This window comes from Kitasatospora sp. NPDC098663 (genome assembly GCF_044760075.1).
GTDB lineage: Bacteria > Actinomycetota > Actinomycetes > Streptomycetales > Streptomycetaceae > Kitasatospora.
The window spans coordinates 55,273-111,006 of sequence record NZ_JBIWAP010000003.1 but is presented as its reverse complement, the minus strand read 5'-3'; the positions used below and the strand labels follow the sequence as shown (position 1 = coordinate 111,006).

Sequence of the window (55,734 nt, the reverse complement as noted above, 5' to 3'; positions counted from 1 at the left end):
TGGACGGCTGGCCCAAGGACCTCGCCAAGCTCCAGGTCTCCGGGACGGACTTGGAGGAGACCGCCGAGGTCGGAGCTCCTGAGCCCGGGTTGCCGGTGCTGTGGCTCAACCCGGAGCTGGAGATGAGCGCGGGCAAGACGATGGCGCAGACCGGCCACGCCGCCCAGCTGGCCTGGTGGCGGCTGGACGAGGCGCAGCGCAAGGAGTGGGCCGAGGCCGGATTCCCGCTCGCGGTGCGGACGGCCACGGCGGAGGCGTGGGAGGGGCTGGTCGCCAGCGGTCTGCCGCTGGTCCGGGATGCGGGCTTCACCGAGATCGCCCCCGGGCCGACTGTTGCACTCGAAGGCGGCACGCGCTACTGCCCCACCCCGCGTCTACGACGCCCGTGACGCATCACCAGGCCCCCAACACGGCAACGTGGTTGGTCAGGTGTGCGCGTCCCGGGCGGTCGCGTGTCTCCGGCCGGTCTTCCGATGTTCGCCTTGTGCGAGGAGGCGCCGTTGCTCGTGACGGGACTCCGGCGACCAGACGGCGTTGCCGATGAGATGACGAACGCGTCTCGGGAGCGCAGATCACAGACGCTCCGCATGTGTTGACGTCGTATCGGACGGGGTTATCCGCCGGAGAAGACCGACCCGGTTTTCCAGGATGGGTACGACATCGGCGAATTGGTGTTGCTGTTGGGCCGGGAGGGCTTTGAGGCGGGGCGTAGCTCTGTATGAAAGGTGGATCCCGGGTTCACGGGCATGTGCCGCGTTGTACCGGGTGAGCACCTTCCTGCGCAGGGACACGTCTCGGAGTCGACGATCCGGCCCCATGGCGTCCAGCGGGTCGGCCGGCTGCTTCGCGGATGCGGGTGAGCAGCCACTGGTGGGACGGGTCGTTCTCCCGGCGGGGGTGCCACAGGAGACTGATGCGTAGCGGCTTCAGGTCCAACGGCACGGGAAAGAGGGCTAGTTGGAGTTGGTCCGCCAGGTTGCGCGCCAGGGCGGCCGGCGCGATCCCGACGAGGTCGCTGGTGGCGATCAGGCGCAGCGCCGTCGTGAAGTCGGGCACGGAGGCTGCCACGGTGCGCCGCACTCCTTCGGCCTCCAGCAGTCTGTCGGTCGCGGTGTGCAGTCGGCCGTGGCGGGAGACCACGATGTGCTCCCATGCCGCGAAGCGGGCTGCCGTGACGTGGCCGTGGCTCAGCGGGTGACCGGCGCGGACCACGCCGAGTAGCGGCTCGCGGACCAGTCCCTCGGAGCGGAGGTCGGCTTCCTTGGGGGTGTTGACGCTGATCGCGATGTCGGCGGCGCCCTCTCGTACTGTCGCGCCCTCGTCAGCCGCCCGTCCCTCGCTGAGAAGGCGCAGTTGGACGCCGGGGGCTTCGGCCCGCATACGGGTCAGCAGGTCCGAGCCGAAGCACGCGATCAGGTCCTCTGGGGCCAGGACGGCGAAGGCGCGGCGCAGTGTGGCCACGGTGTCTTCCTCTGTGGGCCCCAGCAGGTTCTGCGCGTCCTCGACCAGGGCACGGACCCGCGGACGCAGCGCCAGCGCGTGGGCTGTCGGCTTCATGCCGCGGCTGGAGCGCACCAGCAGGGGATCGGCGAAGGCGGTTCGCAGCCGCCCCAGGGCCCGGCTGGCGGCGGGCACCGACAGATTCAGTCGGTGGGCTGCCGCGGTGACGCTGCCCTCCTCCAGTACGGCGTCGAGGACGACGAGGAGGTTGAGGTCGAGGGATGTCACTTTCACCAGGTGAAAATACCACTTGCGCTTTTTTCACTGGTCGCAATTCTTGGTCGGTCCTAGGGTCGGGAGCAGAGCCGCAGGAGGTGGCCCCGAGGCCCGGGTGCGCGGCCGGCGATGGCTGCCGACGCGGCGGTCCCGTTACGCGGTGGCCCGATGACGGGCCTGGATATGACATCAAGGAGCACGATCCATGACGGATGACAGGGGCGACGACCCGGTCGCGCTGGTCGCGTTGGGCAGCCGGGTCCTGGCCGCGGCCGGGCAGGGTGACATGGTGTGGGGACACCTGGCGGTCCGCGATCCGGATGGGCGCGGCGTGTGGATGAAGTCGGCCGGCTGGGGCCTGGAGGAGATCACGTCCGACCGCGTCCTGCTCGTCTCGTGGACCGGTGAGCTGTTGGAGGGGAGCGGACGGGTCCACCTCGAACACCACATCCACACCGGGATCATGCGGGCCCGGCCCGATGTGCACGTCAGCGTCCACACCCACTCCCTGACGGTCAACGCCTTCAGCGCGCTCGGCGAGCCACTGCACGCGCTCAGCCACGACGCCGTCGCCTTCGCAGAACACGGCCTGCCCCGCTTCACTGCCACCGACAACCTCGTCCGCACCCCCGAACTGGGCCGTGCCCTCGCGACGGACCTCGGTGACGCCCGCGCCTGCCTGATGCCCGGACACGGCCTGGCGACGGTCGGCCGCGACACCGCCCACGCGGTCATGTACGCGATCCTGCTCGAACGCGCCTGCCGCACCCAGCTCACCGCCCTGGCCGCAGGCGAAGTCCGCCACCGAACCAGCCACCAGGAATGCCTGGAGAAGGACGCGGTGGCCTGGCCCGACAGCCAGATCGATGCCGGATGGCGGTACTGGCAACGCCGTGTCGCACTCGGCCAGTTCCTCTGACCTCCCTGGGGAAAGCCCACCTGAAAGGAGTCCAGCCCGTGAAAGCCCGCACGGACCCGCTACCCTCGTCACCGACTCCGCCCGCCCTGGCCAGGACCGCCGCTGGTCCAAAGGAGGGCGTCCTCACCGGCAGACGGCGGATCGGCACCTGGGCCGTCGCAGGGGCCTTCTGGTCCGTCACAGCCGGGACGACGGTGCCCACGCCCCTCTACCCGCTGTACGAGCGTGCCTTCGGCTTCTCACCGCTGGCCGTGACCGTGGCCTTCGCGGTCTACGCTCTGGCCGTGGTCGTGGGGCTGCTGACGCTCGGGGGGCTCTCCGACCGGCACGGTCGCCGCCCGGTTGCCGCCACCGCCCTGCTCACCGCCCTGGCCGCCACCGCCGTGTTCCTGCTCGCCGAGAACCTGACGGCCCTGCTGATCGGCCGGGTGCTGTCCGGGCTGGCCGCCGCGCTCATCACCGGAACCGCCACCGCCCACCTGACGGAACTGGCGTCCACTGGCAGCCGGCTCCGTGCCGGGCGGCTGGCGCTGATCGCGAACATGGGCGGTCTGGCCTGTGGCCCGCTGCTTGCCGCCCTGCTGGCCGACACCACTCGCTGGCCGCTGCGGGCGGCGTGGGCGGTAACCGCGACCCTGCTGCTGGCAGCCCTGGCCGCGCTCGTGGTGGTCCCCGAGACCGTGACGCCGAGGGAGCGGGGAACCGGCCCGGCGTTCCGCGCGCCCCGGGTGTCCACCGTTATCCGCACGGAGTTCTGGCGCGCCGCACTCGCCGCTGGCGCGGGATTCGCCGTACTGGGCGTGCTCACCGCAGTGACCGGATTGTTCCTGGCCGAAGTCGCGCACATCCACAGCCTCCTGGCCACGGCGGCAACCGTCTCCCTCGCCTTCGCCTGTACGGGCACGGGCCAACTCCTGGCGGGACGACTGGATCGCGCCGCCCTCCCCATGGCGTGCACGGGGCTGGTCGTTGCGGCCGCGCTGATCGCCGCCGCCGTGGCCACCGCCTCACTCCTGCCCCTGCTCGGCGCAGCGCTGATGGTCGGCCTGGCAACCGGCGTCGCCGTCGGCCACGGGATCACGCTCATCGGCACGCGGACCCCACCCGAGACCCGTAGCCGTACCGTCTCGGCCTTCTTCGCCGTCCTCTACACCATGCTGGCCCTGCCCGCCGTGGGCGTCGGCGCGCTCATCGACGCCGTCGGACTGCGTACCGCCGCCACCGTCTTCGCCGCCGTGGTCGCCGCCCTGGCCGCCACCATCCTCCTGACCCAGCGGGTCTCTGCTACCCGCAACGATCCCTGAGTGAGCGGTTTCCAACCTGAAGTCGCTGGTCACGGGAGTGACATGGGGCGAAGGTGGGGTGCTCGGGCTGCTCGCGATCGTGATCGCTGGCAGGTGGTCATCCGTCAGCGGCTGACCTCGGCGTTCGTCAGCACGGAAGGGCCGACGCCCCGCGGCGGCGCTGGGGGAAGGGTTGTCAGCCCCGCGCCCGCGGGGGACTGCCGAGGTCTGAGGTCTGAGGTCTGAGGTCTGAGGTCTGACGTCCGGGAGCCGACGGCTGGCGTCTGGCGTCTGGCGTTTGGCGGCAAACGGATGACAGCGAACAGCCGGCAGATTTCGAAATCTGCCAGCTGTTCGCTGTTTGTTGTTCGCTGCCCGCCGTCAGCCGGCTGCCTGCTTGTACCTTCGGTGGACCGCGGCATCCAGCGAGCTCGGTCATGCCTCGGCTCACCCGCCGCCGGGCCGCGACCGGGCATGGCGGCGTCCCGACGGTTTGACGACGGAGAGCACGACGTTGGCGACGTACACCGACAGCGCGACGATCGGGATGATCACCAGGTTGTAGCGGGTGAACCCGAGGTGCATGTCCGCGATGGTGCCGGTGGGGTGCTGGTCCACCAGGTGGGCCGCTTCGTGCAGCCGGGCGGTGAGTTCGAAGATCGAGGCGGCGGTGGCGGCCAGGGTGAGCCAGAACTTGACGGCAACCCAGCGGTACCTGAACAGGCGCCAGGGGGTTCCGAGTGAGAGGAGCAGACCGGTCAGCAGGGAGAGCAGGCTCAGCGGGATGACCAGCGCGTCGCCGAGGAGCGGCATCATCCGGTAGGCGCTGCGCAGGGTCTCCGCGCTGTCCGTCAGCAGCCCTGCCGCGCCGAGTGTGAGCAGGCAGAGCATCAGGCCCAGCCAGCTGACCGAGCTGATGACGTGCACGACCACCGCGCCCTTGCGGGCAGTCGGTGAGAGGCGGAAGTTCTTGGGCTGCGGGGTGCCCGGACGGGGCCTTGCCACGGAGGGCGCGGCGGGGGTGGTCATACGGGGTCCTTAGGGAGGCGGCGGGGGAGGGGGCCTGCGTCAGGCTCTCGTGGCGAGCGCCGTGGTTGCCGGCCGGTGGCTGCGGCCGGCCACCGGCGTCAGAGCATGATGCGCCCGCCGGCCACGTCGATCGTCAGGCCGGTCAGCCAGGACGACGACTCGGACGCGAGGAAGAGCGCGGCGTGAGCGACATCGGTGGGCACTCCTGCGCGGCCCAGCGGGAACTGCCTGACGATCAGCGGGAGCTTTTCGGCGGGTATGCGCTCCTGTTGGCTCTCCGTCATGATCAGGGAAGGGGCGAGGCAGTTGACCCGCACTCCGTACCGTCCCACCTCCTGTGCGACCTGGCGGGTGAGCATCAGCACGCCTGCCTTGGCCGCCGCGTAGGAGGCGGCGGCACCGCCGGGAAGCCGCCCGGCGGTGGACGCCATGGTGATGATCGAACCGCCGCCGCGCTCGATCATGCCGGGCAGGAAGGTCTGCACGGCCAGGAAGGTGGCGGTCAGGTTCAGGTCGACCACCGAGTGCCAGTGCGCCAGGCTCATCTGCTCGATCGGCACCGGGTCGCCGCCTCCGCCGACGAACGCGCAGAGCACGTCGATCGGACCGACGGACTGCTCGGCCTGTGTGCGCAGCCGTACGAGGTCGGCGGGATCGGTGCAGTCGGCCGTCATCGCGACCGCCGTTCCGCCTGCCGCGCGGATCTCGCCGACCGTCCGGTCGACGGCACTGCGGTCGCGCCCGACGACGGCCGCCTTGACACCGTTGGCGGCCAGGGCCTTTGCCGTCTCGGCTCCGATGCCCCGGGAACCTCCGGTGACGAGGGCGGCCTTACCCGCGAGATCGGGATAGGTGGGCAGTGGTGTGGTCATCAGTGTGGCTCCGTGGATCCTCGGTTGCCGGTGAGTCGGTCGGCGGACGCCGTGGTGCCGCCCGTGCCGACCCCAGGAATCCTCGTCGCCGCGCCCGCACGCCGTCGTCGCCCGAGCGGCGGCCGTCGGGATACTCCTGCCGACGTAGCGTCGCGTCCCGGCGGTACGACGCTAGGAGAAGGTCGAAGTGCCCGACACAGAGAGGTTGTTGGCGCAGAACAACGACGGTGCTCTCCTGGTCGCCGAGCCGGCCGCGCTGCTGATCCCGGTCGGACGTTACGTCGGCTTCCTCTGGTTCGTCGTGGTGAGCCGGACGCTGTGGCGTCGGGACGGCGGCGCCCCCTCCACGGGCCGGTCGCGTACTACGGCGGGAGTAGCCGCACCCGCACCCGCGAGCTGATGCCCGGGTGCGGCGCGCCGCACTAGCCTTCCGGCATGAACGAGTTACGCCCGTCGTGGAAGCCGCCGTGGAACCGATCCGGCCGGGCGGGCCTGCCCGTGCTCTCGTCGGTGGCCGTCGCCTGCTTCCAGGTGGCGGGCACGGTCGGCGCAGGACACCGGCAGCCCGACCGCGTCCAGCTCGACGCCCTCGGCTACGTGCTGCTCCTGCTCGGCCCCGCCGCGCTGCTGCTGCGCCGCCGCCACCCGGCGGCGGTCATGGTCGGCACCACGGCGGTCACCATCGGCTACCTGTTCGCCGGGTACCCGTACGGCCCGGTCCTCGTCAGCCTCGGTGTGGCGTTCTTCGTCGCGGTCCAGTGCGGGCAACGGCGGGTGGCCTGGGCGTGCGGCGGCGCCTTCTACGTTGGTCAGCTGCTGATGAGCTACGCGATTCCGCACGACTGGCTGCGGGCCGAGAGCTGGCAGGCCAACGCCTGGCAGGAGTCGGGTGTCATGGCGGTGCTGCTGCTCATCGCGACCGGTGCGGAACTGGCCCGGGTCCGCCGCGAGCAGTTCGCCGCCGCCAGAGCCGCCGCGGAGGAGGCACAGCGGCGCCGCGTCGACGAGGAGCGCCTGCGGATGGCCCGCGAGCTGCACGACATCCTGGCGCACAGCATCTCGTTGATCCACGTCCAGGCCGGGGTGGCGCTCGAACTCATCGACACCCGCCCGGAACAGGCCAGAAGCGCCCTGGCGACGATCAAGGCCGCCAGCAAGGAGTCCCTGGGCGAGGTCCGGCAGGTCCTCGGCACGCTGCGCGGACCGGGGGCCACCGCGCCGCGCACCCCCGCCCCTGGCCTGGACCGGTTGGACGAACTGGTCGACCAGGCCGGCCGGGCAGGCCTGACCGTCAGCGTCCGTTCCGAGGGCGTCCCCGGGGAGGAGTCGGCCGCCGTCCAGCGGGCCGCCTTCCGGATCGTCCAGGAAGCCCTGACCAATGTGATCCGCCACTCCGCGGCCCGGACGGCCACCGTGCTGCTCTCCCGGACGGCCGACGGCCTCACCGTGCAGATCGACGACCCGGGCCCGGTGGGCGGCGGCGACGCGGGCGGCTCGGGAGCCGGACTGATCGGGATGCGGGAGCGGGTCGCCGCCTTCGGGGGCACCCTGGAGGCGGGCCCGTGCGACGCGGGCTTCCGAGTCCGGGCCCGCTTGACGAGGGGTGACCGGTGATCAGGGTGCTGCTGGTGGACGACCAGATGCTGGTCAGGGCCGGGTTCCGGGCGTTGCTCGACGCCCAGCCCGACGTCGAGGTGGTCGGCGAGGCCGCCGACGGCGAGCAGGCCCTGTGCCTCGCCGTCGAGCTGCGTCCCGACGTGGTGCTGATGGACATCCGGATGCCCCGCCTCGACGGCCTGGAGGCCACCCGGCGGATCGGGGCCGACCCGGAGCTCGGCGGTGTGCGGGTGGTCGTGCTGACCACCTTCGAGCTCGACGAGTACGTCTTCGAGGCGCTGCGGTCCGGCGCGGCGGGGTTCCTCGTCAAGGACGCCGAGCCGGCCGAACTGCTCCGGGCGGTCCGGGTCGCTGCCGCAGGCGACGCGCTGCTCTCGCCGGGCGTCACCCGGCGCCTGATCGGAGAGTTCGCCGCCCGCTCGAAGGAGCCGCGGGCGGTCGACCTCGAGATGCTGACCGAACGCGAACGCGAGGTGCTTGCCCTGGTCGGGCTCGGGCTCTCCAACGAGGACATCGCCCGCCGGCTGGTGGTCAGCCCGCTGACCGCCAAGACGCATGTCAGCCGCGCCATGGTCAAGCTCGGCGCCCGCGACCGCGCCCAACTGGTCGTCCTCGCCTACGAATCCGGCCTGGTCCGCCCCGGCTGGCTCGGGTGACGGGTGACGGGTGACGGGCGAGAGATGACAGCTAACAGATAACAGATTTCGAAATCTGTTATCTGTTAGCTGTTACTTGTTTGCTGTCATCTGTTTGTTGTCAGCGGCTGCCGGCCCGCCGCCCGCCGTCGGGTGCTACTCGCCGGACGCCTGGTGCCGCCGGATCGCCCGCAGCCCGCCGTAGGCGGCCGCGGCCGTCCAGAGGGCCATGATCAGCAGTCCGGTCCAGTGGCCGTAGTGGACGCCGGCCTCGGTCCGGGTGTGCATCGCGTACAGGCCGGCCCGGTCGGGCAGGAACTGGCCGACCTCGCGGACGCCGGGGATGGCCGCCAGCCAGGTGGTGCCGAGGAACACCATCGGGCCGAGCAGACCGAGCGCGGCGCTGAAGTTGCCCAGCATCGTGGTCAGTCCGAGGCAGAGCAGTACCAGCAGCGGGTGGTAGAGCACGCCGGCCACGAAGCTGCGGGCCAGACCGGGGGTTGACCAGTCCAGTCCGACGGTGGCGTCGACGGCCAGGAACGAGCCCGCCGTCGACGCCAGCCCGAGCAGCAGGCCCAGCCCGGCGCCGAGCGTGAGCTTGGCGCCGTACAGCCGGGCGCGCCGGGGGACGGCGATGAACGAGGTGCTGATCATGCGGGTGTTGAACTCCTGCCCGATCAGCAGGATCCCGAGGCAGGCCACCGCCACGTGCCCGAAGAGCAGCCCGTAGTAGATCCCGTTGGCCGGATCCGTTCCGGGGGCCACGGTCTTGGGGTCGGAGGCGGCGCTGACGGCCGCGGTGACCCCGACGGTCAGGACCAGGGCGACCAGCGGGGCCGCCCACTGGGAGGGCAGGGTGGTGAACTTGATCCGTTCGGCGCGCAGGGCGTGGGCCGCGCTCATTGTCGTCTTCCCTTCGTTCGTGGTCACTTGGCGCGCCGCAGGGCGAGCAGGCCGCCGCAGGCCGCGGCGCCGGCCCACAGGGCCATGATCAGCAGTCCGGTCCAGTGCCCGTACGAGACCTGCGGGTCGTCGGCGTAGTGCAGTGCGTACTGGCCGGCCCGGTCGGGCAGGAACTGGGCCACCTGCCGCACCCCGGCCACGCCGCCCAGCAGTGGCGAGAGCAGGAAGACGACCGGTACCAGCAGTCCCATGGCGGCGGTGAGGTTGCCGAGCAGCGCGGTCGCCCCGAGGCAGAACACCACCAGCAGCACCGGGTAGAGCACGCCGGCGGTGGCGCTGCGGACGAAGGCGGGGCCGTCCCAGCCGCCGGGGACGGTGGCCGCGTACCCGGCGAAGGCGCCCGCCGTGCCCGCCGCGCCGACGCCGAGGCCGACCAGCGCGCCGAGCGTCAGCTTGGCGCCGTACAGCAGTCCGCGCCGGGGGACGGCGGTGAGCGAGACGTCGATCATGCGGGTGTTGAACTCCTGGCCGATCAGCAGGACCGCGAAGCAGACCAGCGCGGCCTGGCCGAAGTTGAGCCCGTAGAAGACGCCCGCACCGGGGTCGTCGGTGAGGTTGTGCTCCGAGCCGCCGAGGGCCGCGCCGATCGCCGTGGTGGTGCCCACGGTGAGCGCGAAGGCGAGCAGCGGGGTGATCCAGAGCGAGTGGAGCGTGGTGAGTTTGATCCGTTCGGCGTTGAAGGCGCACAGGTGGTGCCGGAGGGTTGAGCCGGGGCTCATGCGGTGGCCTCGGCGCGGTACTCGACGCTGTCGGCGGTCATCCGCATGAACGCCTCCTCCAGCGAGTCCTGTTGGACCGCGATCTCGTACAGGACCACGCCGTGTGCGGCGGCGAGCGCGGCGATCTGCTCGGGTTCGGCGCCGGTCACCTCCCAGGCGCCGTCGTCGACCTCGGTCGCGGTGAGGTTGCCGGCGGCGTCCGACTGCTGGAGCAGGTCGCCGCCGAACAGGGCGGCGAGCTTGGCCGAGTTGACGGCCCGGACGCGGATCCTGGTCCGGCCGTGCTGGTCGATGAACTCGGCGGTGGCGGCGTCCGCGAGCAGCCGACCACGACCGATGACCACCAAGTGGTCGGCGGTGAGCGCCATTTCGGTCATCAGGTGGGACGACACCAGCACCGACCTGCCCTCGGCGGCCAGTTCGCGCAACAGGGTGCGGATCCAGCGGATGCCCTCCGGGTCGAGACCGTTGACCGGTTCGTCCAGGAGCAGCACCGGCGGGTCGCCGAGCAGCGCGGCGGCCACCCCGAGCCGCTGGCGCATGCCGAGGGAGAAGCCGCGGATCCGCCGTCCGGCGGCGTCCGTCAGGCCGACCTGGGCGAGCACCTCGTCAACCCGGCGCGGCGCCAGGCCGTTGCTCGCCGCGAGCCAGCGCAGGTGGCCGGCGGCCGTGCGGCCGCCGTGCAGGGCGTGGGCGTCCAGCAGGGCGCCCACCTGCCGCAGCGGCTGGGCGAGTTCGGCGTACCGGCGGCCGCCGACCAGGGCGCTTCCGGCGGTGGGGCGGTCCAGTCCGAGGATCAGGCGCATGGTGGTGCTCTTGCCGGCGCCGTTCGGGCCGAGGAAGCCCGTCACCAGGCCGGGCCGGACCTCGAAGGACAGGTCGTCGACGACGCGCCGACCGTCGTACTCCTTGGTGAGGCCCTGGATCTCGATCACGGCCGCGCTCCCCGCTCGGTGCTCCGGTGCCGGGTCGTCCGGCTGGTGGTCACATTCGACCGGAGCGGGCCGTGCCGGCGGATCCCGCCGGGGTCGGGAGCCGCCTCCCTCCCGGGAGGGAGGCGACGGCAGGCCGGCGGGGGATCCCTGGCCGACCGCTGAGCTGGCAGGATGGCGGAATGCCCAGGATCCTCGCGCCGCTGCTGGCCGGCGCCACGTACGCGCGCCTGCTGCACCTGCTGGTCGGGTGGATCTTCGCGGGCGTCGTCCTGATGGTCTACCCGGGGACGTACCACAAGAGCCTGGGCGAGATCGTGGTCGCGGGCGCCGCGGTGGACACCGCCCTGCTCGCCCTGGTCGCCCTCGTGCCCGCGACGCGGCGCGCCGAGGGGGTGCAGGCGCGACTGCTGCTGCTGCCCGACCGCGAGGAGGACATCGCCGCCGAGTCCTCCCGGACCTGGGCGGACCGGCGGCGCACCGCCGGCTGGCTGATCGGGCGGGTCCTGCTCGGCTCGGTGGTCGGGTTCGCGACGGCCTTCGGCCTCACCAGCGGCTACGACCTGCTGACCGGCCCGGACTCGTTCTGGTACCTCCCGCTCGCCCCGGTGCTGGTGCTCGGCTACGGCTGGCTGGTGGTGTCCGCCGGGCGCCTCCAACTCGCCATGGCCGTAAGGCTGCTGGGGCCATCCCCAGCGGAGCGGCTGGCGGAGGCCGAGCTGCGCGCCGAACGGCTGCTGGAACGCAACAGGTTGGCCCGCGAGCTGCACGATTCCATCGGCCACGCACTGACGGTGACGGTCCTTCAGGCTGGTGCCGCACGGGAGGTCGGGGACCAGGCGTTCACCGCGATGGCGCTCGAAGTCATCGAGGAGACCGGCCGCCGGGCCATGGAGGACCTGGAACGCACCCTCGTCCTGCTCCGCGAGACGCCGGAGGGCGCGGCCGGCAACGGAACGGCCACCGAACAGCCCGGCCTCGACCAGTTGCCCGCACTCTTCGACACCGCCCGGTCGGCGGGGAGCCCGGTCGAGGCGCGGATCGAGGTGTCGGCGGGGGCGCTGCCCGGGGTGCTCTCCCGCGAGTCCTACCGGATCGTCCAGGAGGGTGTCACCAACGCGCTCAAGTACGCGCCCGGCGAGCCGGTCAGCGTACGGATCGCCGTCCAGGGCGGGCAGTTGGAGCTGCACTGCGCCAATCGCCCGCCGGTCGGCGGCGTTCCGGCGCGTCCGGCCGGCGGCGCGGCGGGCAAGGGCGGCAAGGGGCTGCGCGGCATCCGGGAGCGCGCCACGCTGCTCGGCGGGGAGGCCACCGCCGGGGTGTCGGGCGACGGGGGCGGGGAGTGGGTGCTCGCCGTCCGGCTGCCCCTACGCTTGGGCTCGTGACGAACGATCTTGTAGGCGACGGACCCGCGAGGGGCTCCACCGGGATGATCGACATCCTGCTCGCCGACGACGAGGAACTGGTCCGGGCCGGGATGCGGGCCGTCCTGGAGGCGCAGGGGGACCTGCGGGTGGTCGGTGAGGCCGCCGACGGCGCCGACGCGGTGGCGCTGGCCCGCACGCTGCGCCCGCACGTCGTCCTGATGGACGTCCGGATGCCGGTGCTGGACGGTCTGGCGGCGACCCGAGAGCTCCTGCGCCCCGGCGCGCCGGGGGAGCAGCCACCGAAGATCCTGGTCGTCACCACCTTCGAGAACGACGACTACGTCTACCAGGCGCTGCGCGCGGGTGCCGACGGCTTCCTGCTGAAGCGCTCCCGAGCGGCCGAGATCGCGCACGCGGTACGGCTGGTGGCGGCGGGCGAGTCACTGCTGTTCCCGGCCACGATCCGCCGCCTCGCGGCCGGCCACGGCAATCCCGCCGCCCGCGCGACCATGGAGCGGGCGGCGCTGACCGAGCGCGAGGCGGAGGTGCTGCGGCTGGTCGCGCGCGGCCTCAGCAACGGGGAGATCGCCGAGCTGCTGTTCCTCGGCGTGCAGACGGTGAAGACCCACGTCAGCAGTGTGCTGGCGAAGCTCGGGGCGCGGGACCGCACCCAGGCGGTGATCGCCGCGTACGAGTCGGGCTTCGTCGAGCCGTCGGAGTAGCGCACAGGGCGGCGGGCAGGAGTGGCGCGCCGGGCCGGAGCGGCCCGCCGAACGGGAGCGGCGCACCGGCGGTGGCTCGGCGAGGGCGCGGGCGGCCCGGCGCGGTGTCGGGGTCAGGCCGGGTAGGCGTGGGTCTGGGTGGCCTTGACGGAGACCCAGACCTCGGATCCGGGCGCCAGCCCCAGCTCGGCGACGGCGGCCGGGGTGAGGTCGGCGGCCATCGGGAGTTCGCCCGCGAGGTCGGCACGCACCTGGTCGCCGTGCAGGTCCAGGCCGGTGACCTCGGCCTTCCACACGTTGCGCGCGCTGGACTGGGGCCGTTCGCGGTGCAGGGTCACGGCGGACGGCGGGAAGGCGACGAAGGCCGGGCCGGACAGCTCCTCGGTGGTGGCCAGGACCGTGCCGGCCGTGAGCGTGACCTGGTGGCCCTCGGCCACGCCCTGGTACAGGTTCAGTCCGACCAGGCGCGCGATGTAGTCGGTGCGCGGCCGCCGGGCGACCTCCGCCGGGCTGCCGGACTGCACCTCGTGCCCGCCCTCGATCACCACCAGCCGGTCGGCGAGCACCATCGCGTCCAGCGGGTCGTGCGTCACCAGCACCGCCACGGCCTCGAACTCGGCCAGGTGGCGCCGCAGTTGGGAGCGAACGTCGAGCCGGGTACGGGCGTCCAGAGCGGCCAGCGGCTCGTCCAGCAGCAGCAGCCGGGGGCGGACGGCCAGCGCCCGGGCCAGCGCCACCCGCTGTGCCTGGCCGCCGGAGAGGCTCCCGGGTCGTACGGAGGCGTGGTCGGCCAGGCCCATCCGCTCCAGCCAACCGGCCGCCTCGGCCCGGGCGGCACGCTTGGGGTGGCCCTGGCAGCGCGGGCCGAAGGCGACGTTGTCGAGCGCGCTGAGGTGCGGGAAGAGCAGGTAGTCCTGGAACACCACGCCGACGGGACGCTCCTCGGCGGGGGTGTGCACGCGCTGCCCGGGCTCCTCCAGCAGCCGTCCGTCCAGGCGCAGGTGGCCGCCGGTGAGCGGGAGCAGCCCGGCGAGGGCGCGCAGGGCGGTGGACTTGCCGGCGCCGTTCGGGCCGAGCAGCGCGATCACCTCGCCGGGTGCGGCGGTGAGGGCGAGGTCGAGGGTGAACGCGGCGCGCTCCACCCGCAGCCGGGCGTCCAGGGCGGCGTGTGCAGGTGCAGCCTCGGCGGCCGTGGAGGCGGGGTCGGCCGAGTGGGCGGGGTCGGTGGGGTCGGCAGGGTCGGTGGGGTCGGTGCTCATCGGGGCGGCGTCCAGGGGGTCGGGGCAGCGGTGGCCGGGCTCCGGCCCGGGGCTCGCAGGGCCGTCACGGGGTCGACATCCAGCGGTCGCGCAGGCCGACCAGGACCGCGACGGAGACCACCAGCAGGACCAGCGACAGCGCGATCGCCGCCTCGGGGTCCGATTCCATGGCGAGGTAGACGGCCAGTGGCATGGTCTGGGTGCGGCCCGGGAAGTTGCCCGCGAAGGTGATCGTGGCGCCGAACTCGCCGAGCGCTCGGGCCCAGGCGAGGACCGCCCCGGCCGCGATCCCCGGGGCGATCAGCGGCAGGGTCACCCGGCGGAACGCCGTCAGTCGGGAGGCGCCCAGGGTCGCGGCCGCCTCCTCGTAGCGGGGGTCGGCGGCGCGCAGCGCGCCCTCCACGCTGATCACCAGGAACGGCATCGCCACGAACGCCTCGGCGATGACCACCCCGGTCGTGGTGAACGGCAGCGTGATGCCGAAGGCCGAGTCCAGCCAGGAACCGACGATGCCGCGCCGCCCGAGAACCAGCAGCAGTGCCACGCCGCCGACCACCGGTGGCAGCACCAGCGGCAGGGTGACCAGGGCCCGGATCACCCGTCGGCCCGGCAGTTCGGTGCGGGCGAGCAGCCAGGCCAGCGGGACGCCGAGGACCAGCGAGACCGCGGTGGCGGCCGTCGCGCAGATCAGCGACAGACGCAGGGCGTCCCAGACGGCGGCGCTGGTGAGCTGCTCGGACAGGCCGCTCCAGGGCGCCCGGACGAGCAGGCCGACCAGCGGCAGGATCAGGAACGCCAGCCCGAGCAGCGCCGGGAGCAGCAGCGTGACCGGGACGCGGTGGGTGCGCCGGCGCCGGCGTGGCAGGGCTTTCGCCGTTCCTGCCACGCCGGGTCGCCCGGTGCCGGTGGCTCGCTCGGTGGTGCGCCCGGTGCCGGTGGTGCGCTTGGTGGTGCGGTCGCTCACGGCGCCTGGAAGCCCGCCGCGGTGAGCACCTGCTCGGCCTCGGGCGACTGGATGTACGTGACGAAGGCGGCGGCGCCGTCCTTGTTCGGGGCCTTGGCCAGGGCGGCGATCGGGTAGTCGTTCACGGCCTTGTCGGCCTCGGGGAAGTCCACGCTGTCGATCTTCCCGGCATCCGCCTTCACGTCGGTCTTGTACACGAGCGAGGCGTCGACCTCGCCGAGCTCGACCTTGGTCAGCGCGCCCTTGACGTCCTGCTCCAGGGTGACCGGGGTGAGGTTGACGTTGGCGGCCTTGAGCGCGGTCAGGGCGGCGGCGCCGCACGGCACCTCCTTTGCGCACAGCGCGACCTTCACACCGGAGGCGGTGAGGTCGTTCAGGCCCGCGACGTGCTTGGGGTTGCCCTTGGGCACGGCGATGGTGAGCGTGTTCCTGACGAAGGTCTTCGGGTCGCCGCTGGCGCCGCCCGCGTCGGTCACGGTCTTCATGGTGGCCGGGCTGGCGGCGGCGAACACGTCCGCCGGGGCACCCGAGTTGATGCTGGTGGCGAGGCTGGAGCTGCCGCCGAAGTTGAACTTGACCTTGGCACCCGGGTTCGCGGCCTCGAACTTCTTGCCGAGGTCGGTGAACGTCTCCTTGAGCGAGGCGGCGGCGAAGACGGTGATGTCGCCGGTGGCCTTCGGGACGCTGCCGCCGCCGGCCGCCGACGAGGCCGAGGAACCCGCCGCCGAAGCGGCCGAGGAGCTGCCGGACTTGCCACCGCCGTCGCTGCCGCAGGCGGTGGCCCCGAGGCTGAGGACGAGGGCCGCCGCGGCGGCGACGGCGAGTCTGCGGGTGGTCGTACGGGTGCTCATCGGGGCTTCCCCTCCAGGACCGCGCCGGAAGAGGCGCGGAGTGAGGCCGCAGGTGCGGCCATTACAGCGATCATAGTGCCGCAAATGCGAGCGATAAGTCCTCTGTCGCTTCGCACAGGCGGGGAGTGGCTGCGGTCTCCGCCCGGCTGTGCGAAGGCTCAAACGTGCACGGACGGCGCCGGAGCGGGAGTGCTGCGGGGCCGTCCGACCCGGAGACCGTGCCGGCCTTCGCCCTCCCGCGCCCTCCCGTTCCCTCCTTCGCCCTCCCACGCCCTCCCGCTCCCTCCTTCGCCCTCCCACGCCCTCCCACTCCTCCCTGCGCCCTCCCGTGCCCTCCCGTGCGCTTTCGCGCCTTTCGATGCTGATGATTCGTCAGTTACGTTGGTGGGTCGCCTGCGGAGAATGGAGTGCCGATGACCAGCGCCACCGCCCTCATCCCCGGGCCGGCCGGAAACCCTCTGGTCGGATCGTTGTTCGACCTCACCCGCCGCCCGCTGCGCACCTACCTCGCCGCCCACCGCGACCACGGGGACGTGGTCCGGTTCCGGGTCGGGCCGCCCGGGCTGCGGGTCGAGTTCTACGGTGTGTTCTCCCCGGAGGGCGTCCAGCAGGTGCTGGGCAGCGAGGCCGCCAACTTCCGCAAGGAGAACGCCTTCTACGACGAGTTGCGCAGCAGCGTCGGCAATGGCCTGCTGACCAGCCAGGACGGCGACTACCAGCGCCAGCGCCGACTGGTCCAGCCGCTGTTCACCCGCCGCCGGGTGGACGGCTACGCGGGCGCCGTCGCCCAGGAGGCGCGGGCGCTCACCGAGCGGTGGAACGCGATCCCGGTCGGGGTCGTGGACGCGGCGGAGGAGATGTCCCGGTTCGCGTTGCGAGCCGTCGCCCGGATCCTGTTCGGCGCGGACGTCGACGAGGCGGTGGCGGTGGTGGACCGCAACTTCCCGGTGCTCGGCGAGTACGTCTGGGAGCGGGGCTTCGCGGCGATCCGCACCCCGCGCAGCTGGCCGACCCCCTCGAACCGGCGCGGCGCCGAGGCCCGGCGCGCCCTGTACGCGGTCTGCGACCGGATCGTCGCCGAGCGGGCCGCGCGCGGCGACCTGGACGAGGACGCGGACGACCTGCTCACGCTGCTCGGGCGGGCCCGCGGCGAGGACGGGGAGCAGCTCGACCCGGCCGAACTGCGGGACCAGGTGCTGGTCTTCCTGCTCGCCGGGCACGAGACCACGGCCACCTCGCTGGCCTTCGCGCTGCACCTGCTCGCCAAGCATCCCGAGCAGCGCAAGCTCGCCCAGCGGGAGGCGGAAACCGTGCTGGCCAGCCGGGAGCCGAACGCGGCGGACCTGGAGTCGCTGCCGTACATCACCCGGGTGCTGAAGGAGGCGATGCGGCTCTACCCGGCGGCGGCCCTGGTCGGGCGGCGGGCGGTCGCCGAGACGGTCATCGACGGGTACGTGATCCCGGCGGGTGCCCAGGTCGTCGTCTCGCCGCTGGTCACCCACCGGCACCCGGCGCACTGGCCGGACCCGGAGCGCTTCGACCCCGACCGCTTCCTGCCCGAACAGGAGAGGGGCCGGCACCGCTACGCCTGGTACCCGTTCGGCGGCGGTCCGCGGGCGTGCATCGGGCAGCACTTCGCGATGCTGGAATCGGTGCTGAGCCTGGGCGTGCTGCTGCGGGACTTCGAGATGGAGGCGGTGGACGAGCGGGTGGCGCTCGCCCAGGGCATCACGCTCCGCGCGGCGAGCCCGATGCGGATCCGGGTGACGGCGCGGGGGGCCGCGGGGCTCGCCGGGTAGCGGCTGACAGCCTTCAGCGTTCAGATTTCAGATGACAGATAACAGAAGATGAAATCTGTCATCTGTTTGTCGTCATCTGTTCGCTGCCTCTCCGGGCATGCGGCGGGGGCGCCGCCCTGGCGGGACGGCGCCCCCGATCGGTTCTGTCGGTGCCTCAGCCCCGGCTCTGGAAAACGATCTTGGTCCAGCTGGAGCCCGGGCAGTTGCCCCAGACGTCCCAGGCCTGGGGTCGGGCGCCGATCCACAGGCCGGTGGTGCTCGTGCCGTTGGCACAGTAGGTGATGGTGCGCAGCTGGCCCGAGTAGACGTTGCAGTAGCCCTCCCAGCGCCACCCGTAGTCCGCGGTGATGACGCAGTGGTAGGAGGCGGCGGCCACCTCGGGTGAGGCCCCGATGGTGCCGGCGGTGATGGTCTGGTCGGCGGCGGCGACGGTGGGCGCAGCGGCGGCGGGCAGGGTGGTGGTCCCGAGCACGCCGAGGGTGGCCACGGCGGCCATCCCGAACGTGGCGATCTTCCTGGCGAAGCGACCTCGCATGGCAGTTTCTCCTCGCTCAACGGGTACGGATCGGGCGGTGCGTCCCCGGCCGTCCGGATCTGCGGGGTGGGTGAATTCCGGCTTCCCGTCCGGCTGATGACGTATTGCGCACGAATGACTGCGGACAGTGAGACGACGGCCTATGATGTGACCTGTGTCACAACCTTTCTCGACGGGTCGTGACCTGCCCAACTGGGCTTTCGGGGTGCCGATTTCCGGGGAGGGCGGCATGGCGGAATGCGGCGGCCGGTGTGCCGGCGGACGCGGGGGCGGCGGCGGGAAGGACTTCGGTCCGAGGCCCGCCGATCGTCAATCGGACGATTTCAACCGGGTGTTCACGGAAATGCTGCCGAGGCTCCACCGGGCGGCCGCGTCGCTCACCGGCGGGCTCGCCGCCGGGGACGTGGTGCATGACGCGTATCTGCGGATCGCCCGCAGGCCGGAGCGGTTCCTGAGCCATCCGCAGCCCTACGCCTACGTGTTCACCACGATGGCGAACATCCTGCGCGACCAGTGGCGCCGGGAGCGGCGGAGGGTCGTGCTGCCCGATCCGTCCGAGGCGGCCGAGCGGGAGCGGGGCCAGCCGCCGCTCGAGTCGCCGTCCGGCGGGATGGTCGAGCTGCAGGCGCGCTGGGAGGTGCTCCGACTGCTGGGCTGCCTGACCGCGAAGCAGGCCCGCGTGGTGGTGCTGGTGGACCTCGACGGCTACACCGTCGACGAGGCCGCCGAACTGCTGGGCCTGCATCGCAGCACGCTGGCCGTCACCCGTCGCCGCGCCCATGGGAGGCTGCGCGCGGTCCTCGCGCGGGAACGGGAACACGAGCGGGAGGGTGGGCGGGGCCATCGGCCAGGGCCCGCCCCCGCGGCGGCGCCCGGTGCGGCGCCCGGTACGGCGGCGCCCGGCGCGGGGTCCGATGCGGGGCCCGGAGCGAGCCCTGGGGCGGCGTCCGAAGTGGCACCCGACGCACCGAGCTGACGCTAAGTCAGCTGATGCGCCGCCCCGGCCCGTACGCTGAAAATCGTGATCACGTACGAGGACCACCGCCTCCGCGCCCTGGCTGACGACGGCCGCTGGCCCGAACTGCTGACCGCCTACCGGCAGGGTCGGGCGGCAGCCGTGGAGCGCGCCGGGGAGGAGCCCGCGGCGGCGCTGACCGCGCCGCTCGGCCACCTGATCGCCTACTCGGCGCCACCGGAGCTGGCCGTCCGGCTGTTCGACCGGGACGGCGGCCCGGGGACGGTCGCCGGGGTCGCCGACCATGACGCCGGTCCGCTCTGGGAGGTGCTGGCGACCCGGCATTCCTGGCTGCGGCTGGCCCCGCTGCTCGTCCCGGCCCCGGTGCGCCGACTGGTCGCGCAGACCCGGGTGCTGCTCGGTGAGGACCTCTCGTACGGGGCCGAACCCGACCCGGAGGGCGTGCCGCTGCTGCTGGCGCCGTGGGAGACGGCCGGATGGGACGAGGGGGCGCGGGTGCGCCAGTACCTGCCCTGCGGGGGCGCGCGCAGTGCGCTGCTGACCCTGCCGGCCAGCCGGGAGGGCCTGGGTGGGGTGACGCTGCCCGCTTCGGGCGTACGGCTGGGCGGGCAGCGGGCGACCCGGGCGCTGGCCGCGCTGGCGGACTGGGCGGAGGTGGTCTGCGTCCGGGGTCCGGCGCCGCAGGCGGCCGCCCAACTGGCCCGTAGTTCCCGGGTCACCGGCGGGTACCTGCCGTTCGCGCTGGTCTATCCGGCGCTGGTGCAGGCCGCCGTCGTGGACCGCGGACGGGGCTCGGCGCACGGACGGCTGGCGCTCTGGCGGGCGCTGGTCGCGATGGCCGGCGCGGAGGGTACGGACGGGTCGGACCGGGCGGAGGTCGACGCGCTGGTGGCCCGGATGCGCTGCTTCATCTGGCACGAGCCGGCCGCCGGGCTGCGCCATCTGCACGTCGCGCTGGAGGACCCGGCCTGTGGCCTGGCCTGGGCGGTGAGCGGCTCCGAGGACCTGTGAGGGCGGGAGGACCTGGAGACGCCGTCAGGACCTGCGGGGACCCGCGAGAACCGGTGAGGACCTGCGGCGAAGGCCCGTCGGGCATGCGGAACCCCCGGTCCGGCGCCGTTTCCGGGGGAGGTGGTGGCGCCGGACCGGGGGCGTATGAGGGGGCCGCTCAGGCGGCCGCGGCCGCGCCGCTCCGGGTGGGGACGGCTTCCGGAGTCGCCGGGACGGCCTCGGGGGCCGCGGCCGGTCCGCCGTGTGCGTCGACCAGGGTCCGCTCGTCGAACGGCTCCTCGCCGGCCAGCACCCGCTGGGCGCGGTCCGCGTCCAGTTCGCCGGTCCAGTGGCCGATCAGGACGGTGGCGACGGCGTTGCCCGCGAAGTTGGTGAGCGCACGGGCCTCGGACATGAAGCGGTCGATGCCGACGATCAGGCCGACCCCGTCCACCAGCGCGGGCTTGTGCGACTGCAGCCCGCCGGCCAGGGTGGCCAGCCCGGCGCCGGTGACCCCGGCCGCGCCCTTGCTCGCGATCACCATGAACACCAGCAGCGAGAGCTGCTCGCCGATCGACATCGGCTTGTCCATCGCCTCGGAGATGAAGATCGACGACATGGTGAGGTAGATCGCGGTGCCGTCGAGGTTGAAGCTGTAGCCGGTCGGCACGGTGATGCCGACGACCGGGCGGCTCACACCGAGGTGCTCCATCTTGGCGATCAGGCGGGGCAGCGCGCTCTCGGAGGAGGAGGTGGAGAGGATCAGCAGGAACTCGCGGCCCAGGTAGCGCAGCAGCGCGAACACGTTGACCCCGGCGACCAGTCGCAGCAGCGCGCCCAGGACGACGACGACGAACAGCACGCAGGTCGCGTAGAAGCCGAGCATGATGACCGCGAGGCTCTTCAGCGCGGCCGTGCCGGTCGCCCCGACGACGGCGGCCATCGCCCCGAAGGCGCCGATCGGCGCGACCCACATGATCATCGACATGATCCGGAAGACCAGCCGCTGCACGTGCTCGATCCCGCGCAGCACCGGGGCGCCGGCCGGGCCCATCGCCTGGAGGGCGAAGCCGGCGAGCAGTGCGACCAGCAGGGTCTGCAGCACCTTGCCCTCGGTGAGGGCCGAGAACGTGGTGGTGGGGATCATCCCGAGCAGGAAGTCGGTCGTCGACTGGGCGCCGCCGGCGACGGCCTGGGCGTGGCCGGACTTCGCGAGCGCGGCGGTCAGGTGCAGGCCGCCGCCGGGCTCCAGCAGGTTGCCGACGGCCAGGCCGATGGCCAGTGCGACGGTCGACATGACGAGGAAGTAGCCGAGGGCGAGGCCGCCGACCTTGCCGACCTTGGCGGCCTTGGTCACCGAGCCGATGCCCAGCACGATGGTGCAGAAGATTACCGGGCTGATCATCATCTTGATCAGGTTGACGAAGCCGGTGCCGACCGGCTTCAACTCCACGGCGAAACCGGGGGCGGCCAGCCCGACCACGATGCCCGCGATCACGGCGGCGATGACGGCGAGGTAGAGGTAGTGGGTCCGGTCCCTGCGTCTGGATCCCCCCGCCGGTGCGGCTCCAACGATCGACATCTGCGGCTCCTTCGCCGTGCGGTCCTGGCGGCCCCGGGTGGTGGGCCGCTCTGACTATCGGGCCTGGGCGTGACGGAGGTCACGTTTGCGTTCATAGAGTTCACGACCGGGTGCCGCCGGGCCGTGGGGAGCGGCGGGGCCGGGGGCGTTCGTCGACAGGCCGTCGAGAGGCCGTCGGCAGGTCGTCGACCGATCGCGGGCCCCTGGGGGACCCCGGGCGCGTGGTGCACACTGGCAGGCATGTCCGTGCGCACCGCCCCCACGCCCTCGCGCCGACGGCTCCCGGCGCCCCGCGGGCTGGTCCGCAGCCTGGCCGGGCAGCTCTTCGTCGTCCAGGTGGTCATCGTCGCCGCCGTGGTGGCGGGCGGTGCGGTGCTCGCGTACCTCTTCACCGCCGACCGGGCCGAGGACGCGGCCCGTCGCCAGGTCACCACTGTCGCCCACGCCGTCGCCGACTCGCCGTCCGTGCGGGCCGCCGTCACCGCGCCGGACCCGACCGCGGTGCTCCAGCCGTACGTCGAGCAGGTGCGGGTGGACACCGGCGTCTCCTTCATCACCGTCATGGACACCGAGGGTGTGCGCTGGACCCACCCGCTGCCCGAGCAGATCGGCAAGCGCTTCCTCGGGCACATCGACTGGGCACTCGCGGGGGAGACCCGCAGCGAGACCTACACCGGCACGCTCGGACCGTCCGTGCGGGTGGTCACGCCGGTGCTGGACGACCGGCACCAGGTGATCGCGCTGGTCAGTGCGGGCCTCACGGTGGAGTCCATCTCCGCGCAGCTGAGCGGCCCGCTGCTCGCGCTGGTCGGGGTGGCGGTGGCCGCGCTCGGGGTCGGCGGCGTGGGCACCTACCTCGCCAACTCCCGGCTGCGGAGGCACACTCATGGCATGGGGCCGGCCGAACTCAGCCACCTCTACGAGTACCACCAGGCGACCCTGCGCTCGGTGCGCGAGGGGCTCGTCCTGCTGGACCGCGCGCACCGGGTGGTCCTCTGCAACGACGCGGCCCGCGAACTGCTCGGACTGGGCGGCAACTTGGAGGGGCGCCTGATCGTGGAGCTGGGGCTGCCGCGGGCGCTGGTCGCGGCCGTGCTCGGCGACGAGCCGGTCCGGGACGAGGTGCACCTGACCGCCGAGCGGGTGGTGGTGCTCAACACCTCCACCATCGGCACCGGCCTCGGGCGGGTCGTCACCCTGCGCGACCACACCGAACTTCAGTCGCTCAGCGGAGAGTTGGACTCCGTTCGAGGCTTCACCGAAGCCCTCGGGGCGCAGGCGCACGAGGCGGCCAACCGGCTGCACGCCGTCGTCTCCCTGATCGAACTCGGCCGCCACGAACAGGCGGTGGAGTTCGCCACCGCCGAACTCGCGCTCGCCCAGCAGCTCACCGACCGGGTGGTCGCGGCGGTCGGCGAACCGGTGCTGGCCGCGCTGCTGCTCGGCAAGGCGGCCCAAGCGGCCGAACGGGGAGTGGACTTGACTCTCACCGACGACAGCCGGATCGACGACGGGCTGCTGCCGCCCGGGCTCTCCGCACGGGACCTGATCACCGTCCTCGGCAACCTGATCGACAACGCCGTGGACGCCGCCATCGCCGGAGCCGCGCAGAGCGCGGTGCCCCCGGAGGTCACCGTCACCGTACGGATCGACGCGGGTGGTGGCGATGCGGCCGGCGGTGGTGGCGGCGGCTCGGGGGGCGGTGGCGTGGCGGGCGGTGACGCGGCTCCGGGTGGCGGTGATTGCCTGCTGCTGCGCGTCGCCGACACCGGGGCGGGGATCGACCCGGCCGCCGTCGAGGACGTGTTCCGGCGCGGCTGGAGCACCAAGCAGGACGTGCGCGGGCACGGTCTCGGGCTGGCGCTGGTGGCCCAGGCCGCCCGGCGCAACGGCGGCAGCGTCGAGGTCGGGCGCGACCGGGGCGCGGTGCTCACCGTCCGGCTGCCGCTCGCCGGGCTGCCGACGCGATCCGGTGAGCGGCAGCCGGGGCGGGCTGGGCAGCCGGGGCAACTCGGCCGGGCAGGACAGCCGGGACAGCCGGGCCGGCGGGAAGGGGCGTCGCGGTGACCGAGGTGACCGCCGGGCCGGGGATCTCCGTGCTGGTCGTCGAGGACGACCCCGTGGCCGCGGCCGCGCACACCCTCTACGTCGAGCGCGAACCCGGCTTCCACGCCGCCGGGACGGTGCACAGCTGCGCCGACGCGCTGCGCTTCCTGGACCGCGCCCGCACTGCCGGGAGGCCCGTCGACCTGACCCTGCTCGACCTCTACCTGCCGGACGGCCACGGCCTCCAGCTCTGCCGTTCGCTGCGGGCCGCCGGCCACACCACCGACGTCATCGCGGTGACCTCGGCCCGCGACCTGGCGATGGTGCGGCAGGCCGTGTCGGCGGGCGTGGTCCAGTACCTGCTGAAACCGTTCAGCGCCGCCGCCCTGCACGATCGCCTGGAGCGCTACGCCCGCTACCGGGACAGTCTCGGGCGCACCGGCGAGGCGACCGGACAGGACGAGGTCGACCAGGCGTTCGCCCTGCTCCGCACGCCCGAGCGCAGCAGCCTCCCCAAGGGGCTGAGCGCGCCCACCCTGGACACCGTCGCCTCCGTGCTGCGAGAGACGGCGACGGGCCTGTCCGCCGCCGCCGCGGGCGCCGCCGCCGGGGTCTCCCGGATCACCGCGCGCCGCTACCTCGAACACCTCGTCGACACCGGGCGGGCGGTGCGGGAGCCGCAGTACGGGAGCGTGGGGCGGCCGGAACTCTGCTACCGGTGGAAGGGCGGCGGGGCGGCTCCGGGTCGGCGGGGGTGAGGGCCGTGACCTTTTCGCCGGTCGCTCGTTGGCAGGACCGGGGATGGTTCACTCACTCGGGTGGTTCTGGGGGCCCCGGGATATCCCGCCAGGTCAGGGGCGGTAAAGTTAGGCTTACCTAACTTCTTCTGGGGGTTTGCCTTGTCGCTCGCCGCCGTTCCCGCCCAGGCCCCGGCCTCCTCCTCCGGAACTGTCGGAGCCGCCGGAGCCGTCGGAGGTGTCGAAGCCGCCGGTGTCGCCGGAGCCGCCGGTGCCCCGGCCTCCGGCGAGGCCATCCTGCGCCGCCAGCGCGTACGCGAGTCCGCCGCCCGTACGTACGCCCGGTCCTTCCCGATCGTCCCGGTACGGGCCCACGGCATGACCGTCGAGGGCGCCGACGGGCGGCGCTACCTGGACTGCCTCTCCGGCGCCGGGACGCTCGCCCTCGGGCACAACCACCCGGTGGTGCTGGAGGCGATCCGCCGCACCCTCGACAGCGGCGCCCCGCTGCACCTGCTCGACCTCGCCACCGCCGAGAAGGACGACTTCACCAGCGCCCTCTTCGAGAGCCTGCCCGCCGACTTCGCCGCCGGTGCCCGGATCCACTTCTGCGGGCCCGCCGGCACCGACGCCGTCGAGGCCGCGCTCAAACTGATGCAGACCGCCACCGGCCGGTCCGGGGCGCTCGCCTTCACCGGCGCCTACCACGGCATGACCGCCGGAGCCCTGGCGCTCACCGGCAATGTCGCCGTCAAGGAACCGCTGCCGAGCGGCGGCGAGGTCGTCCGGCTGCCCTACCCGTACGGCTACCGCTGCCCGTTCGGCGTCGGCGGCGAGGCCGGCGCCGACCTCGCCGCGACCTACGTCGAACGGCTGCTCGACGACCCCTCGGGCGGGGTCGTCCCGCCCGCCGCGATGATCCTCGAAGCCGTCCAGGGCGAGGGCGGCGTCGTCCCCGCGCCCGACGGCTGGCTGCGCGAGATGCGCCGGATCACCGCCGAACGCGGCATCCCGCTGATCGTCGACGAGGTGCAGACCGGCGTCGGGCGCACCGGGGCGATGTGGGCCGTCGAGCACAGCGGCATCGTCCCGGACGCCATGGTGCTCTCCAAGGCCATCGGCGGCAGCCTGCCGCTCGCCGTCGTCGTCTACCGGGAGGACTACGACGGCTGGCGCCCCGGCGCCCACACCGGCACCTTCCGCGGCAACACCCTCGCCATGGCCGCCGGCGCCGCCACCCTGCGCCACGTCGCCGCCCACGGGTTGACCGAGCGCGCCGCCGTCGTCGGCGAGCGGATGGCCGCCCGGCTGCGCGGGCTCGCCGCCGAACTGCCGGTGATCGGCGACGTGCGCGGGCGCGGCCTGATGCTCGGCGTCGAACTCGTCGACCCCGCCGCCGAACCGGACGCCTGCGGTGCCCGGCCGGCCGACCCGGCGCTCGCCCGCCGGGTCCGGGAGGCCTGCCTGGCGCGCGGGCTGATCGTCGAACTCGGCGGACGCCACGACGCGGTGCTGCGACTGCTGCCGCCGCTCACCATCACCGACGAGCAGGTCGCCGCGGTGCTCGACCGGCTCGCCGACGCGATCGCGGCCGCGGCGGCCGTCGATCCCGCCGCTGCGGCGGGTGCCGCGACTCCCGTGGTCCGGGGCGCCGAATGAGCGCGGGGCGAGGGGGCGGTGGCGGTTCAGGGGAAGGCTCGGAAGGCGGCTCGGGCGCCCGAGCCGGGGCCGGTGGTGACTCCGGAGACGGGGCCGGGGGCGGTTCCGGCGCCGCCGCCGGACTGCCCGGCGGGTCCGTCCCGTTGGACGCCCTCGCGGGCGGCGTCGGCGGGCCCGGCGCGCTCGGACCGTTGCTGGCCACCGTCCTCGACGCGCTCGACCACGGCATCGCCCTGCGCGGCGGGCCGCTGCCCGCAGGCAGTCCGGCCGAACTCGGTGCGCTGGTCGCCGACGGCCTGGCCGGCGCCCACGGGCCCGGCGCGCTCGCCCGCCTCACCGAACTCCTCGCCTACGGCGCCGCCGACCCCGCCGACCCGGCCTGCGCCGCCCACCTGCACTGCCCGCCGCTCGCCGTGGCCGCCGCCGCCGACCTCGTGGTCAGTGCCCTCAACCCCTCCCAGGACTCCTGGGACCAGGCCCCCGCCGCCACCGCCCTGGAGACCGCCCTCCTCGCCGAACTCGCCGCCCTGGTCGGCTACGACCCGGCCCGCGCCGCCGGCGTCCTCACCTCCGGCGGCACCGAGTCCAACCTCATGGGACTGATGCTGGCACGGGACCAGAAGCTGGACGGCATCGTCGAGCTGGACGGCATCCCGGGCGGCGTCCGGCCGTGCATCGTCGCCTCCGAGGCCGCGCACTTCTCCGTCCAGCGCGCCGCCGCCCTGCTCGGGCTCGGCGAGCGCGCCGTCACCACCGTCCCCGTCGACCGGCAACTCCGGATGGAACCGAAGGAGTTGGAGCGGACCCTGGCCGAGGCCAGCTGGGCCGGACGCACCCCGATCGCCATCGTCGCCACCGCCGGCACCACCGACACCGGAGGCATCGACCCGCTGCCCGTCGCCGCCGACCTGGCCGGCCGCTACGGCGCCTGGCTGCACGTCGACGCCGCGTACGGCGGCGGCGCGCTGCTCTCCGACCGGCTCGCCCCGCTCCTCGACGGCATCGACCGTGCCGACTCCGTCTCCCTCGACTGGCACAAACTCGGCTGGCAGCCCGCCGCCGCGGGCGTCTTCCTGGTCCGCCGCACCGAGACCTACGTCTCGCTCGCCCGCCGCGCCGAGTACCTCAACCCCGTCGACGACGAGCAGGCCGGCTACCCCAGCCTGCTCGGCCGCTCGCTGCGCACCACCCGGCGGGCCGACGCCTTCAAACTCGCCGTCACCCTGCGCACCCTCGGCCGCGACGGGCTCGGGCGACTCGTCGACGCCTGCCACGAACTCGCCCGGTCCGCCGCCGAGGCCGTCCGCGCCGAACCGTCGCTCGAACTCCACGTCGAACCCGCGCTGACCGTCGTGCTGTTCCGCTACCGGCCGCCGGGCCTGACCGACGAAGCTGCCGTCGACGAACTCAACGGCAACCTGCGCAGGTTGCTGCTACGCACCGGGCGGGCGGTGGTCGGGCGGACCGAACTCCCGGGCGAGGGGCCGGGCCGGGTGCGGCTCAAGCTCACCCTGCTCAACCCGCACGCCACGGCGGGGGAGGTCCGTGCACTGCTGCGCGAGGTGGTGAGCGCCGGACGGAAGGCCGACGGGGACCGGGCCGGCTAGGCGCGTGCTGTGGGGAGTCGGTCAGTCGCTCAGGAGGGTGGTGCGGGTGAGCTCCCAGGTCTCCGGGTCGGCGGCGACCAGCAGGCCGTTCTCGCAGCCGGGGGCCTCGGGGCGGTAGGGGGTGCCGTCCAGCCGGGCGGACATGCCACCGGCCTCGGTGACGAGGAGGGAGCCGGGGGCGTGGTCCCAGGGGAGGGTGCGCCAGTAGAGGAGGAAGTCGAAGCGGCCCTCGACGACGTCCGGGTACTCGATTCCGGCGGCGTGCCGACCGGGGGAGACCTCGCCGAAGGCCGACTCGTTGGCCTGTAGGAGCCGGCGGTGTTCCGGGTCGAGGTAGCGGCTCTTCACGGATCCGCGCAGCTTCGCGGCGTCGCGCGGTGCCGGCGGCCGGGTCAGGCGCACGCCGTCGCGCCAGGCCCCGGAGCCCAGTTCGGCACAGTAGGCGGTGGCGGTGGCGGGCTGCCAGATCCAGGAGGCGACGGTCTCCCCGCCGCGGACGAGCGAGCACATCACGGCGTACTCGGGGCGGCCGGCGACGAAGTTGGCGGTGCCGTCGACCGGGTCGACCAGCCAGGCGGCGGGCTCGTTGTGGAGGGCCTGGGCGAGTTCGGGGTCGGCGGAGACCGCCTCCTCGCCGACCACGGGGACGGGCAGCAGTTCGCGCAGACGGCGGGCGATGATCACCTCGGCCTCGCGGTCGGCGACCGTCACGATCTCGCCGGGCGCCTTCTCCATCACCTCGCCGGCGGCCAGCGCCCGGAAGCGCGGCTCCACCACCTCGGCCGACGCCTCGGCGAGTATCTCCGCCACCTTGTCCATCAGCACGTTCGCGCTCCCTTCGCTGCCTACCACTGTCGCACGAGTGTGCGGAGGTGACCTGCGGCGACCCCTGGGGCGGACGGGGCCCGCGGGTGGGGTCCGGCGCGCGGACGGGCGGGCGGCGGGGTGCGAACAGGGAACGGCGAACAGATAACAGGTAACAGCTGACAGGTAACAGATGACAGATTTCGAAATCTGTAATCTGTCGGCTGTCATCTGTTACCTGCCGGCCGTCGTCCGGGGGTGCCCTCAGTCGCCCAGGTAGTGGAACCCCGGGTGCGGGTGCATCAGGAACTCGTGGTGCGAGATGTTCCAGGCGTACGCGCCAGCCATCGCGAACAGCACCCGGTCGGCTGCCCGCAGGCCGTCGGCGTCGGCCCGGGCGAGGACGTCCTTCGGGGTGCAGAGCTGGCCGGCCAGGGTGGCGCGGCCGGTGGCGACGGCGGGGCGCGGCCACGGATGCGGCCAGGCGTCGACCGGGAGCACCTCGAAGGGCTGGGAGTGCCCCCGGGTGGCGGGGGTGCGCAGGTGGTGGGTGCCGCCGCGGACCACCGCGAAGTCCTCGCCGTGGCTCTGCTTCACGTCCAGCACCTCGGTCGCGTACCAGCCGCAGTGGGCGGTCAGGGCCCGGCCGGGTTCGATCCGCAGGGTCAGACCGGGATGGGCGTCCAGCAGCTTGGCCAGCCCTTCGCCGAAGGCCGTCCAGTCGAAGTGGGTCGCCGGGTCGTCGTAGTCCACGGCCATTCCGCCGCCGACGTTGACCTCCCCCAGCGGGAAGCCGTGCCGCTCGGCCAGTTCGGCAGACCAGGCCACGATCTGCTCGGCGACCGCCAGTTGCTCCGCCGCCGCGAGCCCGCTGGCCAGATGCGCGTGCACGCCGCGCAGGCGCAGCTGCCGCCCGAGCGGGCCGCCGCCGCCGGGTCCGTCGCCGGGGCCGTCGCCGATGAGCTGGCGCACGCACTCCTCGGCGCGGTCCGGATCGAGCCCGAACGGCGTCGGCCGCCCACCCATCGCGAGTGCCACCCCGTCGAGCGCACCGGTGGCGACCGGCAGGTTGACCCGTAGCAGCACGTCGACCACCGTGCCCGGCCGGTCCGCGAGGGCGGCGTCGAGCCGGTGCAGTTCCTGCTCGCTCTCGATGTGCCAGCGGTGCACCCCGGCGTCCACGGCGGCGGCGATCTCGGCGGGCGTCTTGCCAGGGCCGCCGAAGGCCAGCGGCGCGTTCGGAACGGCCGCCCGCACGTGCGCCAACTCACCTCCGCTGGAGACCTCGTAGCCGTCGACCGCGTCGCGCAGCGCGGCCAGCAGCGGCGCCTCCGGATTGGCCTTGGCGGCGTAGTACAGCTCGACCCGCGCGGGCAGCGCGGCCCGGACGGTGGCGGCGTGCGCGCGCAGCGCCGCCAGGTCGTAGACGTAGGCGGGCAGGGCGTCGGGCGCGAGGTCGGCGACGTGCCGGCGGACGATCTCGGTCATCGGGCGGCGCTCCCGAGGGAGAGGGGGGCGCAGGCGCGGGTGGCCTGGGCGAGGACGGATCCGGCGAGCGGTGAGGGCAGGCGGACGTAGCCGGCCTGCCGGTCGGCCTTGCGCTCCCAGCGGGTGAGCAGGTTGGCCTTGGCCGGCAGCGGCACGCCCGCGAGCAGTGCCCGCAGCCGGGGCGGGCGGCCGTGGCCTGCCGCGTACTGCTCCAGGGTGTCCCGGACCGCCTGCCACAGGGCGCCCTCCAGTTCGGGGTGGCGGTCGGCGAGGGCGGCGAGCAGTTCGGCGACGTGGTTGACCAGCAGGCAGTAGACCACCCGGTCCCAGCCGCGTTCGGCGTCGTACGTCATCGGCCCGGCGACCTCGGGCGGGAGGGCGGCCAGGATGTCGGCGTTGTGCTCGGGGACGAGCTTGGTGCCCTCCAGGTCGCGGAAGAGTACCTGGGTGGGCTGCCCGGTGGCGTCGACGCCGATGAGCACGTTCTGCAGGTGCGGCTCCAGTGCCACGCCGTGGTCGAAGTAGGCGGCGAGCACGGGCGGGATGAGCAGTCCCAGATAGGCCCGCCACCAGTCCAGGGACCGGGATGCATCCGAACTCCCATCCAGCAGGCGGGAGATGTGGGCGGAGCTGGTCGGGTGCTCGTCGGCGACGGCGGCGGCCAGCAGCGGGGTGACGTCGGGTCGCAGTACACCGCCGAAGCCCTCGCGGACGATCAGGCCGAAGCCCTCGTAGAGCGCCTGGTCGGGTCGGCCGTCGGCGCCGGGCAGGGCGAGGGTGCGGAACGCGGGCTCGCGCAGCATCGCCGCGTCGGGGAAGCGCCGGGCGAGGTCGGCGAGGGCGGGGGCGAGCAGCCGGGTGAGCTCGACGGCGCCCGTGAGCTCGTAAGCGGCGTTCTTGCGCAGGCAGTTGGTGATGCGCACGTTGAGGCTGAACTTGAGGAAGGCGTCCGCGCCGTGGAGGGTGCGCACCGAGGCGGTGGCGGCGAACTCCTCGCCGCGCGGCCCGAGGTCGAGGACGTCCCCGCGGTCCAGGGCGTCGCGCAACAGCGCGTGGTCTCCGATGAGTTGGTACTGCCAGGGGTGGGCGGGCAGCAGGCGGTAGCCGTCCGGGACGTCGCCGAGGCCGTCCAGCAGGGCGCTCGCGCTCTTGTCCAGGGACTGCTCGGCGAGCAGTTCGGTGCGGACGGCGAGGTGGCGCAGTGGGAACGCCGCACGGGATTCCGGGGCGTACCCGCGCCAGTCCCCCCGGGCGGCGGAACGGGACTTGGGCGCGGGGTGGAAGCGGTGGCCGAACAGCAGGGCCTGCTCGGACTCCAGGTAGCGGTCCGGTCCGGAGGCCGGGCGGCCGCTCAGGCTCTGCCGGAGGCCGTCGTGGCTGGAGGTGACCTGGCCGAGGAACTCCTCGTTCACCGTGCCGGTGCGCAGCTCCAGTTCGTCCTGCAGGTGTTCCGCGAGCTCGCGCCAGTCCAACTCCGCCCAGCTGTCGCCTCGTTCGATCTCGACCGGGCCGGTGAAACGGTGCGCGCCGAGCAGCGAGGTGCGGCGCAGGGCGATCCGCAGCAGGGCGCCGCGCCGGGGCAGGCGCAGCAGCAGGCGGTCGTCGGCCACGGCGGTCTGGTGCTCGGGGGCGGAGACCTCGCGCAGCAGGCAGTTCAGCAGGGTGTGGGCCACCGCGTCGTCGGCGGTGGGCAGTTCGTGGCTGACCGACTTGTGGCTGATCGGCTCGGGGGTCATCGGCTCGGGGGTCATCGGCTTGGGGGTCATCGGCGACTCCAGCGCTGGTGGAGGGGCGGGAGGGATAATGCGGTGGCCGCGACGGCGGCCAGCAGGGCGGCGGCGGTGCCGGCCACCACGGGCGCGGCGGCGCCGAACTGCCCGTTGGCCAGCGCTGCGGCGGCGCCGGCGGCGACGGCGCCGCCCTTGGAGACGAGTTCGAGCGTGCCGAACATCCGCCCGGGCGCGCGCCCTTGGGCCGCTCCGGCGGCGAGCACGGCGAGGCAGACCAGGCCGAGCGTGAGCCCGGCGCCGAGCAGCAGCCGGACGGCGACGAAGACCGGGAGCGAGTACGCGACGGCGTGCCCGGCCAGGCCGAGCGCGACGAGGCCGAAGCCGAGCGCGATGCCGGTGTGCGGGCGGGCGTGGAACAGCGTGTGGATCCGCGCGGCGAACAGCAGGTAGCACAGGTGCGGCAGGGCGAACAGCACGCCGGTGGTGGTGCCGGAGACGCCGGGAAGCCGCTGCTCGGCGAACGAGACGAGATAGGGGAAGGAGATGACGGTGGCGAAGACGAAGACGAACTCGAAGACGTAGAGCGGGAGGAGCGGGGCGGCGGGTGCCCGCTCGGCGCGGCCCTTTGACGCGGGGGCGGCCGCCGGGCGGTCCGGCTCGGGTAGCAGGGAGAGCAGCAGTGCGGCAGCGAGCGGGAGGACGGCCATCACCAGGTACTGGCGGTGCGGGTCGATCCACGGGGACAGCGCACCGACCAGGATCGGTGCGGCCACCAGGGCCGCCCGTGCGCTGCCCTGCATCAGGGTGAGTGCGCGGGAAAGCCGCGGTCCGTCGAGGGCGGCGGCGAGGTAGCCGTTGGTGGCGGCGAAGGTGCCGCCGAGGAAGCCCTGGAGGACCAGCGCGAGGGTGAACGCGGGCAGGCTGCCGGCGGCTCCGGCCAGCAGGAAGGAGACGGTGAGCCCGAGTTGGGCGCGCAGCAGAAGCCGCTTGCGGCCGAAGCGGTCGGCGAGCCGGCCCCACAGCGGTGCGCCGAGCGCGCTGAAGACCGTCGGGACGATGTAGAGCACGCCGGCCCACCGGGCCTGCGGATCGCCGAGCGCGGGCAGGATCGCGGTCAGGTACGGCGGCAGGCCCAGTGCGGCGAAGGAGGCGACGAAGTAGCAGGCGGCGACGGCGCGCACCTGGCGGCGGCCGAGTCCGCCGCAGTGGTCCGTCCGGTGGCCGGACCGCTGCGGGACGGTCTTCACGCTCAACGGGCGATCCCGTTCGCCAGCAGGTAGTTGGGGCCGCTGGTGTAGTGCTTGTTGATGTCGGCGGCGCCCGAGCGCTGCATGCTGAGCAGGGTCCCGGCGCTGACCATGGCCTTGACCGGCAGGCGTTCGGCCTCCAGCAGGTCCGTCCGCAGCGGCTCGCCGGCCGGCCCGATCCGGTCCACCGCCTCGGCCAGGCGCTTTCGCAACAGCGCGACCGCGTCGGTGAGTTCGGCGCGCCGGTGCTCGGCGAGGCCGAACGCGAGCGCGCCGGTGCACAGGTGGCCGGTGATGGTGGTGAACAGGTCGGTGAGCACCCGGTCGTCGTCGCCGAAGATCCGGGCGTCGTCGAAGTCGGCTCGGGTCGGGGCGAGTTCGCCGAGGCGGGTGGTCATCCGGGCGGTGTGCACGCGCGGGCCGTCGTCATCCTTGTAGAGCAGGCGCAGTCCGTCGCCGTCGAGCACCAGGGAGGTGTTCTGCTGGTGCGACTCCAGCGCGATGCCGTAGTCGAACAGCGTGGTATGCCAGTCCAGCAGCAGTTCCAGCAGGGAGTCGTAGAAGGCGAGTTGGTCGCCGCCGTGGAAGCGGTCGGCGAGGTGGTCGAGCACCAGGCGACCGCCGGGCGCGGGGGCCAGCAGGGCGGCCAGCGGGACGGTGACGGCCCGCTCCAGCCCGGCGGGGTAGCGGCGCAGCAGGACGGCCAGCAGTTCGTGGCCGGCGTGTGCCCAGGTCTGCTCGTCGGCGTGCAGGACGCGACCGGCGAAGCGCGGCTCGCGGGCCAGCACGGCCTCGATCAGACGCTGGCCGGCGGCGCCGTCGAGCAGGGTGCCGGGCTTGATGGTGCGGCGGTTGAGCCGGCCCAGCGTGGCGGTGGCGAGCGGGAGTTTGAGGTGGCAGGAGGGGTCGTCGGCGACGGCGACGGTGCGCATGGAGAGCGTCGGCACGACGGTCAGGTAGGGCCGTTCGGCGAGCACCGTGCGGCCGGCCAGACCGGCCGCCTCCAGTGCCTCGTCCAGCGGGGCGCCGACGGTGAGGGGGTGGACCGGCAGGGTGGTCCAGCCGTCGCCGGGGCAGGCGTCCGCGAGGCCCAGCCAGGCCGGAGTGGGCCACCAGCTCGGGAGCGGGCGCCCGTGGGTGGTGAGGGCGTCGCTCGGGACGGCCAGCCAGCGCAGCTCGAACGCGGGGTGGAACTCCGGCGCGTAGGAGGTCAGGTGGAGTTCGGTGAGACCGGCCCGGCCGCGTGCGGTCGGGTAGACGGGGTGGTCGAGGTAGGCGGCCAGGGTGTCGTGGCCGAGGGCGGCGGCCGGGCCGGTCCAGTCGGCCGGGTCCTCGCCGTACAGGTCGGTGAGCCGGGCGTGCACCTCGGGCCGAGCGCGCTCGTGCAGTTCCATGGTGGCGAGGGTCTGGCGGCACTCCTCGGCGAAAGCGGCCCAGCCGGGCCGGCCCTCGGCCTCGGCCAGGTCGGCCAGGGCCGCCACGATGGCGTCCAGGCCGGTGAGTCGGCGCCCGGCCAGCTCCAGCAGGGGCAGCCGGGCGGCGTACTCGCACTGGAAGCCCTCGGGGGCGACGGGCAGGGCGAGTTCGGCGTCCGGGACGGTGATCCAGGCGCCGTCCGCGCGTTCCTCGACGGCGCCGCGGGTGCGCAGGCCGAGGACGTCCTCGCGCAGCAGGGCGGAGAGCACCCGCAGGGTGAGCTGTTCGTCGGCGGTCACGGGGTGATCTCCCAGCGGTTGGCGGCGCGGAACCGGGCGACGGCGGCGTCCACGGCCTCCTGGTCGGCGCCGACGGCCCAGATCACGCCCAGGTAGTCGCGGTTGGTGCGGTAGTGCTCGTGCCGCTCGCCGAGCCGGCGCAGCGGGCGATAGGCGAGCCGGACGCCGTCGCGCTCCTCGTCGGACGGGCCGGGGGCGGCGGTGAGGAGGCCGGCCCGGTCGGCGCAGACCGGCTCGTTGCGGGCCCGGCGCGGGGTCGCGGCGCACTGCGCGCCGAGGTCCGCGGGGAGTTCCCGGCCGAGGTGGGTGGCGAGGATGTGCTCGAAGAGCGGGACGCCGAGGATCTCGGCGAGCATCAGGTCGCACTGGTCGCCGATGGCGCGGTAGTTGACCTCGATGATCCGGGCGCGGCCGTCGGGCTGCACGACGAACTCGGTGTGGCAGGCGCCGAGTCCGATGCCGAGCGCGTCGAGTTGGGCGAGCACCTGCGCGACCACCTCGGTGGGGTGGGCGGGGACGAACTCCAGCACCTCCTCGATGAAGTCCGGCGGCAGGGAGAGCTGCGTGCGGAAGCCGCCGAGGACGTGCCGGCGGCGGCCGTCGCCGAGCGTCTCCAGGGTGCACAGCGGGCCGTCCAGGAACTCCTCGACGACCAGCGTCGCGCCGGCCCGCCGGTGCTGGATCTCCCGGCAGCGGCGCGCGAGTTCGGCGGCGTCGGCGACCAGTGTGACGTCCTCGCTGGCCACTCCCTCGCGAGGTTTGACCACGCACGGGAACGGCGGCTCCAGCTCGGCCGGGTCCTGCCCGGAGGCCAACTCGGCGGACCAGACGGCGTCCTGGCCGGTCAGGGCGAGGTGGCGGCGCAGCTGGCCCTTGTCCTTGGCCCGCAGCGCGGCTTTCCAGTCCTTGGCGGGGAGTCCGAAGTACTCGGCGGCCAGGGCGGTCTCGGTCTGCAGGTGGTCGCTGTTGCTGAACACCGCGTCGGGCGCGTGGTGGCGGGAGACCAGGCTGATCACGGCGCGGAAGTCCCGGACGTCGCACTCCAGCACCTCGGGTGCGGCGAACGGGAGGCCGGCGTAGGCCTTCTGGTGGGGTTCGGCGTGGTCGGTCAGGACGGTGACGTCGAGCCCGAGCCGGGCGGCGGCGGGCAGGAAGCCGGCGGTGACCGAGTCGGTGGGGTTGAGGGCGAGCAGGTAGAGCCGCATGGGGTGCTGGTCCTTGAGGGTGCTGGTCCTTGAGGGTGGTACGGACGAGGGTGGTGACGGACGAGGGTGGTGACGGACGAGGGTGACGGCGGGCGGTGGCGGTGGCGGCCACAGCGGCAGCCGCCTCCGCCCGCCGTCGTCCGTCGGCGGTTACTTGGGCGCGTCCACGCCGGTGGCCTTGGCGATGTCGCCGAGCATGGCGTCGGCGGCCTGGACGCCGATGCCGGACATCCAGGTCTCGTCCGGGACGTTGAAGACCTTGCTGTTCTTGACGGCGTTCAGGCCCTGCCAGACCGGGGTCTGCTGGACCTCGCTCTCCTTGGTCTTGGACGGGTCGTCGGCGGTGGTGACGAACACCAGGTCGGCGTCGGCCTGGTTGATCTGCTCGGCGCTCACTTCGAGGATGTTCTTGTCGACGTCCTGGGCGGCCGGGCGGGCCAGGCCGACGTCCTTGAGCACCACGCCGCTGTAGGAGGCCTTGGCGTAGAGACGGGGCGGTCCGGCCACGAAGCGGACCACCGAGGCGGTCGGCATGGCGCCGCCGTTCTTCGCCTTGATCGCCTCACCGAGCTTGGCGGCCCGCGCCTCGTAGTCGGCGAGGGCCTTCTTGGCCTCGTCCTCCTTGCCGAGCGCCTGCGCGTAGAGGGCGAGGTTCTCCTTCCACGGGAACCCGGTGGTCTCGGCGAGCACGGTCGGCGCGATGGCGTTCAGCTGGTCGTAGACCTTGGCGTGGCGGACTTTGGAGGAGAGGATCAGGTCGGGCTTGAGGGAGGCGATCAGCTCCAGGTTCGGCTCGTTCATCGGGCCGACGTCCTTGGTGTCCTTGATCTTGTCCTTGAGGTAGTTCGGGAACCCGCCCTCGGTCTTCATGTGCGGCGACACCGCGCCGACCGGCGTGATGCCGAGCAGGGTGACGTCGTCCAGCTCGCCGCTGTCCAGCACCACGACGCGCTTGGGCTGGGCCTTGATCTGGGCCGTTCCGGCGGCGTGGGTGACGGTGCGCGGGAAGCCGGCGGAGGCGCCGGCGCTCGCGGAGGAGGCGTCCCCGCTCTGCTTGGTCCCGCCGTCGCTGCCGCAGGCGGCGAGCAGCGTGGTGGACAGGGCGACGGCGAGGGCGGCGACGGGGAGGCGGCGGTTCATGGGGGTCCTTGGATCGGGTCGAGCGGGTGTCGGGTTGCGGGGCGTCGGGGGTGAGGAGTGTCGGGGGTGACGAACGGGTGGCGGTCGGCGGTCAGCGGTCGGCGGCGCGCGGCCGGGTCCGCGCGCGGGGGACGACCAGCGGTGTGCCGGTCTCCGGGTCGGGCACCACCCGGCACGGCACCTGGAACACGGCCTCGACCAGATCGGCGGTGAGGACCTCGGCGGGGGGCCCGGCGGCGGCGAGCCGCCCGTCCTTGAGCACCACCAGGTGGTCGGCGTACCGGGCGGCCTGCCCGAGGTCGTGCAGCACCATGACGACGGTGCGTCCGGCCTCGGCGTGCAGGTCGGCGACCAGGTCGAGGACGTCGAGCTGATGGCGCAGGTCGAGGAAGGTGGTCGGCTCGTCGAGCAGCAGCAGTTCGGTGTCCTGGGCCAGGGCGAGCGCGATCCAGGCGCGTTGGCGCTGCCCGCCGGAGAGCCGGTCGACCTGCTGCTCGCGCAGTTCGGCGGTGCCGGTCCGGGCGAGGGCGTCCTCGACGGCGGCCTGGTCGGCCTTGGACCACGGGCTGAGCATCCGCTGGTGCGGGTACCGGCCGAGCCGTACCAGCGCCTCGACGGTGATCGCCTCGGGGGTGACCGGCTGCTGCGGCAGCAGGCCCATCCGCTTGGCGAGGGTCCGGGCGGACATCCGGTGGATGTCGGAGCCGTCCAGGGTGACGGTGCCGGCGGCGGGGTCGAGCAGCCGGACCAGTCCGCGCAGCAGGGTCGACTTGCCGCAGGCGTTGGGCCCGACGATGGCGGTGACGGCGCCGCCGGGCAGTTCGAGGTCGAGCCCGTCGACGATCGTGCGGTCGCCGTAGCGCAGGTGAAGGCCGTGCGCGGCGAGCCGGTTGGGGGTGGTGGTGACGGACTCGACGGTCGTCGTGGGCGTCATCAGTTGCTCCTCTGGGGAGGCCGGCCCTGGCGGATCATCAGCGCCAGGAGCCAGGGCGCGCCGAGCGTGGCGGTGACGGCACCGACCGGCAGGCCGTGGACGGGGATCACGTGGAGCACGAGGAGGTCGGCGGACAGCAGCAGGACGGCGCCGGTGAGCGCGGTGAGTCCGAGCGTGCTGAGGGTGGGCGGCCCGGCGAGCAGCCGGACCAGGTGCGGGACGGCGAGCGCGACGAACGCGACCGGGCCGGTGAGGGCGGCGGCCAGCGAGGCGAGGGTGATGCCGAGCAGCAGCAGCCAGAGCCGGTCCCGGCCGGGATCGAGGCCGAGGCCGCCGGCCGAGTCGTCGCCGAGGTCGAGGACCGCGATCCGGCGCTGGCACAGCAGCACGGCCAGGGCGGTCAGCGCGATGGCGGTGCCGCCGATCCACACCTCGGTCCAGTTGCGGCCGTAGAGCGAGCCGGTGGTCCACTGCATCGCGGAGGAGGCCAGCTCCGCCGGGAACCGTACGATCATCAGGTTCACGGCGGCGGCGAGGCCCTGCTGCACCGCCAGGCCGACCAGCACCAGCCGGGTGACGGCCATCTTCGACCGCCAGGCGAGGCCGCCGAGCAGCAGCGCCGCCAGCAGTCCGCCGCCGAGCGCGGCCAGCGGGATCAGCTGCTGGGAGGCGCCGGTGGCGAGCATCAGCACCGCGCCGAAGGACGCGCCGCCGGTGACACCGATGGTGTCGGGGGAGGCCAGCGGGTTGCGGAAGAGCCGCTGGAGCATCGAGCCGGCCATCGCCAGCCCGGCCCCGGCGATCAGCGCCGACACCACCCGGGGCGCCCGGAACTGCTGCACCACCAGGACGTTCCCGGGTTCGCCCTGCCCGACCAGGGCGCGCAGCGCGTCCCATCCGGACAGGCTCACCTGTCCGGTGCCGAGCGCGACGCCCGTCAGCACCACCAGGACGGCGGCGGCCAGTGCCGACCACGCGGCGGTGCGGGCCCGGCGGCGGGCGAGCGTGCCGACGGGCACGGCGAGCGCGGTCACCGGGCCACCTTCCGGGCCAGTACGGCGAGCAGTGGCGCGCCGAGGAAGGCGGTCACGATGCCGACCTCGATCTCGGAGGGGCGCACCACGAGCCGTCCGAGCACGTCGGCGGCGAGCAGCAACAGCGGACCGGCGATCAGGCAGCCCGGCAGCAGCCAGCGGTGGTCGTTGCCGAGCAGCGGGCGGACCAGGTGCGGTGCGGCCAGTCCGATGAACGCCACCGGCCCGGCGACGGCCACCGCGCTGCCCGCGAGCAGGACGACGGCCAGCCCTGCGGCCAGTCGGATCCGGGCCACCGGCACGCCGAGCGACTGGGCGGTCTCGTCGCCGAGGGCCAGCGCATTGAGGGCGGGCGAGATCGCGAACGCGCCCAGCAGGCCGAGCACCAGGAACGGCAGCACGGGGGTGAGGGTGTCCAGCTGCCGCCCGCCGATCGAGCCGGCCAACCAGAACCGGGCCTCGTCCAGGGTGCGGTGACTGGCCAGCATCAGCGCGGAGGTCCAGGAGGTGAGCACCACGGTGAGCACGGTGCCGCCGAGCGCGAGCCGGACCGGGTCGAGGTCGCCGCCGCGCCGGGACATCGCGTACGCGGCGACCGCGGCGACGGCCGCCCCGGCGAAGGCGAACCAGACGTACTCGACGGGCCGGGTGAGGTCCAGCGCGTAGATCGCGGCGACCACGGCGAGGCTCGCGCCGGCGTTGACGCCGAGGGTGACCGGGGAGGCGAGCGGGTTGCGGGTGACGCCCTGGGCGACCGCCCCGGCGACGCCGAGCGCGGCCCCGACGGCCAGTCCGATCACCGTTCGCGGCAGGCGAAGGCCCGTCACCACGTCGGCGTCGCCGCCGTGGGCGGCCCCGGTGAGGGCGTCGGCCACGGTGGACAGCGGGATGGAACGGGAGCCGAGCGCGAGGCTCAGCGCGGCACACAGCACGAGCGCGCCCACACCGGCGACCAGCAGCAGGGGCCGCTGGACCGTCGACGATCGAGGCGTCGCCGGGGCTGTGGTGGCCGGCGGGTCGGTTCTCAACACGAGTCGAGATCTTAAGTTAGGTTTGCCTAAGTTCGTCAATCTCGGGTCGCCCGGTCCGATGCCGGGCCGTTCGCCGCGGCGTCACCCCGCCCGGGTGTCGCGGGTGTCGCGCCGCCCGTCCTGGGCGGTGCACTTCCTGAGACGTTGTAAGGTGAGCCTCACCTTATTCGATCATGCGGAGTCGATCCACGGAGCGCCGATGATCCCCGGAACACCCCTGCCCGTCGCGCCGACGTCCACCCTGTCCGGCGACTACCGGCGCCTGCGCGAGCTCTGCCCGGTGCTGGAGCTGCGCCTGCTCGGCGCCGACGAACCCGACCCCCGTGCCGCCGACGGCTGGTACTCGGGGGCCGAACTCGCCACCGACGAACGGGCCCTGGCCGCCGTCCTGGCCGGCGAGGAGGAGCGCATCGCCGCCGAGCACGGGCGCGCCCCCCGCCCGCACGTCACCGCCTCCAGACTGCTGCACCACTACGTCTGGTCCGCGTGCCTGCTCATCGCGGGCCCCTGGCACATCGCCCGGAAAGTCCCCCTCGTCGACCCCGCCGACCTCTGGCTGCACGCTCCCACCGGGGGCCTCGCGCTGCGCCCGCGCGGCCACGTCACCCTCCCGGGTGACGACGAACTCCGCGCCGAACTGCGGGCCGCCGTGGTCGCCCACGTCGAGCCGGTGCTCGCCGCCTTCGCCGCCCCCAGCCGGCGCCGCGACCGCGCGCTCTGGGGCATGGTGACGGACGACCTCGCCTCGGCCGTTTGGTACCTCGGCCGGATGCTCGGTGAGGAGGACGCGGGGGTCGTCGCCGCCGAGGCGGTGCTGCCCGGCGGCACCCTCCCGCTGCCCGGCGCCGCCGACTTCCGCCGCCTGCACACCCCCGACGGGCGCGGCCACCCCACCCGTACCCGGCTCGGCTGCTGCCTCTACTACGCCGTCAAGCCCGAGGCCGCCGCCTGCCTGACCTGCCCGCGCACCAGCGACGAGGAACGGCTGCGCCGGTTCTGAGGGGTCCGTCCGCGGATCGCCGTCGGGGGATCGTCGACGGGATTGCGGGTGGGGGGATCGTCGTGGACGGCTCGTTGTCAGTGGTATCGGCTAGGGTCGCGGCCATGATCGATTCGACGACGCGGATTCGCATCGCCCGGCCCTCACACGACCTCGCGGCGGCCGAGCGCTTCTACGTCGGCGGCCTCGGCCTCGACGTGCTGTGGCGCACCACCGAGCGGGTGTCCGGCGAGCACGACCTGCTGATGGTCGGCCCGCCCGGCGGATCCTGGCACTTCGAACTCACCCACGACCCGGAGAACCCGCTGGAGCCCACCCCGACGGTCGACGACCTGTTCGTCGTCTACCTCGGCGCGCCGGTGGACGACGCCCTGGTCGCCCGGCTGGAGGCCGCCGGCGGCACCCCGGTCCGGGCCCACAACCCCTACTGGGAGGAGTTCGGCGTGACGATATCCGACCCGGACGGCTACCGGCTGGTGCTCTGCTCCCGTGGCTGGGGAGCCTGACCGCCTGTCCGACCCCGTTCGGTCTCGCCGCCCGCCCCGCCCCCGCCGTGCAGCACCGCCACGCCCCGGTCCAGGTCCACGCCGAAGTGTGGCGGCGCTCCGACCTGGGCGTCGTCCCGCAGCGTCAGCTGTTCCCGCCGCTGTTCGACCTGCACCCGCTTGCCCGGGCTGAACAGCGCCTGCAACTCCTCCAGCCCGCCGCCCAGGCCCACCCCGCTGCTCCCGCCGCCGCGCCGCCAACGCCCCGACGACTCGCCCCGGATCTGCCATGCGATCAGGAGCACCAGCCCGATCACCGCCGCCGCCACGCACGCCACATCTACGATGACACCCATGTACGCCCAACGCCGGGCGGTCGCACCCGCGTTCCCCGAGGGCGCCGCGCCGACGGCGGCGTCCACCGGCTACCCTGCCGCGCGAACCGAAGGAGACCCCTCACCATGACCGTGCGCGGAACCACCGTGGACATCCCGACGGCGGACGGCACCGCCGACGCCTACCTCGCCCATCCCGACGACGGGCGGGCCCACCCCGGCGTCATCCTCTACATGGACGCCTTCGGGCTCCGGCCCCAGCTGAAGGACATGGCCGACCGGCTCGCCCAGGCCGGGTACGCCGTGCTGGTCCCCAACGCCTACTACCGGAAGGGCCGCGCGCCGGTCGTCGAACTGCCACCGCTGATCGACCTGGAGAAGGACCCGACGATCTTCGAACGGATCGGCCCGCTGCTCGCCACCCTCACCCCCGAGGTGATCGTCCGCGACGCGGACGCCTACCTGCGCTGGCTCGCCGAGTCCCCGCTCGTCGAGGACGGCCCGGTCGGCCTCACCGGCTACTGCCGCGGCGCCATGCTCGCCCTGCGGACGGCCGCCAGCCACCCCGACCGGATCGCGGCCATGGCCGGGTTCCACGGCGGCGGCCTCGCCACCGAGGCGCCGGACAGCCCGCACCTGGGCGCCCCCCGGATCACCGCCGAGGTGTACTTCGGCCACGCCGACGACGATCCGTCCATGCCCGCCGAGCAGATCGAACGGCTCGCCGGGGCCCTCACCGCCGCCGGTGTCCGGCACCGGGAGGAGGTCTACCAGGGCGCCCCGCACGGCTACACCCAGGCCGACACCACCCGCTACGACGCCGACGCCGACGCGCGCCACTGGGAGGCGGTGCTCGACCTGTTCAAGCGGACCCTGTCGGCCTGAGCCGCCGGACAGCCGGACAGCCGGACAGCCGGGGCGGCGGCCGCGGTGTGGCCACCGCGATGCCGCCCCGGCCGGGGTCGTGCAGGCGCAGGCCGGTGACGGCCTCGCGCCACAGCACCTCCTCTTCGTCCTCCGGTCACACAACGGAGGCGAGGTGTTCGGGTTAACGTGGAGCCGGGCGGCCATGGTCCGGTGCCTGACAGCGAGTCCGGGCCCGACCGATGGCCGACCCGCCGGGCGTCGGGGAGGCGCCCGGGACTCGTGGCAGTGGTGAGCAACGAACCCGCCTCACCCGGCACCACAGGCCGCGGCGGGGCGGACGGATCCAGGGGGGAACCGAACGTGCAGAAGACGGAGAAGAGGCGGAACGCGCGGGAACCGTGGGGCACGCGGGACGCGCAGGGCATGGGGGGAGTACAGGTAGGACGGGGCACACGGGGCACACCGGACACGCGGGGCACGCGGGCCATGCGGGACGTGCAGGACGCCATCGCGCAGGTGCTGGCCGAGCGCGTCCCCGGCGGGGTGCGGCGGGGCGAACTCGACCGTGGCGGGCGGGCATTGCGCTGGGTGGAGGCGGGGCACGGCGGCCCGCCGGTGGTCCTGCTCGCGGGCTGCGGCACCTCGTCGCTGACCTGGGCGCCGGTGCTGCCCGAACTGGCCGCGCACAGCCGGGTCGTGGCGTACGACCGGGCCGGGCTCGGTGCCAGTGACCCCGCTCGCGTCCCCGGTCCGTCGCTGGAGTCCCCGACCGGGGACCTGGCTGCCCTGGTGGAGCACCTCGGCGCCGGCCCGGCCATCCTGGTCGGGCACAGCTGGGGCGGCCAGCTGGCCCAACTCCTCGCCTGGCGGCGCCCGGAACTGGTGGCCGGCCTGGTCCTGGTGGATCCGGCGCACGAGGAGTTCCAGCCACCGGCCATCCGCGCGGCCGAGGCCGTCCTGTTGCGGGTGGGGCTGCTCCGGGCGGCCATGACGCCCGCCGCCCGCCGGGCCGAGGGAGCCGTCGCGAGGGCCGAGGCGGCCGTCGAGGCACACCGCCACCAGCGGCGGACCGTCCTCGACGAGAACCGGCTGACGGTCCTCGCGGTCTCCGAGCTCCGGCGGCGGCGCGCGGCGGCTCGGCTGCCCGACGTGCCGGTGACCGTGCTGAGCGCGACCGACGGCCTGCCGGGAGCGATGCGCGCCCGCTGGACCGTACTCCAGTCACACGTCGTCGCCGACGCGGCCAAGGGGTCGCACATCGTGGTGCGCGGCGCGGGCCACCACGTCCACGCCGACCACCCGCAGGCCGTCGCCGCCGCGGTCCTGGAGGTGGTCGGGCACGCCCGGCAGGGCCGGGACAGCTGACGCGGCGGCCCTCAACCCCTGGCCGGACAGCGCCTGCTGACCGTTCGACCCCCTCTGGCACACTGGGGGCCGAACGGCCCGCTGGGGAGGGTCATGACACATGGGGGCGGGAGTATGAGGGGTCCGGGCGCCGTGCTCGGCGGGCGGTACACGCTGGTCGAGCGGATCGGCGGCGGGGGGATGGGTACGGTCTGGCGGGCCGACGACACGGTGCTGGCGCGGCCGGTGGCCGTCAAGATCCTGCACTCGGCGCTGTTCGAGGACGACACCTTCATCCAGCGCTTCCGCCGGGAGGCCCAACTGGTCGCCGCGATCGACCACCCCGCCGTCGTGGACGTCCACGACTACGGTGAGAGCGGCGGTGCCGAGGGCCGGGAGGGCGGCGAGGGCGGTGACCCTGGGGACCGCTGCGCCTACATCGTCATGGAGCTGGTCGACGGCCGGCCGTTGGACCGGGTGCTCTCCGAGGAGGGCCCGATGCCTCCCGAGCGCGCCCTCGGCCTGGTCGCCGCCGCGCTGGACGGCCTGCACGCCGCCCACCGCCGGGAGATCGTGCACCGTGACCTCAAGCCGTCCAACCTGATGGTGCGCACGGACGGCCGGGTGACCATCACCGACTTCGGCATCGCCCGGGCGATCGCCAGCACCAAGATCACCGCCTCGCACGCGATCGTCGGCACCGCCCTCTACATGGCCCCCGAGCAGGCCGAGGGAACGGGCACCGGGCCGGCCTCCGACCTCTACTCGATCGGCGTGGTCTGCTTCGAACTGCTCACCGGGAAGCCGCCGTTCGTCGGCGAGAGCGTGTTGGAGGTCGCGCTCAAGCACGTCCGCCAGCCGGCGCCGGAGCTGCCGGGGGCCTTCCCGGCATCGGTCCGTGAGCTGGTCGCGAAGGCACTGGAGAAGAAGCCGGAGGACCGGTTCGCCGACGCCGCCGAGATGGCGGCCGCGGCCCGGGCGGCGATCGGTGCGAAGGACGCGGGCGTTGCGGCGGGTGTGGGCGTAGCCCCGGCCGACACCGGGACGGTCGACCTCAGGGCGGCGGCCGGGGGCGCCGGCGCGGCGAAGGCCGGTGCCGACCAGCCGGCGTCGGGCGAGCGCCCGGCGTCGGGTGACCCCGCGCCGGGCGAGGACGAGGTCGCGAAGGTGGGGCCGCAGCCGGTGACCGAGCCGGGCAAGCGCCGGTCGCGTCGCGCACTGCTGGTACCGGTGATCGTCCCCGTGGTCATCTCGATGGGCACGGCGACCGTCCTGCTGGTGGATCGCGGCCCCGGCCGGTCGGACGCGGCCGAGCCGCCCGCCGCCCAGCCGACCGTCGTCGTGACGGCCCCGGTGACCCCGGGCACGGGCACCCCAACGGCCCTGGCCACGACGCCGCCCGCCACGTCGACACCCTCCGACACCCCGGTCGCGGCCCCGGCCGCCGATCAGCAACCGGGCACCCCGAACCAGCCGGGCGCGCCCGTTCAGGCCCCCGCGCCGGGCGGCAACGGAGGCGCGGCGGGCCGGGGTTCCGGCGCGGGCGCGACGGGCGGCGGCAACGCGGCCGGTGGTGGCGGCGCCTCGGGCGGTTCTGCGGGCGGCGCCTCGGGCGGCTCCGTCGGCGGGGCTTCGGGCGGCCGGTCCGACCAGTCCGGCGGCGGGGGCGGCACCGCCAACCAGCCCGCCAACCCCAATCCCAACCCGCAGCCCCCGGCCCAGAACGCGGCCGGTGGTTCCCCCGCCGGGGGAGGCTCCACGTCCGGCGGCGGTTCGCCCTCGGGTGGCGGCAACCCGCCGGCCCCGCAGACCCCCACCCGGCCGGCGTCGTGCGGCGGCACCTCCTGGACCACCATCGTCAACGTGAAGGACGGCCGCCCGATCGGGATGGCCCGCGACGAACTGAGCGGCGACAACCCGATCGTGGTCGGCGGCGCGTCCCAGTACGGCTGGGTGCGGGCGACCGACCCCGGCTCCTGGATCAGTTTCAACGCCTGCAACAGCGGCGGGCCGCTGCTCGTCCAGACCATGGACGGCAAGGTCACCCTGAGCGGAGGTTTCAGCTTCCTGACCAACTGGACGGTGCGCAGCGGGTCCGCCCAGGGCTCCTACACGCTGGCCGACTACCAGAATCAGCGTTGCATGACCGACAACGGTCCGGGGAACGCGGTCACCATGGTGACCTGCACCCCCGGCAACACGGCCCAGGAATGGCGGTTCCAGTGACATCGACCGGCGGAGCCGACGACGGTGTGGTCCTCTACTGGCGGCCGCTGTGCACGTTCTGCATGAACCTGCGCCTGGCGCTGCTCTTCACCCGCCTGCGCTACAGCCGGCGGTTCACCATGGTGAACATCTGGAAGGATCCGGACGCCGCCGCCTTCGTCCGCTCGGTCGCGGACGGCAACGAGACCGTGCCGACCGTCACCGTGGCCGGGCGACCGATGGTGAACCCGTCGATCCGCCAACTACTGGCCGCAGTACGGGAGTACGCGCCGGGCGTGCTCCCGGGGAAGCCTCGCTGACCCGTCCGGTCGAGGAACGGCACCCCTTCGCTCTCCCGGTCCGGATCCCGATCCCGCCGCCGCTTCCGGCCCCGACTCCGCTGCCGCTTCCGTGACCGGACAGGCCCGGTGTCGGCGGCGGTTGAGCGCGTGTGCCGACCAGGCTCGGGTGCCCGTACGGGCAGGGCACCCGGGGGCCGGGGCGGGCGAGCGGGGCGCCGGGGGAGCCGGGCGCCATCGTAGATGCCGGTGGAGGAGGGGCAGTTGTTGGACACGGGCCCTCCCCGTCTCCGGCGCGCCCCCGGGCCCCGCTCTCAACTCGCCGACTGCGCTGAGGAGTCGGGTGAACACGAGGTCCGGTGGCGCTAGCAGATGACCCGACGTCGGGCAAGGGTGGCCGGTGGCGGGACCTCGCCAAGCGGATGTCAAGATTCCGTATTGGAAGTTCTACAGGCATGTAAAAGTCGATTCCGGCTCGCTCGGCTCGGCGCGCCGAATCGGCGTTCGATAGTCGATCGGGCATCGGTGCAGGCAGTCGGCCGTGATTCGGGTGGGAATCCACTGCAAGGCGCGGTGAATTGCCCCGCTTTGCCCACCGCTTGAGAGCCCTGGCGAGCTGGCGGGACCTGGCCAATCGCTGAGGTAGACCTGTCAATTCACCTGCTGGATTGTCATGCTTCTGGACAGCCCCGGCGGTAGCCCCCACCCCCACCCCTTGGTGGCTCGCCGCTCGACCGCCCGGGGTTTCAGCACGTCAGCGCCCATTTCCGCCCCACAGGTGCCGACCCCGGCCCCCGGAACGCGGCGCGACCGCGTCCACACGCGGTTTCCCGGAAGGACTCGCACGTGAAGCGAAAGCTCGCAGCTGTCGCCGTACTGTCGGCCACCGCCCTGCTGACCGGTGTGATCCAGGTGAGCACCGCCGCCCAGGCCAGCCCCGTAGCGGGCGTCCAGGCCCAGGCAGACCACCAGCACGCGGCCGTGCTCGCCCTGGCCGGCGGCCAGTCCGGCCCGCTCGCCAAGGCCCTCGCCCTCGGCGAGAAGGAGCGGCTCGTCGCCAAGGACGCCGTGGTGGACAAGGACGGCACCCGGCACCTGCGCTTCGAGCGCACCTACGCCGGCCTGCCGGTGCTCGGCGGCGACCTGGTCGTCCACCAGAAGGCCAACGGCTCGGTCAAGTCGGTCGACAAGGCGGTCTCCGCCAAGCTCGCGCTGCCGAGTCTGACCCCGCAGATCCCGGCCGACCAGGCCGCCGCGCAGGCCACCGGCGCCGTCCAGGCCACCGTCGGCGTCGCCGCGGACAAGGACGAGTCCCCGCTCGCCGACGTGCACCAGACCGGCAAGGCCGAACTGGTCGTCTGGGCGAGCGACGGCAACCCGCGCCTGGCGTACCGCACCACCGTCGAGGGCGTGCGCGCCGACGGCACCCCGAGCAACCAGGTGCTGGTCACCGACGCCGCCACCGGCCAGGTGCTGTCCACCCACGAGAAGATCGAGACCGCCGCCGGCACCGGCAAGGGCGTCTTCGTCGGCCAGGTGCCGCTCACCACCGCGCAGAGCGGCTCCAGCTACTCGCTGAAGGACGACACCCGCGGCGGCCAGTCCACCACCGACATGAACAACGGAACCGCCGGCAACGGCTCGCTGTTCGCCAACACCTCCAACAACTTCGGCGACGGCACCGCCTCCAACCGCGAATCCGCCGCCGTGGACGCCCAGTTCGGCGCGGCCACCACTTGGGACTTCTACAAGAACACCTTCGGCCGCAACGGCATCCGCAACGACGGTGTCGGCGCCGCGAGCCGCGTCCACTACGGCTCCAACTACGTCAACGCCTTCTGGGACGACAGCTGCTTCTGCATGTCCTACGGTGACGGCAACGGCGACGCCGCCCCGCTCACCGAGATCGACGTGGCCGGCCACGAGATGAGCCACGGCGTCACCGCCGCCACGGCGAACCTCAACTACGCGGGCGAGTCCGGCGGCCTCAACGAGGCCACCTCCGACATCATGGGCACGATGGTCGAGTGGTACGCCAACCTGCCCTCCAACCCGCCGAACTACTGGATCGGCGAGCTGATCAACCTGAACGGCAACGGCACCCCGCTGCGCTACATGGACCAGCCCAGCAAGGACGGCCAGTCCGCCGACTCCTGGTCCGCCGGCGTGGGCAACCTCGACGTGCACTACTCGTCGGGCGTGGCGAACCACTTCTTCTACCTGCTGTCGGAGGGCAGCGGCGCGAAGAGCATCAACGGGTTCAACTACAACAGCCCGACGGCCGACGGCTCCTCGCTCGCGGGCATCGGCCGGGACAAGGCCGCGCAGATCTGGTACCGCGCGCTGACCGTCTACTTCACCTCCACCACCGACTACGCGGGCGCCCGGGCGGGCACCCTCAGCGCGGCGGCGGACCTGTACGGCAACGGCAGCGCCGAGTACAACGCGGTCGCGGCCACCTGGACGGCGGTCAACGTCAACTGACGACCGCCTGAGTGGGCCCTGCCGAACCACGGGTGCCGGCGGGCAGGGCCGCACGGCGGGGGCGACGGTGTGCGGACCACCGTCGCCCCCGCCGTCATGTGCGCGGGGCGCGGCGCGCGGGCGCGGCGATGCGGGGTCGGAGGCCGGAAGCGTCAGACCGGCCGTCGGTCGTAGCGCCGGTCGGAGCGGTCGGAGTGCGGCGACGGTAGCGCTGTTCGGTCGCGGTGCACGCGGCGAGCAGCAGGGCGGCCGCCGCCGCGGCCGCGGTGATCGCGAACGGCGCGGCGGGCGCGAAGTGCGTGGTCGCCCAGCCGCCCAGGAAGGTGCCGGCCGACTGGGCCAGGATCAGCGCGCTGACCAGCGCCGCCATCGCCTCGCCCAGCCGGACGGCCGGCACCGTCCGCTCGACCAGGCCGAACATCGTGATCATCTGCGGTGCGACCGCCACCCCGAGGAGGCCCACGGCGGCGGTCAGGCTCCACAGGCTCCCGGCGGAGACGAGCAGGACGCAGGAAGCGGCGAACAGCAGCACCGTGCCCGCCCGCAGCCGGGACGCCAACTCCCACCGGGCGGGCAGGCCCGCGGTGGCGATCCCGGCCAGGGAACTGGTGAACCCGATGAAGCCGTACAACAGCCCGGCGGCGCCCGGCCGGCCCAGTGCCTCCGTGGTGGCGGTCACCCCGACCTGCACCGAGCCGAAACACGCGCCCAGCAGCGCCATCCCGGCCAGCAGCAGGGCGTAGGGCACGGTGAGCAGCCGCTCGGCGGAGCGGGCCGGGGACTTCGGGATGCCGGGGGAGGCCGTCGGGTGCAGCGCGAACAGGGTCGCGCAGACGCCGGACAGCGCGGCCGCCACGAGCAGGCCGACGGCGGGGGAGGAGACGGTGGCGAGGACCCCGACCAGTGCCGGCCCGGCGGTGAAGCCGACCTCGTCGACGATCCCGTCCAGCGACAGCATGACGGAGGTCAACTCCCTTTTGCCGGAGGTCAACCGGACCCACCGGCTGCGCGACAGCGGGCCGACCAGCGGGACGGACAGGCCGACCACGGCGGCGGGTGCGAGCTGCCAGCCGAGGGCCGAACCGTGTTGCGAGGCGGCCACCAGCGCCACCAGTGCCGTCGCGTTGACCAGCGCGGCGACCAGCCCGACCGCCCGCTGCCCGCGTCGGTCCGCCAGCCGACCCACCAACGGGCCGCCGGCCGCCTGGCCGACCGCCAGCGCACCGGCGACCAGGGAGCCGCGCCACACGCTGTCGGTGTTCCGGCTCACCAGCAGCAGGGTGCCGATCGGGCTCATCGCGTTCGGCAACCGACCGAGCAGCGACCACAGCAGCACCCGGCCGCCGGTCAGTTGCGCCGCCGTACGGAACTTCACGACCACGGACATCGGTACGCCCCCACACGGAGCCGGCGCGGGCGCCCGCCTCCCGTCACCGGCCCGACCAGGCGACAGCGACCTGCGGGTGAGTCTCGACGGTAGGGGTGCGGTCGGGGGGTGGGTAATCGGTCGATCGACCAGTGGCGTCGGGGGCGGGGGAGGGGCGGGGTTGGAGGAGTGGACAACGGGTGGGGCGTGCGCGGGTGCGGCCGTCCGCCGTCATCGGGCCGTGCGCCGCCGGGGGGCGCTCAGGGCGCGAGGTCCTTCCGGATCTGGTCCAGGATCAGGCCGGCACCGGTGTAGCCGATCCCGAGCATCCACAGGTTGTCGTCGACCCGGAACACCCGGCCGGTGCGGACGGCGTCCAGGCTCTTCCACAGCGCGCCATCGGTGATCCTGCCCTGGTCGGACTTGGCCGCGTCCCCGTAGACCGAGTAGAAGATGACGTCGGCCGCCGCCTGGTCCACCTGCTCGGGGCTGATCTCGACCGAGAACCCGGGCTTGTCCTGGTTGGCGGGCCGGCCGAGCCCGAGGTCCTTGAACAGCGAGCCGACGAAGGTGTCGTTGAGGTACAGCCTGGTCGGTGCGCCCGCGAGGAAGCGGGCCATCTCGACCCGGGTGGCGGCGGCCTTGGCCGGGCCACCGAGTGCGGTGACCAGGTCCCGCGCCTTCGTCCGGTACGCCGCGTCCACCGCTTCGGCTTCGGCCTGGCGGCCCATCGCCTCGGCGTGCAGCCGGACGTTCTCCTTCCAGGTGGGCCCGGTGGTCTTGGACAGCACCGTCGGCGCGATCTTCGCCAGCTCGTCGTACCGCTTGTCGTCGCGCACCTGGTTGCTCAGAATGAGGTCCGGCCGCAGCGCCGCGATCGCCTCCAGGCTGGGCTGCCCGATGGCGCCGACGGCCTTCGTCGCGGCCAGCCGTTCGGCGGGCAGGTAGGCGGGGAAGGGAGCGCCCTCGGCGACGGTGGTCGCGCCGACCGGCGTGAGCCCGAGGGTGACCACCGAGTCCAGCGCGTCGGTGTCCAGCGCCACCACCCGGGCGGCCCGGGCCGGTACGGTGCTCTCGCCGCGAGCGTGCCGGACGGTCCGGGGGCCTGACCCGCTGGCCCCGCCCGGCTCGCCTGTCGAACTGGCGCTTGGGGCTGAGGAGTTGGGGCCGCAGGCGGCGAGCGCGAGGCCCGGGGTGAGCCCGGCGGCGAGGCCGAGCGCGGCGCGGCGACTGAGGGGTCTGGGCATCGGCGGTTCCTCCAACGGGTGGGCAGGGCGCGGGAATCCCTGCCCTCCCGCCGGAGGGGTTACGCCTCGGTGTCGTTCTCCCGTCGCTGGCGCAGCAGTTCGTCGTACTCGGCGGGCACCCGCCGGTCCATCGCGAGGGCGAACTGAGCGTCGACGACCGTACGGGCCAGCGGCCGAACCCGCAGGATGCGTTCGGTGAGCCGGGTCGCCTCGCCGGGCGGCAGCGGGGCGTCGGCGGCGAGGGCGCCGAGCAGGTGCTCGCCGACCACGTCGATGAAGATCTCGGCGATGGCTTCCACGTGCTCCTGGGTGCGCCGGCTGGCGTCCAGCACCACGGAGAGCGGTACGCCCTCGGCGACGAGTGCGGTGGTGGCGTCCATCAGGCGGCGGCTGATGTGGGTGATCCCGTCGTCGTCGATCGTGATGTAGCCCTGGGCGATCGACTCGGCGGTGTTCTCCTCGGTGAGCTGGTCGTCGAAGACGGTCCTGAGCTCGTCCCAGTCCAGGCGCACCGGGGTCTCGTCCGACCAGGGGGCGACGATCGCGGCCTCCAGCCCGATCAGCTCGGCGACGTCCCGCCCGCTCTCGCCGGCGCCGATCAGTTCGGCGATGCCGCCCAGGGTGTGGCCGCGGTCCAGCAGTTCGCCGATCATCCGCAGCCGGGCCAGGTGCTCTTCGCCGTACCAGGCGATCCGGCCCTCCTTGCGGGGCGGCTGGAGCAGTTTGCGCTCGCGGTAGAAGCGCAGCGTCCGGCTGGTGATGCCGGCCGCCTCGGCCAGTTCCTCCACCCGGTACTCGCGTTTTCCGTCACCCGCAGCAGCTCTGACCTTGTCCACGGCGATCAGCATAGGTCCGTCACCTCCGAAGGCTCCCGGAATCCGGGTGGTCGCGCTTCTTCCATCCGGTGTCAGCAAGGGCTACCCTGCCAATCATGCCAGTGATTACTGGCGCGATTGGGGAGGCCTCGACGCCGGTCGTCGGGGAGCCCTCCCGGCAGTACGGCACGGCAACACGGCAGGGCAGCGCGGCAAGGCGGCGCACAGGGCAGTACGGCAAGGCAGTGCGCCGAGCATCATGCAGAGCAGTACCAGAGCGACACCGCGGCTTCACCCGGGCGCATCAGGGCAGCATCAGGGCAGCGCCAGGGCGGTACGGGAGCAGTCGAGCACGGCACGAGCACAGCACGAGCACGGCGTCGTCGGCGCGCCAGGAGGCGCGGCACGAGCGGGCGCCACGGTACGGCAGCGCGAAGATCATCGCCCCACCCTCAGGAGGAGGCCGCATGGCATCCAGCAGCAAGCGCCCCCGCTCCGGCACGTCCGGTGCCCCCGCGGCGGACGAGGCCGTCCCGCACGTGCGGGTGGCGGTGGTCGGCTCCGGCTTCGGCGGTCTCGGCGCCGCGGTCCGGCTGCGCCGCGCCGGGATCACCGACTTCGTCGTCCTGGAGCGGGCGGACTCGGTCGGCGGCACCTGGCGCGACAACAGCTACCCCGGCTGCGCCTGCGACGTGCCCTCGCACCTCTACTCCTTCTCCTTCGCGCCCAACCCCGCGTGGCCGCGCAGCTTCTCCGGCCAGCCGGACATCCGCGCCTACCTGGAGAAGGTCGCCACCGTCTTCGGCCTCCGCCCGCACCTTCGGTTCAACACCGAAGTGCTGGAGGCGCGTTGGGAGGCCGAACAGGTCCGCTGGCGGATCACCACCTCGGCCGGCCAGTGGACCGCGGACGCGGTGGTCTCCGCCGCCGGACCGCTGGCCGACCCGCAGATCCCCGACCTGCCGGGGCTCGGCGCCTTCCCCGGCAAGGTGTTCCACTCCTCCCGCTGGGACCACGACTACGACCTGACCGGCAAGCGGGTCGCGATCGTCGGCACCGGGGCCTCCGCCGCCCAGATCATCCCGTCGATCCAGCCGAACGTCGGCAGGCTGACGGTCTTCCAGCGCACGCCCGCCTGGGTCCTGCCGCGCCGGGACCGCGAGATCAGCCAGTTGGAGAAGTGGCTGCACGACCGCGTACCGGTCACCGGGAAGATCCGCCGCGGCACCCTGTTCGCCCTCCGGGAGCTCCAGGTGGACGCCTTCGTACGCCGCCCGGGCATGCTGCGCGTGGTCCAGCAACTCGCCGAACGCCACCTCGCCCAGGGTGTTCCCGACCCGGCCCTGCGCGCCAAGCTCACCCCGGACTACCGGATCGGCTGCAAGCGCATCCTGCTCAGCAACACCTACTACCCGGCGCTCGCCGCGGCCAACACCGAGGTCGTCGCCTCCGGCCTGCGCGAACTGCGCGGCTCCACCCTGGTCGCCGCCGACGGCAGCGAGCACGAGGTCGACGCCATCGTCTTCGGCACCGGCTTCCACGTCACCGACATGCCCATCGGGGCCCGGGTGTTCGGTGCCAACGGCACCAGCCTGGCGGAGGAGTGGAAGGACGGCATGGAGGCGCTGCGCGGCTCGGCCGTGCACGGCTTCCCGAACCTGTTCTTCGTGATCGGCCCCAACACCGGCCTCGGCAACAGCTCGATGATCCTGATGATCGAGTCCCAACTGAACTACCTGATCGACGCGTTGACCACGCTCAAGTCGATCGGCGCCACCGCGATGCAGCCCACCGCCCGGGCCCAGCGGCAGTGGAACCTCGAACTCCAGCACCGGATGGACCGCACCGTCTGGACCACCGGCGGTTGCCGCAGCTGGTACCTGGATCCGAACGGCAAGAACACCGTGCTCTGGCCCGGCTCCACCACCGCGTTCCGCCGTGCCACCCGCAAGGTCGACCTCGGCGAGTACGAACTGATCATGCGCGCCGACCAGGACGCCGCCCGTACCGCGCAGGAGGTGTCCGCATGAGTGCCGCCGAGCTACCCGCCGAGTACGTCCCGCCGCTGCCCGTCGAGGAGTTGAGCATCCGATCGGCGGACGGGATCCGGCTGCACGTCGAGGTGCACGGCCAGCCCGGGGCGCCGACCGTCGTGCTCGCCCACGGCTGGACCTGCTCAACCGCCTTCTGGGCTCCGGTGATTCGCCAACTCGCCGACCGCTACCGGGTGGTGGCGTACGACCAGCGCGGCCACGGGCACAGCGAGATCCCGCCGAGCCGGGTCCGCTACTCCACCCGGGCGCTGGCCGAGGACCTCTCCGCCGTCCTCGCCCGGACCGTCCCGGTGGGGGAGAAGGCCGTGCTCGCCGGGCACAGCATGGGCGGGATGACCATCATGGCCGCCGGCGGCCGACCCGAGATCGCCGACCGCACCGCCGCCGCCGTCCTGGTCTCCACCGGGCCGGGGGAGCTGGTGGACGAACTCACCGTGCTGCCCGAGGGGGTGCGTTCCCCGAGGCTGCGCCGCTTCCTGAACCGCCTGCTGCTGCGCTCCCGGCTGCCGCTCGGGCCGGTCTCGCCGGTCAGCCGGGTCGCGCTCAAGTACGCCACCATGGGCCCGGGTTCGTCCGCCGGGCAGGTGGAGGCGACGGCCCGGATCGTGCACGCCTGCCCGACCGCCGTCCGCGCCAACTGGGCGGCCGTCCTCGACCGCCTGGACGTCCACTCCGGACTCGCCCGGCTCGCCGCACCGACCGCCGTCGTGGTCGGCACCGCGGACCGGCTGACCCCGCCGGTGCACGCACACCGGATCGTCGCCGAACTCACCGACCCGCAGGGGCTGTTGCTGCTTCCGGGGGTCGGGCACATGGCCCCGCTGGAGCGGCCGGTGGAGGTCGCGGCCGAGATCCACCGCTTGGCCGCCGCGTACCTGTCCGCCGCACCCGCTTCCGTCTCCGCTCCTGCCTCCTCCACCGCTGCCTCCTCCGCCTCTGCGCCCGTCTCCGAGAGGACCGCCGCCGCATGAACGCCATCCCGCCGTTGTCCGCACAGGTCGTCGTCGTCACCGGGGCCGCCCGCGGGGTCGGGGCTGCGCTCGCTCGCACGCTCGCCCGGCGCGGGGCCAAGGTCGCCCTCCTGGGGCTGGAGCCGGACGAGCTCAAGGCCGTCGCGGCGCAGTGC

Annotated in this window: 50 protein-coding genes (2 of these 50 cut by a window edge); 25 read left to right on the top strand and 25 right to left on the bottom strand. The window is 73.6% G+C overall.

The window, feature by feature from the left end; genetic code table 11:
- On the top strand, positions 1–389 hold the 3' portion of the coding sequence (locus ACIQVZ_RS04200; RefSeq protein WP_402447069.1) for a peptidyl-tRNA hydrolase. It extends 370 nt beyond the left edge of the window; the window shows 389 of its 759 coding nt (coding positions 371–759); its start codon lies off the left edge, out of view; the stop codon is at positions 387–389.
- A gap of 349 nt (positions 390–738) precedes the next feature.
- Here the strand turns inward: ACIQVZ_RS04200 and ACIQVZ_RS04195 are convergent, their stop codons facing one another.
- Positions 739–1,734 (bottom strand): LysR family transcriptional regulator, encoded by a 996-nt coding sequence (locus ACIQVZ_RS04195; RefSeq protein ID WP_402447067.1) that lies wholly within the window; start codon positions 1,732–1,734, stop codon positions 739–741.
- A gap of 187 nt (positions 1,735–1,921) precedes the next feature.
- On the opposite strand from ACIQVZ_RS04195, the gene ACIQVZ_RS04190 reads away from it, so the two are divergent.
- Both ACIQVZ_RS04190 and ACIQVZ_RS04185 read left to right on the top strand, forming a co-directional pair.
- Positions 1,922–2,635, top strand: coding sequence for a class II aldolase/adducin family protein (locus tag ACIQVZ_RS04190; RefSeq protein ID WP_402447064.1), 714 nt, complete (start codon positions 1,922–1,924; stop codon positions 2,633–2,635).
- A gap of 38 nt (positions 2,636–2,673) precedes the next feature.
- The gene (locus ACIQVZ_RS04185; protein WP_350875133.1) at positions 2,674–3,939 is read left to right on the top strand and encodes an MFS transporter; all 1,266 of its coding nucleotides are present in this window, start codon (positions 2,674–2,676) and stop codon (positions 3,937–3,939) included.
- A 426-nt stretch (positions 3,940–4,365) separates the two neighbouring features.
- Here the strand turns inward: ACIQVZ_RS04185 and ACIQVZ_RS04180 are convergent, their stop codons facing one another.
- Together ACIQVZ_RS04180 and ACIQVZ_RS04175 are read right to left on the bottom strand one after the other, a co-directional pair.
- Positions 4,366–4,947 (bottom strand): DUF2269 domain-containing protein, encoded by a 582-nt coding sequence (locus tag ACIQVZ_RS04180; RefSeq protein ID WP_402447061.1) that lies wholly within the window; start codon positions 4,945–4,947, stop codon positions 4,366–4,368.
- Positions 4,948–5,045: 98 nt separating this feature from the next.
- The gene (locus ACIQVZ_RS04175) at positions 5,046–5,819 is read right to left on the bottom strand and encodes an SDR family NAD(P)-dependent oxidoreductase (protein ID WP_402447059.1); all 774 of its coding nucleotides are present in this window, start codon (positions 5,817–5,819) and stop codon (positions 5,046–5,048) included.
- Between the two features lie 187 nt (positions 5,820–6,006).
- On the opposite strand from ACIQVZ_RS04175, the gene ACIQVZ_RS04170 reads away from it, so the two are divergent.
- The 3 genes from ACIQVZ_RS04170 to ACIQVZ_RS04160 are packed head-to-tail and all read left to right on the top strand — an operon-like array spanning position 6,007 to position 8,092.
- On the top strand, positions 6,007–6,219 hold the full coding sequence (locus tag ACIQVZ_RS04170; RefSeq protein WP_402447056.1) for a hypothetical protein: 213 nt from the start codon (positions 6,007–6,009) through the stop codon (positions 6,217–6,219).
- A 35-nt stretch (positions 6,220–6,254) separates the two neighbouring features.
- Positions 6,255–7,433, top strand: a complete 1,179-nt coding sequence (locus ACIQVZ_RS04165; RefSeq protein WP_350875142.1) for a sensor histidine kinase — start codon at positions 6,255–6,257, stop codon at positions 7,431–7,433.
- Entirely contained in the window at positions 7,430–8,092 is a 663-nt protein-coding gene (locus ACIQVZ_RS04160; protein WP_402447054.1) for a response regulator, read from the top strand. The genes ACIQVZ_RS04165 and ACIQVZ_RS04160 overlap by 4 nt, the downstream gene beginning before the upstream one ends.
- Before the next feature lie 135 nt (positions 8,093–8,227).
- Here the strand turns inward: ACIQVZ_RS04160 and ACIQVZ_RS04155 are convergent, their stop codons facing one another.
- The 3 genes from ACIQVZ_RS04155 to ACIQVZ_RS04145 are packed head-to-tail and all read right to left on the bottom strand — an operon-like array spanning position 8,228 to position 10,688.
- Complete coding sequence (locus tag ACIQVZ_RS04155) at positions 8,228–8,974, bottom strand: hypothetical protein (protein WP_350875147.1); 747 nt, start codon at positions 8,972–8,974, stop codon at positions 8,228–8,230.
- Positions 8,975–8,997: 23 nt separating this feature from the next.
- Complete coding sequence (locus ACIQVZ_RS04150) at positions 8,998–9,753, bottom strand: ABC transporter permease (protein ID WP_402447052.1); 756 nt, start codon at positions 9,751–9,753, stop codon at positions 8,998–9,000.
- On the bottom strand, positions 9,750–10,688 hold the full coding sequence (locus ACIQVZ_RS04145) for an ABC transporter ATP-binding protein (RefSeq protein ID WP_402447049.1): 939 nt from the start codon (positions 10,686–10,688) through the stop codon (positions 9,750–9,752). Before ACIQVZ_RS04145 ends, ACIQVZ_RS04150 begins: the two co-directional genes overlap by 4 nt.
- A 179-nt stretch (positions 10,689–10,867) precedes the next feature.
- Between ACIQVZ_RS04145 and ACIQVZ_RS04140 the strand changes: the two genes are divergently transcribed.
- Entirely contained in the window at positions 10,868–12,070 is a 1,203-nt protein-coding gene (locus ACIQVZ_RS04140; protein ID WP_402447047.1) for a sensor histidine kinase, read from the top strand.
- A gap of 44 nt (positions 12,071–12,114) precedes the next feature.
- Positions 12,115–12,774: a response regulator gene (locus ACIQVZ_RS04135; protein ID WP_387814124.1), complete on the top strand. Its 660-nt coding sequence runs from the start codon at positions 12,115–12,117 to the stop codon at positions 12,772–12,774.
- A gap of 113 nt (positions 12,775–12,887) precedes the next feature.
- Here ACIQVZ_RS04135 and ACIQVZ_RS04130 read toward each other — a convergent pair whose 3' ends face one another.
- The 3 genes from ACIQVZ_RS04130 to modA form a co-directional block, all read right to left on the bottom strand.
- Positions 12,888–14,033 carry an ABC transporter ATP-binding protein gene (locus tag ACIQVZ_RS04130; RefSeq protein ID WP_402447046.1) on the bottom strand — a complete coding sequence of 382 codons (1,146 nt, stop codon included), beginning with the start codon at positions 14,031–14,033 and terminating at the stop codon, positions 12,888–12,890.
- 64 nt (positions 14,034–14,097) lie between these two features.
- A complete protein-coding gene (locus ACIQVZ_RS04125; RefSeq protein WP_350875665.1) occupies positions 14,098–14,919 on the bottom strand; it encodes an ABC transporter permease in 822 nt (273 codons plus the stop codon).
- A 74-nt stretch (positions 14,920–14,993) separates the two neighbouring features.
- Complete coding sequence (modA, locus tag ACIQVZ_RS04120; RefSeq protein WP_402447044.1) at positions 14,994–15,848, bottom strand: molybdate ABC transporter substrate-binding protein; 855 nt, start codon at positions 15,846–15,848, stop codon at positions 14,994–14,996.
- Between the two features lie 413 nt (positions 15,849–16,261).
- On the opposite strand from modA, the gene ACIQVZ_RS04115 reads away from it, so the two are divergent.
- Positions 16,262–17,647 carry a cytochrome P450 gene (locus tag ACIQVZ_RS04115; RefSeq protein ID WP_402447042.1) on the top strand — a complete coding sequence of 462 codons (1,386 nt, stop codon included), beginning with the start codon at positions 16,262–16,264 and terminating at the stop codon, positions 17,645–17,647.
- Between the two features lie 154 nt (positions 17,648–17,801).
- Here the strand turns inward: ACIQVZ_RS04115 and ACIQVZ_RS04110 are convergent, their stop codons facing one another.
- Entirely contained in the window at positions 17,802–18,182 is a 381-nt protein-coding gene (locus ACIQVZ_RS04110) for a hypothetical protein (protein ID WP_402447039.1), read from the bottom strand.
- Between the two features lie 154 nt (positions 18,183–18,336).
- Here ACIQVZ_RS04110 and ACIQVZ_RS04105 point away from each other — a divergent pair, with 154 nt between their 5' ends.
- Entirely contained in the window at positions 18,337–19,158 is an 822-nt protein-coding gene (locus tag ACIQVZ_RS04105) for an RNA polymerase sigma factor (protein ID WP_402447036.1), read from the top strand.
- Between the two features lie 45 nt (positions 19,159–19,203).
- A complete protein-coding gene (locus ACIQVZ_RS04100) occupies positions 19,204–20,169 on the top strand; it encodes a hypothetical protein (protein WP_350875170.1) in 966 nt (321 codons plus the stop codon).
- Positions 20,170–20,326: 157 nt separating this feature from the next.
- Here ACIQVZ_RS04100 and ACIQVZ_RS04095 read toward each other — a convergent pair whose 3' ends face one another.
- A complete protein-coding gene (locus ACIQVZ_RS04095; RefSeq protein WP_350875172.1) occupies positions 20,327–21,730 on the bottom strand; it encodes a cation:dicarboxylate symporter family transporter in 1,404 nt (467 codons plus the stop codon).
- A 240-nt stretch (positions 21,731–21,970) separates the two neighbouring features.
- On the opposite strand from ACIQVZ_RS04095, the gene ACIQVZ_RS04090 reads away from it, so the two are divergent.
- From ACIQVZ_RS04090 to ACIQVZ_RS04075, 4 genes are all read left to right on the top strand, one after another.
- Positions 21,971–23,797 (top strand): ATP-binding protein, encoded by a 1,827-nt coding sequence (locus ACIQVZ_RS04090; protein WP_402447033.1) that lies wholly within the window; start codon positions 21,971–21,973, stop codon positions 23,795–23,797.
- Positions 23,794–24,534, top strand: coding sequence for a response regulator (locus ACIQVZ_RS04085; RefSeq protein WP_350875178.1), 741 nt, complete (start codon positions 23,794–23,796; stop codon positions 24,532–24,534). Before ACIQVZ_RS04090 ends, ACIQVZ_RS04085 begins: the two co-directional genes overlap by 4 nt.
- A gap of 273 nt (positions 24,535–24,807) precedes the next feature.
- Positions 24,808–26,172 (top strand): diaminobutyrate--2-oxoglutarate transaminase, encoded by a 1,365-nt coding sequence (locus tag ACIQVZ_RS04080; protein ID WP_350875667.1) that lies wholly within the window; start codon positions 24,808–24,810, stop codon positions 26,170–26,172.
- 143 nt (positions 26,173–26,315) lie between these two features.
- Entirely contained in the window at positions 26,316–27,779 is a 1,464-nt protein-coding gene (locus tag ACIQVZ_RS04075) for a pyridoxal-dependent decarboxylase (RefSeq protein WP_350875180.1), read from the top strand.
- Between the two features lie 21 nt (positions 27,780–27,800).
- On the opposite strand, the gene ACIQVZ_RS04070 is transcribed toward ACIQVZ_RS04075, so the two are convergent.
- The 10 genes from ACIQVZ_RS04070 to ACIQVZ_RS04025 all read right to left on the bottom strand — a co-directional run bounded on the left by ACIQVZ_RS04070 (position 27,801) and on the right by ACIQVZ_RS04025 (position 40,038).
- Entirely contained in the window at positions 27,801–28,598 is a 798-nt protein-coding gene (locus ACIQVZ_RS04070) for an inositol monophosphatase family protein (protein ID WP_350875669.1), read from the bottom strand.
- A gap of 249 nt (positions 28,599–28,847) precedes the next feature.
- Complete coding sequence (locus tag ACIQVZ_RS04065; protein ID WP_402447028.1) at positions 28,848–30,071, bottom strand: type III PLP-dependent enzyme; 1,224 nt, start codon at positions 30,069–30,071, stop codon at positions 28,848–28,850.
- Positions 30,068–31,822 (bottom strand): IucA/IucC family protein, encoded by a 1,755-nt coding sequence (locus tag ACIQVZ_RS04060; protein ID WP_402447368.1) that lies wholly within the window; start codon positions 31,820–31,822, stop codon positions 30,068–30,070. Before ACIQVZ_RS04060 ends, ACIQVZ_RS04065 begins: the two co-directional genes overlap by 4 nt.
- 11 nt (positions 31,823–31,833) lie before the next feature.
- On the bottom strand, positions 31,834–33,054 hold the full coding sequence (locus tag ACIQVZ_RS04055; protein WP_402447026.1) for an MFS transporter: 1,221 nt from the start codon (positions 33,052–33,054) through the stop codon (positions 31,834–31,836).
- A complete protein-coding gene (locus tag ACIQVZ_RS04050) occupies positions 33,051–34,763 on the bottom strand; it encodes an IucA/IucC family protein (RefSeq protein WP_402447024.1) in 1,713 nt (570 codons plus the stop codon). Before ACIQVZ_RS04050 ends, ACIQVZ_RS04055 begins: the two co-directional genes overlap by 4 nt.
- The gene (locus tag ACIQVZ_RS04045) at positions 34,760–35,968 is read right to left on the bottom strand and encodes an acetyl-CoA carboxylase biotin carboxylase subunit family protein (protein WP_402447021.1); all 1,209 of its coding nucleotides are present in this window, start codon (positions 35,966–35,968) and stop codon (positions 34,760–34,762) included. Before ACIQVZ_RS04045 ends, ACIQVZ_RS04050 begins: the two co-directional genes overlap by 4 nt.
- A 150-nt stretch (positions 35,969–36,118) precedes the next feature.
- Positions 36,119–37,108: an ABC transporter substrate-binding protein gene (locus tag ACIQVZ_RS04040; protein ID WP_402447020.1), complete on the bottom strand. Its 990-nt coding sequence runs from the start codon at positions 37,106–37,108 to the stop codon at positions 36,119–36,121.
- Between the two features lie 91 nt (positions 37,109–37,199).
- Positions 37,200–38,042: an ABC transporter ATP-binding protein gene (locus ACIQVZ_RS04035; RefSeq protein WP_402447017.1), complete on the bottom strand. Its 843-nt coding sequence runs from the start codon at positions 38,040–38,042 to the stop codon at positions 37,200–37,202.
- On the bottom strand, positions 38,042–39,076 hold the full coding sequence (locus tag ACIQVZ_RS04030) for a FecCD family ABC transporter permease (protein ID WP_402447015.1): 1,035 nt from the start codon (positions 39,074–39,076) through the stop codon (positions 38,042–38,044). Before ACIQVZ_RS04030 ends, ACIQVZ_RS04035 begins: the two co-directional genes overlap by 1 nt.
- On the bottom strand, positions 39,073–40,038 hold the full coding sequence (locus tag ACIQVZ_RS04025) for an iron ABC transporter permease (protein WP_350875675.1): 966 nt from the start codon (positions 40,036–40,038) through the stop codon (positions 39,073–39,075). Before ACIQVZ_RS04025 ends, ACIQVZ_RS04030 begins: the two co-directional genes overlap by 4 nt.
- 268 nt (positions 40,039–40,306) lie before the next feature.
- Here ACIQVZ_RS04025 and ACIQVZ_RS04020 point away from each other — a divergent pair, with 268 nt between their 5' ends.
- Together ACIQVZ_RS04020 and ACIQVZ_RS04015 are read left to right on the top strand one after the other, a co-directional pair.
- On the top strand, positions 40,307–41,107 hold the full coding sequence (locus ACIQVZ_RS04020; protein ID WP_402447012.1) for a (2Fe-2S)-binding protein: 801 nt from the start codon (positions 40,307–40,309) through the stop codon (positions 41,105–41,107).
- 104 nt (positions 41,108–41,211) lie between these two features.
- Positions 41,212–41,613, top strand: coding sequence for a VOC family protein (locus ACIQVZ_RS04015; protein WP_402447011.1), 402 nt, complete (start codon positions 41,212–41,214; stop codon positions 41,611–41,613).
- Here the strand turns inward: ACIQVZ_RS04015 and ACIQVZ_RS04010 are convergent.
- Positions 41,574–41,948: a DUF6191 domain-containing protein gene (locus tag ACIQVZ_RS04010; RefSeq protein ID WP_402447009.1), complete on the bottom strand. Its 375-nt coding sequence runs from the start codon at positions 41,946–41,948 to the stop codon at positions 41,574–41,576. The genes ACIQVZ_RS04015 and ACIQVZ_RS04010 overlap by 40 nt on opposite strands.
- Positions 41,949–42,053: 105 nt before the next feature.
- On the opposite strand from ACIQVZ_RS04010, the gene ACIQVZ_RS04005 reads away from it, so the two are divergent.
- The 5 genes from ACIQVZ_RS04005 (at position 42,054) to ACIQVZ_RS03985 (ending at position 49,126) form a co-directional block, all read left to right on the top strand.
- Positions 42,054–42,812, top strand: a complete 759-nt coding sequence (locus ACIQVZ_RS04005) for a dienelactone hydrolase family protein (protein ID WP_402447007.1) — start codon at positions 42,054–42,056, stop codon at positions 42,810–42,812.
- A gap of 468 nt (positions 42,813–43,280) precedes the next feature.
- The gene (locus ACIQVZ_RS04000) at positions 43,281–44,159 is read left to right on the top strand and encodes an alpha/beta fold hydrolase (RefSeq protein ID WP_402447006.1); all 879 of its coding nucleotides are present in this window, start codon (positions 43,281–43,283) and stop codon (positions 44,157–44,159) included.
- A gap of 114 nt (positions 44,160–44,273) precedes the next feature.
- On the top strand, positions 44,274–46,364 hold the full coding sequence (locus tag ACIQVZ_RS03995; RefSeq protein ID WP_402447003.1) for a protein kinase: 2,091 nt from the start codon (positions 44,274–44,276) through the stop codon (positions 46,362–46,364).
- The gene (locus tag ACIQVZ_RS03990; RefSeq protein WP_350875206.1) at positions 46,361–46,663 is read left to right on the top strand and encodes a glutaredoxin domain-containing protein; all 303 of its coding nucleotides are present in this window, start codon (positions 46,361–46,363) and stop codon (positions 46,661–46,663) included. The genes ACIQVZ_RS03995 and ACIQVZ_RS03990 overlap by 4 nt, the downstream gene beginning before the upstream one ends.
- Positions 46,664–47,488: 825 nt before the next feature.
- The gene (locus tag ACIQVZ_RS03985; protein ID WP_402447001.1) at positions 47,489–49,126 is read left to right on the top strand and encodes a M4 family metallopeptidase; all 1,638 of its coding nucleotides are present in this window, start codon (positions 47,489–47,491) and stop codon (positions 49,124–49,126) included.
- A gap of 94 nt (positions 49,127–49,220) precedes the next feature.
- Here the strand turns inward: ACIQVZ_RS03985 and ACIQVZ_RS03980 are convergent, their stop codons facing one another.
- The 3 genes from ACIQVZ_RS03980 to ACIQVZ_RS03970 form a co-directional block, all read right to left on the bottom strand.
- A complete protein-coding gene (locus tag ACIQVZ_RS03980; protein ID WP_402446998.1) occupies positions 49,221–50,513 on the bottom strand; it encodes an MFS transporter in 1,293 nt (430 codons plus the stop codon).
- Between the two features lie 239 nt (positions 50,514–50,752).
- Complete coding sequence (locus ACIQVZ_RS03975; protein WP_402446995.1) at positions 50,753–51,739, bottom strand: ABC transporter substrate-binding protein; 987 nt, start codon at positions 51,737–51,739, stop codon at positions 50,753–50,755.
- Positions 51,740–51,798: 59 nt separating this feature from the next.
- A complete protein-coding gene (locus ACIQVZ_RS03970) occupies positions 51,799–52,587 on the bottom strand; it encodes a MerR family transcriptional regulator (protein WP_350875214.1) in 789 nt (262 codons plus the stop codon).
- Between the two features lie 434 nt (positions 52,588–53,021).
- Between ACIQVZ_RS03970 and ACIQVZ_RS03965 the strand changes: the two genes are divergently transcribed.
- The 3 genes in view from ACIQVZ_RS03965 to ACIQVZ_RS03955 are tightly spaced (each overlapping or abutting the next) and all read left to right on the top strand, a layout consistent with a single transcriptional unit that may run on beyond the window.
- Positions 53,022–54,584 (top strand): flavin-containing monooxygenase, encoded by a 1,563-nt coding sequence (locus tag ACIQVZ_RS03965; RefSeq protein WP_402446993.1) that lies wholly within the window; start codon positions 53,022–53,024, stop codon positions 54,582–54,584.
- Positions 54,581–55,579 (top strand): alpha/beta fold hydrolase, encoded by a 999-nt coding sequence (locus ACIQVZ_RS03960; protein ID WP_402446990.1) that lies wholly within the window; start codon positions 54,581–54,583, stop codon positions 55,577–55,579. Before ACIQVZ_RS03965 ends, ACIQVZ_RS03960 begins: the two co-directional genes overlap by 4 nt.
- Positions 55,576–55,734 carry the beginning of an SDR family oxidoreductase gene (locus tag ACIQVZ_RS03955; protein ID WP_402446987.1) on the top strand. The gene runs 747 nt beyond the window's last position, so 159 of the gene's 906 nt are visible here — the first part of the coding sequence; its start codon is at positions 55,576–55,578; its stop codon lies off the right edge, out of view. The genes ACIQVZ_RS03960 and ACIQVZ_RS03955 overlap by 4 nt, the downstream gene beginning before the upstream one ends.

What these genes read in the sequence shown, in the direction of transcription:
- ACIQVZ_RS04190 (WP_402447064.1), top strand. Translation starts at nt 1,922, where the DNA reads ATGACGGATGACAGGGGCGACGACCCGGTCGCGCTGGTCGCGTTGGGC.
- ACIQVZ_RS04180 (WP_402447061.1), bottom strand. Translation starts at nt 4,947, where the DNA reads ATGACCACCCCCGCCGCGCCCTCCGTGGCAAGGCCCCGTCCGGGCACC.
- ACIQVZ_RS04175 (WP_402447059.1), bottom strand. Translation starts at nt 5,819, where the DNA reads ATGACCACACCACTGCCCACCTATCCCGATCTCGCGGGTAAGGCCGCC.
- ACIQVZ_RS04165 (WP_350875142.1), top strand. Translation starts at nt 6,255, where the DNA reads ATGAACGAGTTACGCCCGTCGTGGAAGCCGCCGTGGAACCGATCCGGC.
- ACIQVZ_RS04155 (WP_350875147.1), bottom strand. Translation starts at nt 8,974, where the DNA reads ATGAGCGCGGCCCACGCCCTGCGCGCCGAACGGATCAAGTTCACCACC.
- ACIQVZ_RS04150 (WP_402447052.1), bottom strand. Translation starts at nt 9,753, where the DNA reads ATGAGCCCCGGCTCAACCCTCCGGCACCACCTGTGCGCCTTCAACGCC.
- ACIQVZ_RS04140 (WP_402447047.1), top strand. Translation starts at nt 10,868, where the DNA reads ATGCCCAGGATCCTCGCGCCGCTGCTGGCCGGCGCCACGTACGCGCGC.
- ACIQVZ_RS04135 (WP_387814124.1), top strand. Translation starts at nt 12,115, where the DNA reads ATGATCGACATCCTGCTCGCCGACGACGAGGAACTGGTCCGGGCCGGG.
- ACIQVZ_RS04130 (WP_402447046.1), bottom strand. Translation starts at nt 14,033, where the DNA reads ATGAGCACCGACCCCACCGACCCTGCCGACCCCACCGACCCCGCCCAC.
- modA (WP_402447044.1), bottom strand. Translation starts at nt 15,848, where the DNA reads ATGAGCACCCGTACGACCACCCGCAGACTCGCCGTCGCCGCCGCGGCG.
- ACIQVZ_RS04115 (WP_402447042.1), top strand. Translation starts at nt 16,262, where the DNA reads ATGACCAGCGCCACCGCCCTCATCCCCGGGCCGGCCGGAAACCCTCTG.
- ACIQVZ_RS04110 (WP_402447039.1), bottom strand. Translation starts at nt 18,182, where the DNA reads ATGCGAGGTCGCTTCGCCAGGAAGATCGCCACGTTCGGGATGGCCGCC.
- ACIQVZ_RS04095 (WP_350875172.1), bottom strand. Translation starts at nt 21,730, where the DNA reads ATGTCGATCGTTGGAGCCGCACCGGCGGGGGGATCCAGACGCAGGGAC.
- ACIQVZ_RS04090 (WP_402447033.1), top strand. Translation starts at nt 21,971, where the DNA reads ATGTCCGTGCGCACCGCCCCCACGCCCTCGCGCCGACGGCTCCCGGCG.
- ACIQVZ_RS04070 (WP_350875669.1), bottom strand. Translation starts at nt 28,598, where the DNA reads ATGGACAAGGTGGCGGAGATACTCGCCGAGGCGTCGGCCGAGGTGGTG.
- ACIQVZ_RS04065 (WP_402447028.1), bottom strand. Translation starts at nt 30,071, where the DNA reads ATGACCGAGATCGTCCGCCGGCACGTCGCCGACCTCGCGCCCGACGCC.
- ACIQVZ_RS04060 (WP_402447368.1), bottom strand. Translation starts at nt 31,822, where the DNA reads ATGACCCCCGAGCCGATGACCCCCGAGCCGATCAGCCACAAGTCGGTC.
- ACIQVZ_RS04045 (WP_402447021.1), bottom strand. Translation starts at nt 35,968, where the DNA reads ATGCGGCTCTACCTGCTCGCCCTCAACCCCACCGACTCGGTCACCGCC.
- ACIQVZ_RS04040 (WP_402447020.1), bottom strand. Translation starts at nt 37,108, where the DNA reads ATGAACCGCCGCCTCCCCGTCGCCGCCCTCGCCGTCGCCCTGTCCACC.
- ACIQVZ_RS04035 (WP_402447017.1), bottom strand. Translation starts at nt 38,042, where the DNA reads ATGACGCCCACGACGACCGTCGAGTCCGTCACCACCACCCCCAACCGG.
- ACIQVZ_RS04020 (WP_402447012.1), top strand. Translation starts at nt 40,307, where the DNA reads ATGATCCCCGGAACACCCCTGCCCGTCGCGCCGACGTCCACCCTGTCC.
- ACIQVZ_RS04015 (WP_402447011.1), top strand. Translation starts at nt 41,212, where the DNA reads ATGATCGATTCGACGACGCGGATTCGCATCGCCCGGCCCTCACACGAC.
- ACIQVZ_RS04010 (WP_402447009.1), bottom strand. Translation starts at nt 41,948, where the DNA reads ATGGGTGTCATCGTAGATGTGGCGTGCGTGGCGGCGGCGGTGATCGGG.
- ACIQVZ_RS04005 (WP_402447007.1), top strand. Translation starts at nt 42,054, where the DNA reads ATGACCGTGCGCGGAACCACCGTGGACATCCCGACGGCGGACGGCACC.
- ACIQVZ_RS04000 (WP_402447006.1), top strand. Translation starts at nt 43,281, where the DNA reads ATGCGGGACGTGCAGGACGCCATCGCGCAGGTGCTGGCCGAGCGCGTC.
- ACIQVZ_RS03995 (WP_402447003.1), top strand. Translation starts at nt 44,274, where the DNA reads ATGAGGGGTCCGGGCGCCGTGCTCGGCGGGCGGTACACGCTGGTCGAG.
- ACIQVZ_RS03980 (WP_402446998.1), bottom strand. Translation starts at nt 50,513, where the DNA reads ATGTCCGTGGTCGTGAAGTTCCGTACGGCGGCGCAACTGACCGGCGGC.
- ACIQVZ_RS03975 (WP_402446995.1), bottom strand. Translation starts at nt 51,739, where the DNA reads ATGCCCAGACCCCTCAGTCGCCGCGCCGCGCTCGGCCTCGCCGCCGGG.
- ACIQVZ_RS03970 (WP_350875214.1), bottom strand. Translation starts at nt 52,587, where the DNA reads ATGCTGATCGCCGTGGACAAGGTCAGAGCTGCTGCGGGTGACGGAAAA.
- ACIQVZ_RS03965 (WP_402446993.1), top strand. Translation starts at nt 53,022, where the DNA reads ATGGCATCCAGCAGCAAGCGCCCCCGCTCCGGCACGTCCGGTGCCCCC.
- ACIQVZ_RS03960 (WP_402446990.1), top strand. Translation starts at nt 54,581, where the DNA reads ATGAGTGCCGCCGAGCTACCCGCCGAGTACGTCCCGCCGCTGCCCGTC.